General features: G+C 57.6%; 36 protein-coding genes and 14 pseudogenes (1 of these 50 cut by a window edge). 30 read left to right on the top strand and 20 right to left on the bottom strand.

Annotated elements, in window-relative coordinates; genetic code table 11:
• The 13 genes and pseudogenes from nodJ to G5S42_RS42200 form a co-directional block, all read left to right on the top strand.
• Window positions 1-488, top strand: the 3' portion of a protein-coding gene (nodJ, locus tag G5S42_RS42140) for a nodulation factor ABC transporter permease subunit NodJ (RefSeq protein WP_176112455.1). Its footprint begins 301 nt before the window's first position; 488 of the gene's 789 nt are visible here — the last part of the coding sequence; its start codon lies beyond the left edge, outside the window; it ends in the stop codon at window positions 486-488.
• Window positions 489-590: 102 nt separating this feature from the next.
• Window positions 591-1,331 carry a sulfotransferase gene (locus G5S42_RS42145; protein ID WP_281375199.1) on the top strand — a complete coding sequence of 247 codons (741 nt, stop codon included), beginning with the start codon at window positions 591-593 and terminating at the stop codon, window positions 1,329-1,331.
• Between the two features lie 222 nt (window positions 1,332-1,553).
• Window positions 1,554-2,144, top strand: coding sequence for a NodA family N-acyltransferase (locus G5S42_RS42150; protein ID WP_176112457.1), 591 nt, complete (start codon window positions 1,554-1,556; stop codon window positions 2,142-2,144).
• Between the two features lie 80 nt (window positions 2,145-2,224).
• On the top strand, window positions 2,225-2,860 hold the full coding sequence (gene nodS, locus G5S42_RS42155) for a nodulation methyltransferase NodS (RefSeq protein ID WP_176112458.1): 636 nt from the start codon (window positions 2,225-2,227) through the stop codon (window positions 2,858-2,860).
• A gap of 13 nt (window positions 2,861-2,873) precedes the next feature.
• Window positions 2,874-4,622: a nodulation protein NodU gene (gene nodU / locus G5S42_RS42160; RefSeq protein WP_176112459.1), complete on the top strand. Its 1,749-nt coding sequence runs from the start codon at window positions 2,874-2,876 to the stop codon at window positions 4,620-4,622.
• Between the two features lie 180 nt (window positions 4,623-4,802).
• On the top strand, window positions 4,803-5,399 hold the full coding sequence (gene cysC, locus G5S42_RS42165; protein WP_176112460.1) for an adenylyl-sulfate kinase: 597 nt from the start codon (window positions 4,803-4,805) through the stop codon (window positions 5,397-5,399).
• Window positions 5,400-5,612: 213 nt separating this feature from the next.
• Window positions 5,613-7,211: an efflux transporter outer membrane subunit gene (locus G5S42_RS42170; protein WP_176112461.1), complete on the top strand. Its 1,599-nt coding sequence runs from the start codon at window positions 5,613-5,615 to the stop codon at window positions 7,209-7,211.
• A gap of 94 nt (window positions 7,212-7,305) precedes the next feature.
• The gene (locus tag G5S42_RS42175; protein WP_176112462.1) at window positions 7,306-8,457 is read left to right on the top strand and encodes an efflux RND transporter periplasmic adaptor subunit; all 1,152 of its coding nucleotides are present in this window, start codon (window positions 7,306-7,308) and stop codon (window positions 8,455-8,457) included.
• Between the two features lie 11 nt (window positions 8,458-8,468).
• Entirely contained in the window at window positions 8,469-11,516 is a 3,048-nt protein-coding gene (locus G5S42_RS42180) for an efflux RND transporter permease subunit (protein ID WP_176112463.1), read from the top strand.
• 96 nt (window positions 11,517-11,612) lie between these two features.
• A pseudogene (locus tag G5S42_RS42185) lies at window positions 11,613-12,133 on the top strand (transposase); the annotation flags it as partial.
• Between the two features lie 552 nt (window positions 12,134-12,685).
• Window positions 12,686-14,374: an NAD(P)/FAD-dependent oxidoreductase gene (locus G5S42_RS42190; protein WP_176112464.1), complete on the top strand. Its 1,689-nt coding sequence runs from the start codon at window positions 12,686-12,688 to the stop codon at window positions 14,372-14,374.
• 39 nt (window positions 14,375-14,413) lie between these two features.
• Window positions 14,414-15,757: an amidase family protein gene (locus G5S42_RS42195; RefSeq protein ID WP_176112465.1), complete on the top strand. Its 1,344-nt coding sequence runs from the start codon at window positions 14,414-14,416 to the stop codon at window positions 15,755-15,757.
• Between the two features lie 82 nt (window positions 15,758-15,839).
• Window positions 15,840-17,207, top strand: a complete 1,368-nt coding sequence (locus G5S42_RS42200) for a carboxyl transferase domain-containing protein (protein ID WP_176112466.1) — start codon at window positions 15,840-15,842, stop codon at window positions 17,205-17,207.
• Between the two features lie 305 nt (window positions 17,208-17,512).
• Here G5S42_RS42200 and G5S42_RS42205 read toward each other — a convergent pair.
• From G5S42_RS42205 to G5S42_RS42240, 10 genes and pseudogenes are all read right to left on the bottom strand, one after another.
• Window positions 17,513-18,835, bottom strand: a pseudogene (locus G5S42_RS42205) (IS5 family transposase).
• A 306-nt stretch (window positions 18,836-19,141) separates the two neighbouring features.
• The gene (locus G5S42_RS42210) at window positions 19,142-19,747 is read right to left on the bottom strand and encodes a LysE family translocator (protein ID WP_176112467.1); all 606 of its coding nucleotides are present in this window, start codon (window positions 19,745-19,747) and stop codon (window positions 19,142-19,144) included.
• A gap of 75 nt (window positions 19,748-19,822) precedes the next feature.
• On the bottom strand, window positions 19,823-20,641 hold the full coding sequence (locus G5S42_RS42215) for a gamma-glutamyl-gamma-aminobutyrate hydrolase family protein (protein WP_176112468.1): 819 nt from the start codon (window positions 20,639-20,641) through the stop codon (window positions 19,823-19,825).
• Entirely contained in the window at window positions 20,634-21,701 is a 1,068-nt protein-coding gene (locus G5S42_RS42220) for a fatty acid desaturase family protein (protein ID WP_176112469.1), read from the bottom strand. The genes G5S42_RS42215 and G5S42_RS42220 overlap by 8 nt, the downstream gene beginning before the upstream one ends.
• Before the next feature lie 29 nt (window positions 21,702-21,730).
• Window positions 21,731-22,465: a PLP-dependent transferase gene (locus G5S42_RS45365; protein ID WP_281375200.1), complete on the bottom strand. Its 735-nt coding sequence runs from the start codon at window positions 22,463-22,465 to the stop codon at window positions 21,731-21,733.
• 17 nt (window positions 22,466-22,482) lie between these two features.
• Complete coding sequence (locus tag G5S42_RS45370; RefSeq protein WP_281375201.1) at window positions 22,483-23,052, bottom strand: PLP-dependent transferase; 570 nt, start codon at window positions 23,050-23,052, stop codon at window positions 22,483-22,485.
• Window positions 23,022-23,465 (bottom strand): hypothetical protein, encoded by a 444-nt coding sequence (locus G5S42_RS44990; RefSeq protein WP_246392615.1) that lies wholly within the window; start codon window positions 23,463-23,465, stop codon window positions 23,022-23,024. Before G5S42_RS44990 ends, G5S42_RS45370 begins: the two co-directional genes overlap by 31 nt.
• A 22-nt stretch (window positions 23,466-23,487) precedes the next feature.
• Window positions 23,488-23,907, bottom strand: a pseudogene (locus G5S42_RS44995) (aminotransferase class V-fold PLP-dependent enzyme); the annotation flags it as partial.
• Between the two features lie 437 nt (window positions 23,908-24,344).
• The gene (locus G5S42_RS42235; RefSeq protein WP_176112470.1) at window positions 24,345-24,584 is read right to left on the bottom strand and encodes a hypothetical protein; all 240 of its coding nucleotides are present in this window, start codon (window positions 24,582-24,584) and stop codon (window positions 24,345-24,347) included.
• Window positions 24,585-24,956: 372 nt separating this feature from the next.
• Window positions 24,957-25,768, bottom strand: a protein-coding gene (locus tag G5S42_RS42240) for an IS5 family transposase (protein ID WP_176105867.1) whose coding sequence is annotated in 2 segments (ribosomal slippage) — window positions 24,957-25,420 and window positions 25,420-25,768 — 813 coding nt in all. Because the reading frame shifts where the segments join, the coding sequence is not laid out codon by codon here.
• A 333-nt stretch (window positions 25,769-26,101) separates the two neighbouring features.
• Here G5S42_RS42240 and G5S42_RS45000 point away from each other — a divergent pair.
• Window positions 26,102-26,227 (top strand): annotated as a pseudogene (locus tag G5S42_RS45000) (IS110 family transposase); the annotation flags it as partial.
• 52 nt (window positions 26,228-26,279) lie between these two features.
• On the opposite strand, the pseudogene G5S42_RS46125 reads toward G5S42_RS45000, so the two are convergent.
• Window positions 26,280-26,486, bottom strand: a pseudogene (locus tag G5S42_RS46125) (IS6 family transposase); the annotation flags it as partial.
• Between the two features lie 1,084 nt (window positions 26,487-27,570).
• Here G5S42_RS46125 and G5S42_RS45375 point away from each other — a divergent pair.
• Complete coding sequence (locus tag G5S42_RS45375) at window positions 27,571-27,705, top strand: hypothetical protein (protein WP_281375202.1); 135 nt, start codon at window positions 27,571-27,573, stop codon at window positions 27,703-27,705.
• Between the two features lie 193 nt (window positions 27,706-27,898).
• On the opposite strand, the gene G5S42_RS42250 is transcribed toward G5S42_RS45375, so the two are convergent.
• Window positions 27,899-28,705: an IS5 family transposase gene (locus G5S42_RS42250; RefSeq protein WP_176112471.1), complete on the bottom strand. Its 807-nt coding sequence runs from the start codon at window positions 28,703-28,705 to the stop codon at window positions 27,899-27,901.
• A 422-nt stretch (window positions 28,706-29,127) separates the two neighbouring features.
• Between G5S42_RS42250 and G5S42_RS42255 the strand changes: the two are divergent.
• The 3 genes and pseudogenes from G5S42_RS42255 (at window position 29,128) to G5S42_RS42265 (ending at window position 32,715) form a co-directional block, all read left to right on the top strand.
• Window positions 29,128-30,208 (top strand): annotated as a pseudogene (locus G5S42_RS42255) (porin).
• A 261-nt stretch (window positions 30,209-30,469) separates the two neighbouring features.
• A complete protein-coding gene (locus G5S42_RS42260) occupies window positions 30,470-31,423 on the top strand; it encodes an IS5 family transposase (protein ID WP_176112472.1) in 954 nt (317 codons plus the stop codon).
• A 266-nt stretch (window positions 31,424-31,689) separates the two neighbouring features.
• Entirely contained in the window at window positions 31,690-32,715 is a 1,026-nt protein-coding gene (locus tag G5S42_RS42265; RefSeq protein ID WP_176112039.1) for an IS110 family RNA-guided transposase, read from the top strand.
• Window positions 32,716-33,049: 334 nt separating this feature from the next.
• On the opposite strand, the gene G5S42_RS42270 is transcribed toward G5S42_RS42265, so the two are convergent.
• Both G5S42_RS42270 and G5S42_RS42275 read right to left on the bottom strand, forming a co-directional pair.
• Window positions 33,050-33,859, bottom strand: coding sequence for an IS5 family transposase (locus G5S42_RS42270; protein ID WP_176112473.1), 810 nt, complete (start codon window positions 33,857-33,859; stop codon window positions 33,050-33,052).
• A 31-nt stretch (window positions 33,860-33,890) separates the two neighbouring features.
• Window positions 33,891-34,341, bottom strand: a pseudogene (locus G5S42_RS42275) (DDE-type integrase/transposase/recombinase); the annotation flags it as partial.
• Window positions 34,342-34,494: 153 nt separating this feature from the next.
• On the opposite strand from G5S42_RS42275, the pseudogene G5S42_RS46130 reads away from it, so the two are divergent.
• From G5S42_RS46130 to G5S42_RS42290, 3 genes and pseudogenes are all read left to right on the top strand, one after another.
• Window positions 34,495-34,828 (top strand): annotated as a pseudogene (locus G5S42_RS46130) (DDE-type integrase/transposase/recombinase); the annotation flags it as partial.
• 1,061 nt (window positions 34,829-35,889) lie between these two features.
• Window positions 35,890-36,510, top strand: a complete 621-nt coding sequence (locus G5S42_RS42285) for a carbonic anhydrase (RefSeq protein WP_176112474.1) — start codon at window positions 35,890-35,892, stop codon at window positions 36,508-36,510.
• Between the two features lie 102 nt (window positions 36,511-36,612).
• Window positions 36,613-38,142, top strand: a complete 1,530-nt coding sequence (locus G5S42_RS42290) for a SulP family inorganic anion transporter (RefSeq protein ID WP_176112475.1) — start codon at window positions 36,613-36,615, stop codon at window positions 38,140-38,142.
• A 112-nt stretch (window positions 38,143-38,254) separates the two neighbouring features.
• Here the strand turns inward: G5S42_RS42290 and G5S42_RS42295 are convergent.
• Window positions 38,255-38,447, bottom strand: a pseudogene (locus tag G5S42_RS42295) (integrase); the annotation flags it as partial.
• Window positions 38,448-38,490: 43 nt separating this feature from the next.
• A pseudogene (locus G5S42_RS42300) lies at window positions 38,491-38,637 on the bottom strand (transposase domain-containing protein); the annotation flags it as partial.
• Between the two features lie 38 nt (window positions 38,638-38,675).
• Here G5S42_RS42300 and G5S42_RS42305 point away from each other — a divergent pair.
• Window positions 38,676-39,185 (top strand): annotated as a pseudogene (locus tag G5S42_RS42305) (IS6 family transposase); the annotation flags it as partial.
• 33 nt (window positions 39,186-39,218) lie between these two features.
• Here G5S42_RS42305 and G5S42_RS42310 read toward each other — a convergent pair.
• Window positions 39,219-39,464: pseudogene (locus G5S42_RS42310) on the bottom strand (transposase domain-containing protein); the annotation flags it as partial.
• A 325-nt stretch (window positions 39,465-39,789) separates the two neighbouring features.
• Between G5S42_RS42310 and G5S42_RS42315 the strand changes: the two are divergent.
• The 3 genes from G5S42_RS42315 to G5S42_RS42325 are packed head-to-tail and all read left to right on the top strand — an operon-like array spanning window position 39,790 to window position 42,757.
• Window positions 39,790-40,821 carry a site-specific integrase gene (locus G5S42_RS42315; protein WP_246392562.1) on the top strand — a complete coding sequence of 344 codons (1,032 nt, stop codon included), beginning with the start codon at window positions 39,790-39,792 and terminating at the stop codon, window positions 40,819-40,821.
• The gene (locus G5S42_RS42320) at window positions 40,818-41,765 is read left to right on the top strand and encodes a tyrosine-type recombinase/integrase (protein ID WP_176112476.1); all 948 of its coding nucleotides are present in this window, start codon (window positions 40,818-40,820) and stop codon (window positions 41,763-41,765) included. The genes G5S42_RS42315 and G5S42_RS42320 overlap by 4 nt, the downstream gene beginning before the upstream one ends.
• Complete coding sequence (locus G5S42_RS42325; RefSeq protein WP_176112246.1) at window positions 41,762-42,757, top strand: tyrosine-type recombinase/integrase; 996 nt, start codon at window positions 41,762-41,764, stop codon at window positions 42,755-42,757. The genes G5S42_RS42320 and G5S42_RS42325 overlap by 4 nt, the downstream gene beginning before the upstream one ends.
• 118 nt (window positions 42,758-42,875) lie before the next feature.
• Here the strand turns inward: G5S42_RS42325 and tnpC (G5S42_RS42330) are convergent.
• Window positions 42,876-43,796: pseudogene (gene tnpC / locus G5S42_RS42330) on the bottom strand (IS66 family transposase); the annotation flags it as partial.
• A gap of 71 nt (window positions 43,797-43,867) precedes the next feature.
• Between tnpC (G5S42_RS42330) and tnpA the strand changes: the two are divergent.
• Both tnpA and tnpB (G5S42_RS46000) read left to right on the top strand, forming a co-directional pair.
• Entirely contained in the window at window positions 43,868-44,299 is a 432-nt protein-coding gene (gene tnpA / locus G5S42_RS42335; RefSeq protein ID WP_217709861.1) for an IS66-like element accessory protein TnpA, read from the top strand.
• 62 nt (window positions 44,300-44,361) lie between these two features.
• Complete coding sequence (gene tnpB, locus G5S42_RS46000; protein ID WP_376777313.1) at window positions 44,362-44,463, top strand: IS66 family insertion sequence element accessory protein TnpB; 102 nt, start codon at window positions 44,362-44,364, stop codon at window positions 44,461-44,463.
• A gap of 1,009 nt (window positions 44,464-45,472) precedes the next feature.
• Here tnpB (G5S42_RS46000) and G5S42_RS46005 read toward each other — a convergent pair.
• Together G5S42_RS46005 and G5S42_RS42350 are read right to left on the bottom strand one after the other, a co-directional pair.
• A pseudogene (locus tag G5S42_RS46005) lies at window positions 45,473-46,570 on the bottom strand (recombinase family protein); the annotation flags it as partial.
• Entirely contained in the window at window positions 46,548-46,745 is a 198-nt protein-coding gene (locus tag G5S42_RS42350) for a hypothetical protein (protein WP_176112358.1), read from the bottom strand. The gene G5S42_RS42350 and the pseudogene G5S42_RS46005, both read right to left, overlap by 23 nt.
• A 273-nt stretch (window positions 46,746-47,018) precedes the next feature.
• Between G5S42_RS42350 and tnpB (G5S42_RS42355) the strand changes: the two genes are divergently transcribed.
• Genes tnpB (G5S42_RS42355) through G5S42_RS42365 form a run of 3 tightly spaced genes read left to right on the top strand, consistent with a single transcriptional unit; the run spans window position 47,019 to window position 49,468 of the window.
• Window positions 47,019-47,264 carry an IS66 family insertion sequence element accessory protein TnpB gene (gene tnpB / locus G5S42_RS42355; RefSeq protein ID WP_176112477.1) on the top strand — a complete coding sequence of 82 codons (246 nt, stop codon included), beginning with the start codon at window positions 47,019-47,021 and terminating at the stop codon, window positions 47,262-47,264.
• A 51-nt stretch (window positions 47,265-47,315) separates the two neighbouring features.
• Window positions 47,316-48,860 (top strand): IS66 family transposase, encoded by a 1,545-nt coding sequence (tnpC, locus tag G5S42_RS42360; RefSeq protein WP_176112478.1) that lies wholly within the window; start codon window positions 47,316-47,318, stop codon window positions 48,858-48,860.
• Window positions 48,861-48,871: 11 nt separating this feature from the next.
• On the top strand, window positions 48,872-49,468 hold the full coding sequence (locus G5S42_RS42365; protein ID WP_176112527.1) for a plasmid pRiA4b ORF-3 family protein: 597 nt from the start codon (window positions 48,872-48,874) through the stop codon (window positions 49,466-49,468).
• Window positions 49,469-49,492 lie beyond the last annotated feature (24 nt).

Below are 49,492 nucleotides of genomic sequence, written 5' to 3' on the forward strand. Positions count from 1 at the left end.
AAGCGGTGTTATGCACTCAACTCACGATTGGCGACGTCGTTCTAGGTGAACTTTCATGGGCAGCCACAAAAGCCCTTCTTGCCGGCGCTGCGGTGATGGTGGTTGCTGCGATCCTAGGCTATGCGGCGCTGTCGAGTATCATCTATGTCATGCCCGTCGTCGTTCTCACTGGACTCGCCTTCGCGAGTGTGGCTATGGTGCTCGTCGCCATCGCGCCCAGTTACGACTATTTCATTTTTTACCAAACCCTTGTTCTGACGCCCATGTTGTTCCTGAGCGGCGTCGTCTTCCCGATCGGTCATCTCCCCGGTGCTCTTCGGCAAATTGCGAGATTCCTTCCGCTGACACATTCCGTTGAGCTGATCCGCCCAGCGATGCTGGCACGGCCTGTCGCTAGTATCAGCCTTCATGTGGCTGCGCTTTGCGTCTACGCAGTACTGCCGTTCTTTTTATCGGCGGTTCTACTTCGCCGCCGCCTAATGTCGTGACCATTTTGGCAATCAATCCGAGCCCACGAACTTCGCAACGGACTATCTGCGCAGTGCTCACACCCTCTTTCAACCCGTTAGATTAACGCCATGACATACCCCATGCAGACAACTGAGCCATTTGTGATCGTGGGGATGCCGAGGACCGGCACTCACTACTTGGAAGAATTGCTGAATGCCCATCCGAACGTGTCAAGTAATGGTGAGTTGCTCAATCCGTATGACCCAATCTGGCCCGGTCGCGCCCGGCTTTTGCGTAGCGATCGCGAACTGCTCGAGCTAGCCTATCTGCACCATCCGACCATGACCGGGAATCCGCATTTGACACACGTCGGTTGCAAGATCAACCAGCCTCAGTTTAACGAACGTCCCGGGTTTTTCGAGACGCTGGCCGCGTGGCCACGTTTGAAGGTACTGCTCGTGATTCGACGAAACACGTTGGAATCGTTTCGTTCTTTGGTGCAAGCAAGACAAAGCGGTCAGTGGCTAAAATACGGTCCGGACAACGACGACTCACGTCCGCCTCCGCAAGTCATATTGAAAATCGAAGACTGTGAGGCTTACTTTAAGGCCGCGGACGATTTCCACCACTTAATTCTGAGCTCGTTTTCACCGTCGAGCGTGCTCACTATCAACTATGAAACTCTTCGGGACGATCCGGCCCCAAGTCTGAAGGCGGTCTCAGCCTTTCTCGGCATCTCGAATCACCCTTGCTCTGAAAACACATCTCTTAGACGTCAGGAAGTTCGATCGCTGCGGCAGACGGTACTTAACTTCGAAGAGTTGAGGCGTCACTTCGAGGGCAGTCGATACGATAGCTTTTTCGAAGCTCAAGGGGGCTGATCGGCCCGCCAAACATCAAGATTGCCCCGATAGCTTTCAATTGTCTAGCTTTTGAAGAGCATTGGCTTTATCGACTCGCAAACTCGGGTTTCGCGGTCCGCAGCCTAGCTAAACTAATTCTTGCGTTCCGAGCAGCAGATGAACTCCGATGTGTATGGCCCACTGTTCCGGTTCAGTGTTCAGCGAGTGGCGTATGAACATATTGTTATAGGGTAACTTCAAATGGCCTCAACTGTGCAATGGAGACTGTATTGGGAAAATGAGCTAGGGCTCTCGGACCACATCGAATTGTCCGAGTTCTTTCGGGCAACGTATGGACCAACTGGATCTTTTAACGCAAGACCTTTCGAGGGCAGCCGGAGTTGGGCTGGTGCGCGGCCCGAACTCCGTGCGATTGCCTACGACTCGCAAGGGGTGGCGGCTCACATGGGCTCGCTGCGCCGGTTCATCAAGGTTGGCACGGTCGATGTTCTTGTAGCCGAACTGGGACTTTACGGAGTTCGTCCGGATCTCGAAGGACTCGGCATCAGCCATTCGATCCGCGCGATGTATCCGGCACTGCAGGGCCTTCGGGTTCCATTCGCATTCGGCACGGTGCGCCATGAGTTGAAGAACCATATCGCGAGGTTGTGTCGGCATGGATTGGGAACGGTCGTCTCGGGCGTGCGGGTGCGGTCAACTCTGGCCGACGTTCGTCTAGATTTGCCCCCGACACGCACTGAAGACGTCCTTGCGGTAATCATGCCGATTGGTAGCCCGATGAGCCAGTGGCCAGAGGGGAGTGCAATCGAGCGCAATGGTCCGGAGCTGTGAAGGCTGGCGCTTCACCACAGAAGGCGGTGGAGCCGACGCCCCCATGCAATTGTCCTTATAGTAAACCGCTATCGAGGTATGTGAACTTGACACATGTAGCGAATTTCGACTTGCTGCTTCGCGAATTGAACTCCAACGATCCGTGGCGGCTGGACAGTAACCCGTTCGAATTCGAGCGCCACAGGCAAATGCTTCGATTGGCACTTGCCGAGGGCATCGTCACAAATGCACTCGAAGTCGGATGTGCGAGCGGGGCGTTCACGGAAAAGCTGGCGCCTCACTGTCGACGGCTCACCGTCATCGATGTAGTTCCAGAAGCGATTGCGCGAACACGCGCACGGCTAATGGAATCGGCCAATATCACTTGGATCGTATCAGACATCCAGCGCTTTTTGGCTCCGGAAAAGTTCGATCTGATCGTTGTCGCGGAGGTTCTTTATTACCTCGGAAGCATCGCCGAGGTACGGGCCACTGTGCAGAGCTTGGCGCGCATGCTTGCGCCCAACGGGCAGTTGGTATTCGGATCGGCTGTTGACGCCAATTGCCGGCGGTGGGGCCACATCGCCGGGGCGGAAACGGTGCTCGAAATGCTACGGGAAGAGCTGACCGAAGTCGAGCGCGTGCAGTGCATCGGGCGGTCGTCCAATGAGGATTGCATGCTCGCGCGCTTCCGGAGCCCGATGGATTTTACAAATCAACCGAATTGCCTCCGTTAGAGCGGGAGATACTATGCGCATCTGCGGCATCAAACTGACACACGATGGAGCCATCGCTGTTGTGGAGGATGGAAAGCTCCTTTTTTGCATCGAACAGGAGAAGCGGCACAATAACCCGCGATATCAGGAAATCGGGAATCTCGACGTAGTTGCAACCGTGCTGAGCGAACACGGGCTGCGTGTCGATGACATCGATCAGTTTGTAATTGATGGCTGGGACGGCGAGATAGAGTCGGAATTTCGCACTCTCAGCGGCCGTACGCCTGTGATCTTGAAAGGTGCTCCCTATATCGAACGCAGGGCCGACGATCTCCTCCATCCGCTCGAACGCACCGGCCTGTTAATCGCCGAACAATCGTATTCGTATCAGAGCTACCCTCATGTTTCGGGCCATGTCGCGTCCGCGTACTGCACCAGTCCGTTCGCGATAGGCGGGGAGCCTGCATACTGCCTAGTCTGGGATGGCGGCATGGTCCCAAGACTGTACTATGTGCGACCGGACGAAGCACGCCTCGTCAATTGCCTGTTCCCAGTTATCGGCCAAATGTACGCGGCGGCTGGACATCATTTCGGGCCCTATAAGAAGGCGAGCGGCGCTGACTGGGACCTGGGCGTCGCCGGCAAGCTTATGGCATACATCGCGCTCGGGTCGGTCGACGAAGGCATCATTGCAGTCTTTCGGGAGCTTTATGAGCAACGCTTTGCCGGCGACACCGAACTTGCGCAAGACTACCGCGAGAATGTCCGCATACCAGAAAGATCTCTCGCAGCTATACGCGACTTTTTCCAAGAATGCGTTCCACAATTGGAGGCCAAGCCTCAAGAAGACATACTTGCTTCCTTTCACGTATTCCTCGAGCGTCTTCTGGTTCAAGGAATGGAGGCAGCGCTCTCACGCCATCCGATTTTCGAGCCGCGGAACTTGTGCATCTCTGGCGGATGCGGTCTTAACATCAAATGGAACAGCGCACTACGTGAGAGTCGTCTTTTTGACGCAATCTGGATTCCGCCTTTTCCGAACGATAGTGGGTCTGCGATTGGCGCCGCTTGCTGCTCGATGGCAGCGAACAAAGGCTTCCTGCCGTTGGAATGGTCGATCTATAGCGGGCCAGCAGTGAAAACTGGTGACGTGCCGCCCGGATGGACAGCGTCCCCTTGCTCCATTGCACAACTCGCCGGCGTACTCGCTGAAAATAAACCCGTCGTCTTCCTAGCCGGCAGGGCAGAGCTGGGACCCCGAGCGTTGGGCGCTCGAAGCATTCTCGCTGCTGCGACGTCCCCTGCGATGAAGGACTTCCTCAACGCGGTGAAGCATCGGGAGCATTTTCGTCCGGTAGCACCAATATGTCTTGAAGATCAGGCGATCGCCGTCTTTTGTCCCGGTACTCCAGACCCCTACATGCTGTTCGATCATCAGACGCGCGAGGAATGGCGGGAGAGGATCCCCGCCGTAGTGCATCTCGACGGATCGGCGCGGTTGCAAACCATTGCAAGAACTTCCGCGCATCCCGTGGCGCAACTCCTAATTGAATACGAAAGACTCACTGGCGTTCCTTTGCTATGTAACACCAGTGCCAACTATCATGGACGTGGCTTCTTTCCGGACGCTGCTTCAGCCTGCGAGTGGGGAGGTGTCGAACATGTATGGTGCGACGGTCTTTTATTGAGCAAGGCATGTAGCACTGGCCTGCCATCGTCAATCGACGAACCAGGTTCTGACGGCCGGTTTGAGCGGGCCGTAGCCGCACCGCTCGGGGCGTGACTTGAGTGAGTGCGTCAGGGACTTTCTTTCACGGACGAACCGCACAGACAGCGGCAGCATCCCTCAGTGTCAAGATTTTCTATATTGCCATACCGATGCCCACCACACTGCTCCGACGCCGCGATGCAGAGCGGACGCCTTTGCTTCCAACAGCGGTTTCACCCCCTATCGTAGGCAAGTATGAAGAAGACCTCCGTTTCAGATCGTCATGTGCACGGCTTCCGGATTCAGCCGGAGTCGAGAGGACGATTGCTCCGGCAAACGCCCGCCATCCTGTGGTTCACAGGGCTGTCGGCAGCTGGAAAGTCGGCGATTGCCGACAAGGTCGAGGCACTACTGCATGCGTCCGGCCAACTCACCTACATTCTCGATGGAGACTCTATCAGGCTCGGTCTATGCAAGGATCTCGGCTTTGCGGATGCGGATCGCCACGAGAATGTGCGGCGCGTGGCCGAAGTTGCCAAATTGATGGCTGACGCGGGACTCGTAGTGCTAGTGTGCCTCATTTCGCCGTTCCGTCGCGATCGGGAACTCGCCAGATCCACCGCGGGTAGGCACCGTTTCGCCGAAATCCACGTTCACGCTAGTTTGGCCGTAGCCGAAGCTCGCGATCCCAAGGGACTGTATCGGCTTGCGAGAACTGGCGCCATACAGCATTTCACCGGCATCGACTCGCCGTATGAACAGCCGACGGTCCCGGACGTATTCATCGACACATGTTCGAAGTCCATCGATGAAGGCGCGGACCTTGTGGTGAACTGGCTCAATAGCCGCTAGTTGGAGCGAGACGAGTGTGGGCACGCCGCAGAACTGGATTCGATAACCCGATGTTCATGGCGAGCGGCTCGATCGACACCAGTTGCCGGAGCGGGCGAAACGTCGACACTCGCACTTTGCATACCCTCCTTCCAGCGAACCCGGTGCCAGGGACGTGAGTTTCTTCAGCCACCCATCTGATTGCACTGTGCTCACGCGGACCAAGGTAGACAGATGATTGATTACGGCAATCTCAATTGCTATCGCGGACGATCGCAGCCGCGGTCGCGGATGCGCGACGCAGCGTTGCTTCCGGCAGCAAATCGGTCTTTCGGCCGTGCCGCATCGATCACTGCCTTGCTTTCACTAGTCTATTCACTTTCCGGTTGCACAGTCGGCCCCGAATATCGCACTCCCGCGCCGCCCGCGACCGACAGCTATACACCGACGGCCCTACCCGAACACACGGTTTCGTCGCCCGGTTCGACGGGTCTTGCGCAGCAGTTCAAGGCTGGCGGCGAGCTGCCTGCACAATGGTGGAGCCTTTACCGTTGCGAGCCCCTCGACGCGCTGATACGCGAGGCCCTCTCAAATAGCCCGAATATCGCTGCAGCCCGCGCGGCGCTGCGCCACGCGAGCGAAAATCTGCGCGCGCAAACAGGGATCGATCTATATCCCGCCATCGATGTCAAGCTCAATGCTACTCGCGAAAAGCTCAATGGCACGACCCTAGGCCAGCCCCGCCTGAACAGAATACTAAGTCTGTACAACGCATCAGTGAACGTGTCCTACAACCTGGATCTCTTCGGGGCTGCACGGCACGAACTCGAGGCGCTGGGCGCGCAGGTCGACTTCCAGAGTTTGCAGCTACAGGGCACATACCTGGCGCTGTCAGCGAACATCGTCACCGCTGCGGTCAGGGAAGCTTCCCTCCGCGAGCAGATTGACGCGACCGAGCGTATCGCCACGGATGAGGAGACTCAGCTCGGTGTATTGCGTAAGCAGCTTGAGTTCGGCGGGGTGGGTCGCGTGGCCGTGCTCTCGCAGGAAACGTTGCTCGCACAAACGCGCGCTACCCTGCCGCCACTGCGGCAGTCTCTCGATCGGGCGCGACATCAGCTTGCCGTGCTCGCGGGTAAACCGCCTAGCGATAACAGCGTTCCCGAGTTCAGGCTGTCGATGTTCACCCTACCGCAGAGCTTACCCGTCGCCCTCCCTTCGTCGCTCGTCCGTCAACGTCCGGACATCCTGGCTGCGGAAGCCCTGCTGCGTCAGGCGAGCGCCCAGGTCGGCGTCGCAACCGCGAACATGTATCCGCAGCTTACGCTGTCCGCAAACTACGGCCCGCAATCGTTAACGCCAGCGGGCATGCTGAAGTACGCGGACATGATCTGGAACATCGGCGCGGGACTCACTCAGCCGATCTTTAACGGAGGCCAACTGAGCGCTAAAAGGCGCGCGGCGGAAGCCGCCTTCGATGAGGCCAACGGGCAATACAGGCAAACGATACTGCTTGCATTCGAAGATGTCGCGGACACGCTCCGCGCACTCGATCACGATGCAACCGCACTCGCCGCGCAAACCGAAGCGTGGCGTGCAGCCAGCAGCTCGCTCGAGCTGACGCGTGGCCAGTTTCGTGCCGGCGGTGTCAGTTATCTAGCTCTGCTCGATGCGCAGCGTCAATACCAGCAGACCATCGTCAATCTCACCCAGGCGCGCGCTGCACGCTACGCAGACACGGCGGCATTGTTCGAAGCACTGGGTGGCGGCTGGTGGAGCGACACTGCGAGGATCCAGACAGGACAGGCGGACTCCGATATCAACCCGCAGTGAACTCTCTTTCTGCTTGCCGCGCCCCGCATGGTTTCCAATGCTGCGCGTCCAACGGGATCTGTTCCATATCAGTTTGCCGTGCAAGGACACGACGATGACGACAAATAAACCAACAGCAAAACGGATGATCACCATGCTGATCTGTATGGGCGCTCTGCTTGGCGCGCTGATCGGTTTCAACCTGTACAAGGCGCATATGATCCGGAAATTCATGGCGCACAACGCGGTGCCGGCTGCTACCGTCACGTCCGCCGTCGTGAGCTATCAGACATGGCAGCCACAGCTTGCCGCTGTGGGCAGCCTGCGGTCCGTGCGCGGTGTCGACGTGACGAGTGAAGTGGCTGGACTAGTTCGCGAGATCGCATTCAAGTCCGGCGAGGAAGTCAAGGCCGGACAGGTGCTCGTGCGTCTGAACGACCGCTCGGACCGCGCGCAGCTCGCCTCGCTAAGAGCTGCCGCCGACCTATCGCAAACCGTCTATAACCGCGACACAGCACAGTACGACATTCAGGCGATTGCCAGGGCGCAAGTCGATACTGATGCCGCCGACCTGAGAAGCAAACGAGCACAAGTCGAACAGCAGGCCGCACTGGTCGAGAAAAAAACGATTCGCGCCCCCTTCGCGGGACGCGTGGGCATCACGACAGTCAATCCGGGCCAGTATATCAATCCGGGCGACGCCATCGTTACATTGCAAGCTATCGATCCCATCTACGTCGACTTTCACCTGCCCCAGCAGGAACTCGGTCAACTGCAGGTGGGACAGAGCGTCGCCGTAAATGCAAGTGCATTCGTGAGCCACGGCTTCGTGGGTAAGATCCGCGCTATCAACCCGCGCCTCGACAGCACGACGCGCAACGTGGAGGTCGAAGCGGCCCTCGACAACCGCGAGCGCAAACTGTTGCCGGGGATGTACGCTAGCGTAAAAGTCGATGTTGGTCACGAGCAGCGCTACCTGACACTGCCGCAAACGGCAATCACTTACAATCCCTACGGGGCAACAGTTTTCGTCATCAAACCGGGCGAGCATAAGGACGCACGCGGCAAAACGATGCCCGTTGCGCAACAAATCTTCGTAACGCCAGGACCCACGCGCGGCGATCAGGTTGCGATCCTGAAGGGCTTAGACGAAGGCGCACTAGTGGTAACGAGCGGCCAGCTCAAGCTGAAGAACGGCACACCGCTCGTGATCGACAATCGCGTGTTGCCGGCAGACAGTCCTGCTCCGACGCCCCAAGAACAATAAGAGTTCCTCAGATGGATTTCACCGATATCTTTATCAAACGGCCGGTCCTCGCGTCCGTGGTGAGCCTGTTCATCCTCGTGCTGGGCTTACGTTCCCTGTCGACACTCAAGGTTAGCGAATATCCCCAGACTGGCACTGGCGTCGTTACCATCACCACCTCGTACTATGGCGCTAGCGCCGAGACGATGGCCGGCTTCGTTACTCAGCCGCTCGAAGCCGCGATCGCACAGGTGCAAGGCATCGATTACATGTCGTCGAAGAGTAGCACGGGTGTCTCAAGTATCACCGCGACTCTCCGCCTGAACTACGATCCGAACCGCGCGCTAACAGAGATCAACACCCAAATCGCGTCTATGCGGAACCAGTTGCCACCCCAAGCGCAACAGCCAGTGTTGACGATTCAGGTCGGCCAGACTACTGACACGATATATATGGGCTTCTACAGCGATGTCCTGCCAAGCAACAACGTCACGGACTATCTGCTGCGCGTTGTCAAGCCGAAGCTCGATTCAATTCAGGGCGTGCAAACCGCAGAGGTTCTCGGCGGCCGTCAGTTCGCGTTGCGCGCGTGGCTTGATTCCACCAAGCTCGCAGCGCACAACGTGACGGCTTCTGACGTCTACACCGCACTCGGCAACAACAACTATCTGGCGACGCTCGGAGCAACCAAAGGCCAGATGACCAGCGTCAGTCTAAACGCCGGTACCGATCTGCATTCCGTCGAAGACTTCAGGAAGCTGGTTATCAAGCAGAAGAACGGCGCGATCGTACGCCTAGAGGATGTCGCCAATGTTGTGTTGGGTGCGGACAACTACGACTCCAATGTCGCTTTTAGTGGAAAACGCTCGGTGTTCATTGGGATCAAGGTAGCGCCCGACGCGAACCTGCTCGAAGTAGCGAAACGCGTCAAAGCTGTGTTCCCTGATCTGCAGAAGCACCTCCCCACGGGTGTGTCGAGCGACATCGTCTATGATGCCACGGACTTTATCGAGACTGCCATCGACGAAGTGGTGAAGACGCTCGTCGAGGCACTACTGATCGTAACGCTAGTGATTTACCTGTTCTTCGGCAGCTTCCGCGCGGTGATAGTGCCCTTGTTCGCGATGCCGCTGTCTCTGATCGGCACATTCTTTACGATGCAGTTGCTCGGCTACTCCATTAATCTACTGACGCTGCTCGCGCTGGTGCTCGCGGTCGGACTCGTGGTCGATGACGCGATCATCGTGGTTGAGAATTTCGACCGACACCTGACGACCGGGGGCAAGCGTCCCTTCGATGCCGCGCTCATCGCCGCGCGTGAACTCAGTGGCCCGATACTCGCAATGACTGTTGTGTTGATTGCCGTCTATCTCCCCATTGGCTTCCAAGGCGGACTGACGGGCGCACTGTTCACGGAGTTCGCATTTACACTGGCAAGCGCGGTCACTATGTCGGGCGTGGTCGCGCTAAGCCTATCGCCAATGATGTGCTCGCGACTCTTTCATCACGAGCAGCAACCCGGACGCTTCAACCGTCTCGTCCATCAGCAGTTTGAGAAAGTTCACCGGGGTTATATGCGGCTCCTGCGCTCGATACTGGACACATGGACCGTATTCGTCGTGATGGGTGCAATACTGTTATGCGGGACCATCTATTTATTTGCGACGTCACAGTCCGAACTCGCCCCCCAGGAGGACCAAGGCATCGTACTGTCGCTGATCCAGGGACCACCCAATGCGACGATTCAACAGATGCAGATGTATGCCGACCAGGTTTTCCAGATATCTAAGCAATTGCCCGAGTATGCGCAGATGTTTCAGTTGACAGGCGCGCCGACATTGAATCAGGGCTTCGGCGGCGTGCTCTTCACGACATGGGACAGACGAAAGAGAGGTGCCTCCGAGTTGCAACAGGAGCTTCAACAGAAGTGGAATGGCATCGCCGGCGCGCGAGTTGCTGCTTTCCAGCTTCCACCCCTGCCCGGTGCGCAAGGCTTCCCGGTGCAGTTCGTGATCAACACGACGGAGCCTTTCGATAACCTCAACGAAGTGACCCAAGCGGTTTTGCAACAGGCGCGCGAAAGCGGCATGTTCCTCTTTGTCGACAGTGACCTAAAGATCGACAAGCCCGAGACCGTTCTGATGGTCGACCGCGACAAGGTCGCCTCGCTCGGCCTTACGCAAAGCGACATGGGACAGGCGCTCGGAGCTGCGCTCGGTGGTAACTACGCGAACTATTTCTCGGTCGCCGGCCGTTCGTACAAGGTGATTCCCCAGCTTCAGCAGGTCGACCGAATGAACCCATCGCAGCTATTAGACTACAACCTACGCACTTCCGACGGCAGTATGATTCCTGCTTCGACTGTCTCGCATCTGAAGTCGACGGTTGTGCCCGAATCCATCAACCATTTTCAGCAAATGAATTCGGCAACGATCTCGGCCGTAGCCGCACCCCGCGTTTCGCAGGGCGAAGTACTCGAGTTCCTGCGCAACGCCACAACCCGCGTCGCTCCCTCAGGATACAACATGGACTATTCCGGACTTTCGCGCCAATTCATGCACGAGTCCGGCGGCTTCCTAATCACTCTGATGTTCGCAGCGGTCATTGTGTTCCTTGCACTCGCGGCGCAGTTTGAAAGCTTCCGCGATCCCATCGTCATTCTGGTATCAGTGCCGTTGGCGTTGTTCGGTGCGCTGATCTTCATTAACATCGGCGTTTCCACGCTCAACATCTACACGCAAGTCGGACTGGTCACACTCATGGGGCTTATCAGCAAGCATGGCATTCTCATCGTGCAGTTCGCGAATGAGTTACAGCGTTCAGGCCGCAGCAAGCGCGAAGCTCTTGAAGAAGCGGCAGGCGGGCGCCTGCGCCCGATCGTCATGACTACAGCCGCCATGGTGCTTGGTGTTCTGCCGCTAGTGATTGCGTCCGGCGCCGGCGCGGCAGGGCGCAACGCGATCGGGCTGGTAATATTCACAGGACTGTCGATCGGCACTCTGTTCACACTGTTCGTTGTCCCGTCGATGTACATGTTGTTAGGTGCAGAACATCACGAGAAAACAACAGCAATGACGTGACCGCCATCAACTGTGCAATTTTTCGCGCACTCCTCGCGCCGCGGTGTGGCTGGAGCAAGCAGCTTGCGATGACTGCAAGGACTGCCTTCACGCGGCGAACAGGCGGTGACCGTGCCCGGCACGCAGGCCGCAACAATCGTCATGCCACGTCTGGCCCAGCAACTCGCGTCCTTGCGCAAGCAACGCGACGAGGTCGCCAGCGAAGTAGAACGCCTGGTACATGCACACCCTCTTTGGCCGGTCCTGACCAGTATGCCCGGAGTCGGCGTCAGGACCGCCGCCAGACTCCTCACTGAAGTCGCTCACAAAGCCTTTGCTTCAGCCGCGCATCTCGCCGCCTACGCCGGCCTCGCCCCGGTCACACGACGCTCAGGTTTGCCCATCCGTGGCGAGCATCCATCCAGACGGGGCAACAAGGTGCTCAAGAGAGCGCTCTTCCTCTCGGCCTTTGCCGCCTTGCGAGATCCAGTCTCGACGGACTATTACGCTCGTTAGGTCCAGCAGGGCAAGCGCCACAATCAAGCGCTCATTGCCCTTGCCAGACGACGCTGCGACGTGTTGTTCGCGATGCTGCGCGACGGCACTTCTAACAACCGAAATCCGCCCCTAACGCTTGACGAACGACATAGGCCCCCCCGCATCCGCTGACCACGCACGTACACTGGCCCACAGCAATGGTATGGCTCACTCGTTCTTGAAGACGATGTGCGTTTCCCCGGGGTTACAGGGCTACTCCACCCCAGGCCCCCAACCCGCAATTGAGTCCAGTCCGAAAGCTATATGCCCATGGCGTCTCGTCGTCAAGTTAGTCGATATCGAGCACGAGGTAATCTTTTGCAGTCGACATCCTGACGCTCGCCTCGTTGCGACATTGCCTTCACGTCTTCTCAAGCGATGTTTAGGCAACTCGGCGGCGACAAAAAATAGACGACCGGTTGTGACCTCACGATATCTTTTCACAAGCATCAATTTTATTTGTTTGATCCTGAGGCAGACGATTTGCTATCGTGGCATTCACGGGTATTAAAGATAAATAGCGGTTTGCCCTGACAGACAACGGAGTTATTGGCAACGAAATAAGCAATCTTTACCTCTCTTATCTAATTCGTAGCGTTAATCTCAGCGATCGTCTTTTGGACGGGTAGAGGTACTCCAAAGGGAGATAATTCATGAAAAACTGCGCCGCATCTTCACAAATTGCATCACCGACTATTGACCTATTGTACGACTACGCTCCTTTCCTCGAGATTTGCAAATCAGAAGGAGCAATTGGTTCGTTTTCACCCAGTGTACAGACGCCGCGGGTTGCAATCGTGGGGGCCGGCATTAGCGGGCTTCTGGCCGCGGCAGAATTGATGCGAGCAGGTGTCACCGATGTCACCGTGTTTGAAGCCCGCGATCGCATCGGAGGTAGAGTATGGTCACAACCTTTTGATCCACGGTACCCGCATCTCATTGCTGAAATGGGTGCAATGAGATTTCCTCCGAGTGCGACCGGTCTTTTTCATTACCTTGACAGATACGGCATTTCGACGACAGCCTCTTTCCCGGATCCAGGAATGGTCGATACCGAATTGCACTATCGCGGTACTCGCCATATCTGGCGCGCGGGAGAACCGCCGCCCCCATTATTCAGAGTCGTCTACGAAGGCTGGAGAACCTTTTTGCAGGAAGGATGCGTGATCAACGGTACGTCTCTAGTTGCTCCCGCAAAAATCACCGCAATGTTGAGGTCAGGCCGGTTTGAGAAAGCCCGAGCGGAATGGCAAACGTGGCTCGACGTGTTTCGTGACAGTTCTTTCTACGCAGCCATCGTGGCCATCTTCACTGGATCTCGCCCGCCCGGAGACATCCGCTGGGAACGGCCTGACGACTTTGAACTATTCGGTTCTTTGGGCATAGGCTCTGGAGGCTTCCTTCCTGTTTATCAGGCGGCATTCACCGAAATACTGCGGCTCGTCATCAATGGCTACATGGACGATCAGCGCTTGGTCTCTTGCGGAATTTCTACACTAGCTGAGTGCCTCGCAGCAGAGAAGATCGGAGAATGCACCGTTGCTGACCGGGTTCGCTTCAATGGCGTGGGCCGCATCTACAAAGAAGACGGAAAGATAAGGCTGATAACTGACGCGGGCGAAATCATGACCTTTGACCGAGTTATCGTTACCAGCAACACAAGGACAATGCAGATGGTTCACGGCCTGACCGACGACGAGACGTTTCTCAGTCGAGACGTCTCACGAGCCGTTAGAGAAACGCATCTCACCGGGTCATCAAAACTATTCATGCTTACACATGGTAAATTTTGGCTCGGTAACGATTTGCCAGTCACAATTCAATCTGACAGTTTTGCGCGCGGGGTATATTGCCTTGACTACGAGCCCGATAAGCCAGACGGTCCAGGTGTAGTTTTGCTTAGCTACACGTGGGAGGACGACGCGCACAAGCTACTAAGTGTCCCCGACAAAAAGCAGCGCTGCGAGCGTTTTGTTGACGCCCTTGCTACATTCAACCCTGAACTTGCGCGGCACCTGACTCCCGTGGATGATGACTACGAGCATGCCATCCTTCACCATGACTGGTTGACTGACCCCCATTCTTCCGGTGCGTTTAAACTCAACTATCCCGGTGAAGATGTGTACTCACAGCGGCTTTTTTTTCAATATCAGACGGCAAACGACCTTGCAACGGATACTGGCCTATATTTGGCTGGATGTGGTTGTTCATTCACCGGTGGTTGGATCGAGGGGGCGGTCCAGACAGCTATCAATAGCGCCTGCGCCGTTATACGCAGTACAGGCGGAGACCTTGTACGGGGCAATCCTCTCGACGAAATACGCAGTGCCTATCACTACTGATATCGCATGCACTGACGACACGCTATTTTGGAACTATTTATGTATTCGGAAGACACTCTGCAATCGCTTTGTGATGGTATACGCGATGGTGAAATCTCTGCGGATGACATGCGGAAGCACGCAATTAGCGCCAATGCTAATCAGTCGAAGCTGAATTGTTTCATTGGTAGTCGCGACCTCGATGCGCATTTCGCAAGGCCGAATGATGTGCTGAAAGGTGCACCACTCTATGGCATCCCCTTCTCATTGAAAGACAATATTTGTGCTAACGGGCTTCCAGTAACTGCCGGTACGCCAGGGATGGAAGGATGCATAGCGACACGCGATGCCATTATCGTCCGAAAACTGAAATCCTTGGGTGCAGTCGTCGCCGGTAAGAACAATATGCATGAACTTAGTTTTGGCATCACATCGGTCAATCCGAGGTGGGGAACGGTGGGCAACCCGACGGCTCCGGGATATCTGGCGGGCGGAAGCAGTGGCGGTTGCGCGGCCGCGGTGGCTGCCGGGATCGTTCCGATGGCGATCGGAACTGACACTGGCGGCTCAGTGCGGATACCGGCCGCCTTCTGTGGCATTGTCGGCTTCAGGCCTACAAGCGGTCACTGGTCTTCAGCTGGAATCGTTCCAGTTTCTCGCACTAAAGATTCACCTGGGCTTTTGACGCGCACCGCGAAGGACGCGTTGATGATATATGAGCTGCTGTCAACCGGTACTCGCCCTCCGGCAAAACAGATGAGTACTCCTTGCCGCATAGGACTTCCGGCGTCCATGTGGAGTGACATCAATGAAGATGTCCGAAAGCATTGTTGGCATGCGATCACGCGTCTCATCCGCGCGGGGTTCGAGTGCGTTGATCTGGACGACTCTGCTGTTGCTGACTTAAATAGGATTGGAACCTTCACCATTCCCGTTTACGAATTCTTCATGGACTTTCCACGCACATTGCTTTCCTTCGGTTGGGCTAACAGGATAAATACGATATTCGATAACATCCGTGATGAAGCTGTCCGCAACATCGTCCACAGTAACCTCAGTGCGCAGCTGATCTCTGCGGCGGATTATTCTTTTGCGATTCAGAATGTGGGCCTTTTGCGTCAACAAATGAAAAACCTGTTCACCACCCAAGGTATCGATTTTCTCGCATACCCGACGGTTCCGCGCAGCGTTCCCCACTGTAGCGATGCCGGGCGGCCCGAACTTTTCTCGGAGGTGATACGTAATACCGACTTGGCCAGCAATGCCGCGATGCCCTCGATTACGCTTCCTGTTGCTCCGCATGGCGCATTGCCCGTTGGTTTGAGCCTTGACGCACCACGAGGTCAGGACCGCCGCCTCTTGACTATGGCAACGTCTGTAGAAGACGTTCTGAATTCGTCGTAACACGACTGCCATCTTCACTGCGAAAGGTTTCATGCGCAGGCAGCAGCAATCGATTCGCACACCGTTTCGGAGGCGGTAGCCAATGCAGATTTCATTGCAAAGAATAAACACTCTCTTTGACGCCGGTAGTTTTGTCGACCATCACCCTGTCGAGAGAAGTCATTTCATCTGCGGCGAAGGGTCTATAAATTCCGTAAGAACGTTTCTGGTCATGAATCGGGGACGAGACTGTGAATTCCGAGGAAGCGGACAGTGGGGCACCGCCACGCAGATTATAAAGACCGTAACGATGGCCCGGGACAGTTGCGCCCCATTGATTTACGTTCAGGACCGTCCCGGAGGGACAGATAGTTTCGATACCACAAAAGTTCTTTCGTCGGACATGTCGAAACTGCTTTTGTCACCAACTGGAATGGGCAGAGTCAGTGCATCCCTCGCGGAGTTGGCCGAGAAGAATTTGCTAATTTCCGCCATACTCGGCCCGACCTCAGGCCCCTTGGCCTTACCACTGATGCTGGCTGACTTGGTGTTGATGACCAAAAAGGGCGCCTTGTGCATGGGTCGCCCCGATATGGTGAAGGCCATGCTGGCTCAGGATTCAGATCTCTATTCGCTAGGTGGAACAGACGTTCACAGCAAGCACTCAGGTTCAGTTCAATTGGTATTCGAAGATGAAGAAGACCTATTCGGATGTGTAAGGCAGTTGCTTCACGTCAGCGCCAACGGCGGAGCGAACCGTGGTCTGGGATATGAAGAACCCGAAGCAGCTGATTTCAAGAGCTTGATTCCATCGGATCATCGTACGCCCTATGACATGCATCAGTTGCTGCATTCTTTCGTCGACAAGGACAGCTTCACCGAAATTAGCCCCGAATACGCAAAGGAAGTGTTGACAGGCTACGCGACCATTAAAGGAAGCGCGGTCGCTATCATTGCCAACAATCCCCGCTATAAGGGCGGTGCCATTCACAGGCAATCCGCTACCAAAATAGTCAAAATGGTTGGTGTGGCTGAGAAAGTCAGGATACCGATCATTTTTATTGCTGACATCCCTGGATTTATGATAGGCCGAGAGGCCGAAAATAGTGGGATTTTTTCTGCAGCGGCAGATTTGTTCAGGGCACACGTTCGAAGCAAAGTACCTAAGTTGCTGCTCATTGCAAGAAAAGCGTACACGGGAGGCGTGTATGCTATGTGCGGCCCTGGCTTTAACCCAGTAGCAGTCTTGGCTTATCCACAGGCTCACATTGGTGTTTTCAGTCCCGATACAATGACAAAAGTCATGTCAGAACTTGATGAAGCGACAAGAGACATAATACAGAAGCTGACCGACGAAATCGAAAATCCCGAACTGTTGAAGGCCAGTGGACTGATTACCGACGTCATTGAAATAGAAGATACCAGGGAGCAGGTTTCGAGATATTTGTTCGCGGAAGGAGGCAGATCTTGAGTCGGATGCTCTGATCGCGGGACAATGCGCGACTCGCCAGACTATTGTGTCCAAGTCGTAGCACTGCCGCGATCAGACTTCTTCGGACTGTTGCCGCGCCACGGTCATCCGGCACCGCAATGATAACCGGCGATTCGATGTACGCATGTCACGTTCATCGCGCTAGGCGGGGTCCACGCACTATCAACAAGATTGCGCTGCGTGTCAGGCTCAGCAGGACGATTCCCAGGACAGATGCGTTTGGCACGCCGACCTGTAACCTACATAGTCGGGTCTGAATAATTCGTTTTCGGCGACGACGCCGTTCATGGTGTCGAAGCGGAAGCCGCGGAGCGGTTGAGCAATGCGACAAGTACAAGGACGTAAAAACGCCGCAGCTTTCTGAGGATCATGCGCAGGTTGTGGCCGGCACCACATAGCACTGCGTTGATCGCATCCCCGAGCGCGCCCTTGAGCCAGTTCCGGTCGAGTTTGCCGTCGGCCTTCATATGACCGATCGCTGGTTCAATCGCGCTGCGCCGCCGGATCATGGCGCGCAACGTGCGCGTGATGCCGCGTCGCAGGCCGGGATGGTAGACCTTCACCCCGTCTGGCTCAGCGCCCCGGTAACCACGGTCGACGATCGCGATTTCAGGTTTGACATCGCCGAGAATCGCTGCCTGCTCCAGCGCTTCTTCCAGCGTATGTCCATCGTACGGATTGCCCGGCATCGAGCGGGCACCCACCACCAGCCCTTCCCGGTGTGTCGTCGTGATCGACACCTTGACGCCAAACTCGTATGGCGTGCGCGCCTTACCCTTGGCCAGGCACTCGACTTCCGGCGCGTGCAGCGCATACAGCTTATTTTTGTCCTTCGTCTTCTGCGTCAGGATTCGCTTCGTGCGGGCAATCAGTTCCTGCAGCTCAGCTCGCCTGTTATCAACCACCGTGTCGAGTTGCCGTTCGACATCGCGCATGACGCGGCCGACACGCGAGCGCAGGGTGCGCACTGCCTTTCTCATCCGCCGGTACTGCTTCGCGTGCGCGTAGCGGCTGATCTGGGTGGCCAGGCGTGGTGCTTCGCGGTTGTAGTTCTGACGCAGTTTCAGGCCGTGCCGCGCAGCTGCCTTCACGAGGTGTTCACGACAGCGCTCCAGCAGTCGCGAGTCAGTCGGATGTGCGATCGCCTTGGGCATCACGGTCGTATCAACGATTACGCGTTTCGCGCTCGACGCCTTGATCACTCCGGCACGCTTCGCCGCGTCGATCGTCTCGGCGAGCAACTCCTCGACACCGGCTTCTCCCAACCGTTTGCGCCATCGCGTGAGGCTGGACGGATCGATCGGCGGTTCGGCCTGCAAGTACGTCTCGCCCGTAAAAACCTGCCAGTACGGGTTCTAAACCCATTGCCACACAACATCCTCGTCCGAGAGGTCGAAGGCGTGCTGCAGATACAGCAGACCAGCGATCAGTCGAGGCGAACTCGCAGGTCTGCCTTTACCCGAAACGAAACTCGCGCTCATCGATGCACTGAGCCGCTCCCAATTGATCAGCTCGGCCAGCCGTACCAGTGGATGCTTGAGATTGATCTGTTCGCGCAGTGGATGCCGGAACAAATCCTTCTCCGTTACAGGCGCCTTCGGACCCATCTAAACCTCGTCAGAATTTGCAGGCTATACCCAGCAATATGCCAGGTCTCTGCAATTCCAACAACACGATTTCCGCCGGAAACCCCCAACGCTTAAGGCTCTACGGTTTGTTCAGGCTGGACTAAATAGCTTCGTGCTCCATTACCTTGATGCCTTCTTTTTGTAAAGCAATTACAGCCGGCAAACCTTTTGGAACCTTGATCGGCATGGAAGCACAACCTCCGTTTCGAAACTACGCGATACCCGCAAGACTGCACGGCATACCAACAACACCACGTCTGACCGACTGCGAGCATGGTTAGGTCTTCACCTGTTTAAGAAGACCAAGCTGACTGCGACGCATGCATAAAGTGCGCCCGTAGTCTTCTCAAGCATGGATCTGTTGCTCAATACCACGCTTGCGCGATCTGCAAGAACCATATATCCGCAATAGACCGCGACGGAGATCGCCGTTGCCGCAGTTCCCATCGGAACCGCCTGCCCAAGGTAGGAACCGGATGGGCTGATGAAACTGGGATACGTAACTAATGTGGCCAACCACCCCTTAGGGTTCGCTAGAGAGACGATGAGGGAATCGACAAACACCTGTCTGGAGTTCCAGCGCACCGCATCTTCTGTTCTTGACTCCCGCTTCCCACAAGAAGCAATAATGGAAAGATATCCAAGATATATCGCCCCTATCCATCGGACATAAAGTAACACCCATTGGTTATCCCGTATGAAAATCCCAACACCCGACAATACGACTGCTGCGTGAACGGCCACACCAGTACCAAATCCGATCGCGCCAGGAATTGCGATTTTGAGCCCGTGCTTCAATGTTTGAGCAACGGCAAAAGCGACGTTCGGACCAGGCAAAGCCACGGCGGCAGTAAAGGTAACAAGAAACAAAACAAATAGATGAAAATCCATGAAGCCCCGCCTCTATTTGCAAATCACTCCCGAAAGGAACAACTATCGACACAAAATCCGGCTAATCTCCGGATCTCAGTGGACCGCTGCGTTATATGCCTCACAAGCTCTCCCGAAGGCGCCCAGAATCTTCTGGCTGATTACATCGCTGGAAGCATGCCATTCTGGATGCCACTGCAGCGCCAGTTGAAAGGTGCGTGAATTCCTATATGACAGCGCTTCTACGACACCGCCCCCCCCTACTGCCTCCACTCGGATTCCTTCTCCAAGCTCCGCGATGCCTTGCCTATGCAACGAATTGACGCATAGCTCGTCGCCCTGGATAACGGACGACAGCAAGCCGCCGGAAGCGACCTTAACCGTATGCACAGGACGGTACTGTTCGTCGCGAGGAATCTCTGGGTTTTCGCGATGCGAGATCCCCTTGTGCGTCAACGATAGATCTTCGTGCAATGTGCCGCCACGGTAAACGTTCATCTCCTGCAAACCGCGGCAAATTCCCAATACTGGCATATCCAGTTCTTCCGCCACCATCAACGCAACCATCGACAGCCTGTCTCGTGGCCGATCCGTCCTGCAGGCGACAATGTCGTCTTCAGCAAGCGCCCAAGCGCCACCGTTCCTGTCAAAGATCCCGGGATCGAGATCTGATTCGTCGCCAGTTAGAACAAGGCCGTCAAGACGGCGCATCACGTCGCGTAATCTTTGGAAAATCGCGTCGCAAGGCAGATCACGGTCGATCGTCGGTAAGATGACGCACTCGAGCGACGCGTGTTTAGTCAGCGCCTCGATATAGCGCCGCCGCAACCAATCGCGGTGAACGCCGTCGTGAAGATGACGATTGGCTGTGACCCCGACGACGGCGCAGCCCAGATGGCGACGTGTATCACTCATTGACCACGCCCTCCCCTGCTAACCGTCCGCGCTGGGCCTCGTACAGCCGCCGGTTCCGGTCGAGCAGCTGGTTGATGACACTTGGCTGCCCTTTTGGTCCACTAGCGAAGAGCCCTCCCCATGAATCTGCAACCTCAGCATATCGCGGATCGCGCAACCTGATCTTCTGTGCCCGCTTCAGGTGCCAGAAAGGCACGCCTGGCGAAAGATGATGTTCCAGATGATATTCATCAAGGTTCGCGCCGACCAGCAGTCGCTCGATCAAATTGCCTTTGCGGTTACGCGTCAAGTACACATCTTCGGTTTCGGTCTCACACATTGGCGAATGCTCAGCGAGTTCAATGAACCAGCCCAAGGCTTGGAACGTGGTTAGATATGGAACAAGCCAGAACAGCACAAGCAAATCCAGCGATTGCGTCAGGGCAAAGCCGAAAATGACAATCAGCCAGAATACCGCAAATCCATAGGTGTCGATGGCAGCACCCCGCCTGTCGATGTCTTTTTTCCCCTCACGAGAAATAAGAAACCGCTCACTCCATAGATACTTGAGATAGCGTACCGTCGCTCCGCCAAACATCGCTTTCCAGACAATGGCAAACGCGTATTCACGTGGCGGGCGCACATCATACACGCCCGATGATATAAAGAACTTCAGGTTAGGATCCCTTTCAGGGTCGCCGAGATATGGATGGTGCAGATGAACATGCGAGTAGCGATAAGCCCAGTGCCGCTGAAAAACAGGATATGCGGCGAAGACGATGCCGAGCACGTAGTTCCATCCGGTGCTCCTGGCCAGCGTCCGGTGCGCGGCATCATGCGCGATAGTTGTCAGTCCGCGTTGTTGCGCACCGATTACGAGTACTGCAAGCGGGTAGAGCCACCACGAGATTCGTATCGTTGCATAAGCACACGCAAGAATGACAAGATAGTCCTTCACAATGTAAAGTGCGCCGGTCAAATTATCGGGCCTCAATTCGAACAACTCACGCATAATGTCGCGCGAGAATCGCGAAGTGGTGAAACGTTTGCCGCGCAATTGCCAAGCGTCATAAATTTCCATGATCAAATTCCCGCCAAGAAAGATCGACGTCAGACAGCGTCAAGTCCGCGTTGAAGATCGGCGACGATATCATCAATGTTCTCAATCCCAACGCAAAGCCGAATCGATCCGTCGAAAATACCAGCGGCCTCGCGCTTTTCCTTGGGAGCCATTGTGTGCGTTGTCGAAACGGGATGCGTGACCAACGTTCGCGCGTCACCGACATTCGACACGTGGTACATTAGCTCGATGTTCGTTATGAATCTTCGCCCTGCCGCTTCGTCGCCCAGTTCAAACATAATCATTGCGCCGTAGCCGACGCGTGCGTAAACTAACTCGTCGACAAGCTCACGTTCGTATCCTGACGATAGTGATGGATATGAGACACCTGCGACCTTCGGGTGGGCGTTAAGGAACTCCGCAACCGCGACGGCATTTTCGCAATGCCGCTGCATGCGAAGATGAAGGGTTTCGAGTCCTTGTATCAGCTGAAAGCTGGCGAGAGGACTGATCGCGGCGCCGGTGTCACGAAGCCAAGTCATCCGGGATTTAAGCAAATAGGGACTCGCGCCAAGATCGCCAAGTTTCAGAACAGCTTCTTTCCAGAGGACGTCGCCATGCGCTTTATCTCCGTCGTTGAACAACGGAAAGCGGCCTGCGTCGTCAAACGCGAAGCTTCCGTTATCGACAATCAGTCCGCCAAGTGTCGTTTCGTGGCCGCATAGATACTTTGTCGCGGAATACGTGGAGATATCCGCACCCAGAGCTTTCGGACGGCAAATCAAAGGGGTTGTCGTGTTATCTACAATAACAGGAATCCCGCGCCGCTCACCGATTCCACCAGCGCCGGAACAGGCAACGGGACAGGGCACGGATTGGAAAACGTCTCTCCAAACATAGCAATCGTCCTGTCGTCCAACATCCGCTCGAACGATGTTACGTCTCTTGGATCCGCAGGTCGTGCCTCGATACCCAACCGTTTGAATGTATTGAAGAGCAGATTCCACGTATTGCCATATAGATGCTTCGATGCGACAACGTTATCGCCTGGCGTTCCGCTGCACAGGTTAGCGATAGCGAGAAAGGTTGCGGACTGCCCTGAGGCTACCGCCAGGGCGTCGCTCGCACCCTCTACTGCAGCGAATCGCTTCTCGAGGATGCGCGTTGTCGGGTTGATGATCCTGCTATACGTGAACCCATCTTCTCGGACGTTGTAGATGTCGGCAATTTTTTCAAGATCGCCGTCAAGTTCATAGGCGGTAGATTGATAAATCGGTACAGACACCGCTTTGGTGACGGGGTCATGACGATAGCCAGCGTGTAGAAGTGACGTCTCGCGGTTCATTTCGGCGTTGGCATTGTTTCTTGACATGTCAAATGGCCTTTTTCCATAAGTCGGTTATACGGCGGGCCCGCGTGGCTTCCGGATTCATCGGAATGAAGCTGAAAAAAGTCTTCAAATGCAATTCCCAGCAGGCGGATCCACATCGGATCAATACATCCCATGCACCCGATCCTGAAACTGCGCGTCGGAAGATGCAGCTTGGTATAGATGTAAAGGTTGTACTCCACGAGATGGGCGTACAGCGCGTCGAGATCTTCTTGCGTACGAACGACATCGCGTGCCGTCAGCGCAAGGCATACCGGCGATCGTTCCCGCGGGTCCGGCGTATGGCCCAGTTGCGCGGATGATAGCGTCACGGACAGAGGCGTATCGCTCTCCACGGCGAACCACCCCTTCAATAGCCAGTTCTTCCAGGGCCTTTGCGCACGCCTGAACAACATGTGTCGGTGGCGTGGAACGCCACTCGCCAGTCTGTTCGAAGTTACGCCATTGGTCCCGAACGTCCAACACGAACGAGTTGGTCTCTGAGGTCTTGCTATCGAGCGTTTCCAGCGAGGCAACAACAAAAGACACTCCCGGCGGACCCTCGATGCACTTGTTACTCGAGGTCACAAGGACGTCAAACGGAACTTCCCTGGCACTGATTTCCACAGCACCGAAAGAACTCATTGCGTCGATAATGGTTCTTACACCATGACGCGTTGCCAAATCTACCATTGGCCGGAGCGGATTGACGAGTCCCGTGGTCGTTTCACAGTGCACAAAACAAAGATGTGTGATCCCCGGATCCTCTTCCAGGTACGCAGCGACTTTTGTCATGGGGAAGGACTGATCACTCGGGGCAACGATGCTGACGGCATTAATGCCTCGGATCTGCAGCATTTTGAGGATCCGCTCGCCGTAGTTTCCATTAATGCATACGAGAGGCCGGTCTGATGCCCCAACGAACGAAGCCAATGCCGCCTCTACGCCGTAAGACCCGCCGCCCTGTATGGGTCCCGCCGAGTATCCCCCCCCCGAGCGTCCAGCAAATCTACAATCAGGCCTCTTACTCGCTCCGTTATTTTCTTGAAACTCACGTCACGGGAACCCATGTCAAACTGCATCTCAGCCTTTACTTCGGCGTCCAACGCCAATGGCCCCGGTGTAAATAAAAATGGGTGCCGTGCGGTCATAGGTCCACACTCCATAGTCGAAAACAGTTGTTTAAGGACGCGAAAGCGCCGCTCATGCTCCACCTGACACCCGTCGCGCACAGATATCAGAGATCAAAGTAATTGGTTACCGATGCGGCCGAGCCCATCGCATTGGACTTCACGTCAATTGACGGACTGGAAATCTTGCGCAGGCCCGCTTCGAGTGATCTGCATTCCTCCGCAGCTGATAATGATCATGCCACAGTGAAACACCGCACCGATATGAGTTCTTCTTATGCATACCTCATAACCTTTAATACTGCCGTCGTTCCACTGAGGAACCTGATATGACCACGGCGCGAACTGGTTTGCGCCGTCGTCATACAAGGCACGTGGCACGTGGACAATTTGTGAATCGTCCACGACAGCATCCGCGACGAGACCCGAACGCCGTCGTTGTATATCAGTATCGAATATCCGTTGCTGGCAACCTTCCTCGAACCGCTATGCTCGTATTGAAGTACACGCAACTTGGCGCTAGCCCTGTGCGGCACAACGACGGTATGCGACAGATTTTCCCCGCCGTCTGTCATCAGGCATATGTGCAACCGACAACACTTCAAATGCAGCTCGGGGGCCTTCTGTTGATCGTGGTCAACGACACGCCCTCTGTTGCTGCGGCAAACTAAACCCGTATTGTCACGTGGCAGCGTGGTGGACCAACCCTACATCTCGCAGTTGCTCGCTCGAGCCGTACGCGACAATTTATCAAGATGTTCAGCAGCTTTAGAGGCGTTAACAAAATGAGTTCTTCAGCTTTCGCCAGCAGATGATGCAGCAGGCAATTTTCATGAAGGCTTCATGGATGAATGCAAGACGTTCGAAGCGGATGCGCAGTCGTCGAAAGTTATGAAGCCACGAAATGGTGCGCTCGACCACCCAGCGTGTTTTGCCCAGTCCGCTGCCGTGGGGCTCGCCGCGTCGGGCGATTTCAGTCGCGATGCCGGCTGCGTGTAGCGGACGGCGGTATTTGTCGTGATCGTAGCCCCGATCGCCTTGAACAATGCGGGGCTTCGAAAGCGGCCGGCCACGCTTGCCAGCAATGGGTGGGATGGCGTCAACCAGTGGGTGAAGCTGGGTAACATCGTTACGGTTGGCGCCCGTGAGAATTACCGCGAGCGGGATGCCCTGCGCTTCGGTGATGAGGTGGTGCTTTGAACCGGGTCGCGCGCGGTCCGTGGGATTCGGTCCCGTTTTTGACCTGCGCCCACGGCGCGGATCGAGGAGGAATCGACGACGACACGCGACCAGTCAATCTGGTCAGCCGCGCGCAGCCTGGCGAGCAGGACTTCATGCAGTCGGTCCCAGACGCCAGCAGCCTGCCAGTCCCGCAGACGGCGCCAGCAACTCATGCCGCTGCCGCAGCCCATCTCGCGTGGCAGCAGGTCCCAGCGCAGGCCTGTCTGAAGGATGAATAGGATGCCAGTGAGCAGCGCACGATCATCGAGCGGCCTGCGCCCAGGATAACGGCTTCGCCTTGGTTTGGGAGGGGGCAGTAACGGTTCAATGAGTGCCCAAAGTTCGTCGTCGAGTATGGGTTTAGCCATGTCCTTTTCGTCGTCGAAACAATGAAAAGGTTAACAGGATTCATCGAGAGTAAACAGCCCCTTTGTTCATTTTGTTAAGGTTTCTTAAAGCCGCGTCAGCTGCGCGGAGTCGTCGTCGACATTGCGTATCGAAACGCTGCTGGCTTCTCACGTGCGGGCACTCAAGGCATTTCGCGGCATGCCCACAGAGGCCAAGTCCGAATGAAAGAGGCTTCGTCCGCAATCAGGTGCCTGTTGCGGGCGATGGCATCAAGGCGCCACGATGTGGTTCTCGCACTCTATTAACTCCCTCGAAGGGGCAGTCCACGGCAATCGTAAAGCTAGGATTTTGATCTGGCCACGAATGTCTGTGCGCTGCCGGCGACCGGCAAGCCCGAATTGGTAGGCCCGGAAATTCGCCGCACTCGGTTGCTTGAAGGTGTGGCATCTTTACCTCCTTGTCTTATCGGGATGGACAGTTGACCCGGCGCGCATCACTGGGCACGCGAGTTCGAGAGGCCAAGGCTCACGACGCGCCGCTTACACGGTGCACGAAACACGCACCGAATTTATCGCACCGGCGTGCAGACCGTTTCGTGGCTGACGATAACCTCGGCTTCGAACAGCAGTTCCTTGATGTCGTGCAGCCTCAACTGAAACAGGTAGTACCGCCACACCGCGCAGCTGATGACCGCAGTGGAAGACGATAACCGTGATAAAGCGATTTTCCATCCTTCATCACGCGATCTTACTCGACCAATTCAGCAACGTGACAGTGGCAAGCTTACTGATCGAGAGGGTGTAGTCGCGATCGCCGCCTTGGTTCTCTTTCCTTCAGATGCCGACCTCGACGTTATCCTCACGGGACGACTTGGCGCCGACGCGGCGAGCCTTTTCGTTGTCGGGCTGTCCGGCGTTTGATGGGGATGGCGCTCGCCTTCACGTCGGAATTCGTCGTCGCCTTTGCCGCTCACGCTCCAGCCTGCGGTACGCGCCGCTTTCCGCCGTGCCTTTGGGACGAACATGGCTACCACTAAATAAGAGTGAAAAGCATGAACGTCACCAACTACATTCAATTCGACAGCGACGACCCTCGACACCGCAAAGGGCGCGGGCCTCGTCTCCACTATGGACCGCGACATGGACATCAAAGTTGTTCGCGTTGGTCCTATCTCACGTCAGCGGATTGGAAGGCCGTTATATGGTAACAACCACGCGCGTGTGGGACCTTGTCAGATTTTCGACAATGTCAGGAATGAAACAACGCGTTGAAGAGTGATCTCGTTGTTGGGCAAGCATTTTTGGATTGGTACGACACTTGCGCGTCTCACGCCACGCAAACAAGAGGAGAAATCCATGGTTAGACTCAGCGCTCGCGCCAACGGCCACGCTCGATGCTTTCGGCAGACACAAATACGCGCTGTCTGGCACAGAACCACCGACATATCGACCTCAGCCGTCCCACGAGTTGTCAATAGCAAGAGGCGGCACGCGAGCATAATGTTGGCTTATAACGACCTAAGGCACGCAACTGACCACCGTCGCATTCTATCTGTTGCCGGCAGACGGTGTGAAGCGGAGGTGCAAAATTATATCACGTCAACAAATGCCCCCACCCTGTTGACGCGACGGTCAGGGTGGTCCTGGATGCCCGGAATCCGTCCACGCGAGGCCCGATCTTGTACGGCCGCTGTCCCGCACTCGCGGCTGTCATTTCAGTGTTATCCCTTAAACTCAAATCGTTGCGTTTTTTACAAAGCACTTATTCTATATAACGAATATCCGGCATAAATAAAATGGACACGCCCGGCAGGAGAGAAGCAGTGAGCTATACGTTTGCAAAAGAACTGATCGATCTCGAAAAAAATGATGGTTCAGTATGCGAAGTAAAAGAACTGATCCTGGTCGGGATGGGACCGCTGGATGTTTGCGCTGCTGTTGCCACACATGATTATTAGGTGTTCGTGATTTCCGCGGTGCATCATTCTGATTTCGCGCACGCTGCCGGAGAAGCGAAAGGGCGAGTTGTGCAGCGCCGCTCGGTGCAGAGCCGAGCGGCGCTTGACCGAATTCTTCGGCAGTCCCAACGTGTGGCTAGCGACGCTGGCGATCCTGTGCGCGAACGACGGTACTTTCGTGGTTTAGAAGGTGTTATGTACTTTTGTTAAGGGCTGCAAAGTGGACGAGCATAAGCACGGAGAATACGACGAAATGCAAGCCAGCCAAGGTTTCAGGCAATCGCTCGTAGTCTCTTGCCAGTCGGCGGAAGCGGTTGAGCCAGCCGAAGCTGCGCTCGACCACCCAGCGGCACGGCAACAGCACGAACCCCTTTTTCGCCTCCGGCAGCTTGATGACCTGAAGTTCAATCCCCTCGTCAAGCGCCGCCTGTGCGGGCTCTTCGCCGGTATATCCCTGATCCGCGAACGCCACCTTGACCGTCTGGCCCGTGGCCTGCTGAACCTGACGCGCCAGTTCTCCAACCTGCGCGCGCTCCTGCTCGTTGGCCGGCGTCACATGCACCGCGAGAAGTTGTCCCAACGTGTCCACCGCCATATGTACCTTGCTGCCTTTCTTGCGCTTGTACCCGTCGTAGCCTGCGCGTGCGCCGCTTTCGCACGTCGACAGCAGCGTACGGCCATCGAGGATGACCGCGCTGGGTTGACCACGGCGATCCTGGGCGACCCGGATGATCGAGCGCAAATCGCTCACCATGGCCTCGAAGCAGCCCGCCTGAATCCAGCGTTGCGTCTGCTGGTAGATCAACTCCCATGGCGGAAAGTCATTGGGCAACAAACGCCATGGGGCACCCGCACGTACGATCCAGCGCAGCGCGTTGAACATCTCGCGCAGTTCGTAGCGGCGCTGCAGTGCGTCCTTGTTCATCAAGGTCAGATACGGAGCGGCGAAGTACCACTCTTCATCCGATACATCCGTTGGGTAGGGTCTGCGTTTTTTCATCCCGCCAGGGTACCAAGTCTGGCCGAAAGTTCATAACACCGTCTAACGCGATGGTGCCGACCTATCTCGTGCATCTTTGAACGCAGCAGATGGGATTCGTCGTCTCGGCATCGGCTTTGGCGGATTCGCCGGCTCGTTCGGCGGTGGTCTCGCGCCGGCGATGGCGGGTTTCGTCGCGCAGTATTTCAGCTTGCCGATCACGCTGACTTTCGCGTTCGGCGCCTCGTTGCGGGCAGTGGAAGTTGTTCCTCACCGAGACTTTTCCGCGCCTTGGTGTAACAACACCGATAGCCGCGACCGGGTGTACGGGAGGGCGTCGTGCAAAGCGCTCACACATTCGAATTCATGCCAGTGCCGACACACAGATGGCGTCGGTGTGACACGAAACCTGGGTCACAGGAAGTAAGAAATGGAGATCGCCGATGAAAATGAAAGCCTTCTTGTTTGCCACAAGCCTGCTGTTCATGTGCGATACCTACGCACAGAGCAGTGTCACACTCACCGGTATGCTGGATGGCGGCGTCTCCTACGTCAGCAATGAAGGCGGTAGCCACGTCGTCAAGTTCGATGACGGCATTGCTGTGCCGAACCTGCTGAGATTTCTCGGCAAGGAAGACCTAGGAGGCGGCACGCGCGCCGTCTTCGATCTCACGAGCCAGTTCGAACTCGGCACGGGTACATTGATGCCCGGCGGCAGCCTGTTCACCCGTAACGCGTTCGTCGGACTGGACGACGATCACCTCGGCCGGCTTACTTTAGGCAACCAGTACGATTTCATGATCGATTTGCTATTCTTCGGTCATGGATGATGGCGCGATCTACGCGCAGGGCGTCTACGACTTCCGCAATGGACCGTTTGGGAAACTCGCGTTGCCGAACAATCCGACGGGCGCGTTCGAATGGGATGGCATTGGGGGATCTAGACCTATCCACAGTTCAGTCAAGTATGCGAGGCCGAGCTTCGGCGGCCTTTCGGCTGGCGCCATGTACGGCTTTGGCGGCGTGGCGGGATCGTTCGGCTCGAACAGCGGGGTGAGCGTAGGCCTGAACTACATCCACGGCGCATTCGGGGCAAATGCTGCCTATACGCAGGTGAAGACGGCTGTCTCAGGCGCGCAGGTCAGCGTGCGCAACTGGGGCGCCGGTGCGCACTATACCTTCGGTCCGGTGACTGTGAACGCGCTCTATACGGCGGTGCGTAACGAAATGAACGGCGCGTCGGTCTGGCAGGCGGAGCTGGGTGGCATGTGGTTGATGGCGCCAGAGTGGGTGTTGAGCGGTGCGTATATGTACATGAAGGGCAATCAGGTAGTCGACAACAACCACGCACATCAGCTCACCGGCACGCTGAAGTACTTCCTGTCGAAGCAAACCAGCGTTTACGTGGCTGCCGGCTACCAGCGCACGAACCAAGGGGCGAACGCACAGATCAACGACGTGATGGTCGCGTCGAGCGGTCCGTCGCAGTTGATCGGTCGCGTCGGCTTGCAGACGAGGTTCTAAACGACATCTGGACGCCCTCTATGCTGATTGCGACATCAACGCGAGGTTAGGCGGAGAGCCGGTGCCGGTGCGGGACGTTCGCGCGTTGCTGGCGGACGGCCCAGTCCGCTGCGAAGAAATTAAGACGCTCAACGTCACCTACTTTTCACTTGAACTAGAAACGAAGAGCGCGCGATAGGAACTAGGGAAGGTCTGCAAAAGTCCTGGCGTTGACGTCTCGGTGGACTATCCTGGGAGAAGGCAGGTTTAAGGGGTACCTCGATGACACAGCTTGGTCTTGGTCTGGATCTTTCAACGAAACGCACGCGCAAGCGGGAATTTCTCGATGAGATGAGGCGCGTTGTGCCATGGTCGAGGTTGATTGCGTTGATCGAACCGCACTATCCAAGGGGTAAGACTGGAAGGCCGCCGTTTCCTATTGCGACGATGCTGCAGATCTACTTCATGCAGCAGTGGTTTGGTCTGTCAGACCCGGCGATGGAAGAGGCGCTTTATGACGTGCCGCTGTATCGTGAATTTGCTGGGCTGGACGAGGGTATGACGCGTTTGCCGGACGAGAGCACGATTCTCCGGTTCCGTCACCTTCTCGAAACGCACGGCCTGGCTGCGCAGATGCTCACGCTGGTCAATGAGATCCTGAGCGAGAAAGGCTTGATGCTGAAGGTGGGGTCGGCGGTCGACGCTACCTTGATTTCCGCACCCACTTCGACGAAGAACGGCTCTGGTACACGGGACCCGGAAATGCACCAGACGAAGAAGGGAAATCAATGGTACTTCGGGATGAAAGCGCACGTCGGCGTGGACGCAGAGTCGGGCCTGGTCCACACGGTCATCGGCACAGCCGCCAACGTTCATGACATCAATGCGGCCGAAGCGCTGTTGCACGGCCAGGAAATGGATGTGTACGCTGACGCCGGATATCAGGGTATCGAAAAGCGCTGCCAGGTAAGCGCGGTTCGCTGGCATGTCGCGATGCGACCAGGCAGGCGCAGACAACTGGACCTAACCGATCGGCTGGACGCGATATTCGATCAGATTGAACGCCTGAAGGCCGGCATCCGCGCCAAGGTTGAACATCCGTTCCGCGTCCTCAAACAGCAGTTTGGCTATACGAAGACCCGGTACCGGGGGTTGATGAAGAACACCGCCCAGATCACGACACTATTTGCTCTGGGCAACCTGTGGATGGCACGCAAGGCTTTGTGGAACGCTTGAAACGCTCGCAGATTCAGGCCGCGAATCTCGGCAAACAGTGGTCGTCACGCTTCAAAAAGCCAGGCGACCAACCTGCCAGCAGACTCTCATGGCTGATACGACGCAAGTGGCAAACGGCCAACTCTCTGAAAACGAGTTGTGCAGACCTTCCCTAGAGAATGAAAGGGACTTCCCCGTCCCGAGGCTGCGGCGGAAGCCGCGAGTCGGCATCAATGTGCCAGGATGAAGTTGCGAACGTTCATCGACACCTGCGAGAGGGGAAGTCCATGGCTATTATCACTGTCGGAATCGATCTTGCCAAGAATGTATTTGCCGTTCACGGTGTGGACGAGACCGGTAAGGCGATGCTGATCAAGCCGCGTGTTCCGCGCGATCAGCTGGCGACGTTGATCGCACAGTTGCCTGCGTGCCTCATTGGCATGGAAGCGTGCTCCGGCGCGCATCACTGGGCCCGCATGTTCCAGCGGCACGGCCATACGGTCAAGCTCATGGCGCCCAATCTTGTCGCGCCTTATCGCATGTCGGGCAAGCGCGGCAAGAACGACGCGGCGGATGCTGCTGCAATCTGCGAAGCGGTGACGCGCCCGAGCATGCGTTTTGTGCCGCTGAAGGACGAACATCAGCAGGCAACGCTTTGCCTGCATCGGACACGACAAGGTTTCGTCGAAGAGAGGACAGCGACCTACAACCGGTTGCGAGGCCTGCTCTGGGAATTCGGCGTGGTGCTGCCACAGAGCCCGGACAAATTGCGCAGGTACATCACGGAACATCTGGACACATTGCCTGGCTGGGCAAAGCGCAGTATCAGCGATCTGCTTGAGCATGCCGGCCATATCGAGGATCGCCTGCTCGAATACGACCGTGCGATCGCTGAGATCGCGCGTGAGGACGCGCGTAGCAAGAGGCTGATGCAGTTGCGCGGCATCGGCCCAACCACGGCAAGTGCGCTGCTCGCCAGTATTGGTGCCGGGCACGACTTCAGAAACGGCCGACAGGTGGCAGCCTGGATCGGACTTACGCCCGGTCAATATAGCAGCGGCGGTAAGGCGCGGCTGGGCAGCATTACGAAAGCAGGTGACGCCTATCTGCGCGGCCTGCTGGTCAACGGTGCCCGCGCTGTCATTGCTAACCTCGGCGAGAAACAGGATCGCTTCAGCCGATGGGCCCGAACCCTAGTCGAGCGCCGGGGCTACTGGCGGGCAGCCATCGCGATAGCCGCAAAGAACGCGAGATTGGCGTGGGCTGTGCTGAAATATGGTGATGACTTCAAGCTCGAACCAGTGGCAGACTGACTCCGATTCGAGGCTGTCGGCCAACCTGCAACGGGAAACGGGCGCAGACATCATGAGCACATAGAAACGATCACTTTGCACTGCCAGCGGTGATGTGAAGCGGGTTGGACCCGCGCGGAGCGTACCTGAATAACACGGCGGGGATATCCATTCCCGGCTAGAGAATGAGGCCTCTGCGCGCGTCTTTCATCAGGGTCCGGACCATTGGTCCAACATGACCGGTTGTAGAACCGCAGTCCTTCACCTTCTCACACGCACCAGCGCGGCATTGCAGCATGTATCAACAGCGAACCTCGATTGAGCTTGTGCTCAACGGGGAAGCCCTTGTAGCGTGTTAGGAACTTTGAAGTACTGACACGGCGTGGACAAGCATGAGCATTGCGAAGACGAAATGAAGCCCAGCGAGAGTTTCGGGGAGCCGTTCATAGTCACGTGCGAGACGCCGGAAACGGTTGAGCCAGCCAAAGCTGCGCTCGACCACCCACCGGCGGGGGAGCAGAACGAAACCCTTTTTCGTTTCTTCGAGTTTGATCACCTGAAGGTCAATGCCCTCGTCGAACGCAGCCTGCGCTGGCTCTTTGCCCGTGTATCCCTGATCGGCAAATGCCACCTTGACCGTTCGTCCCGTTACCTGCTGGACCTGCCGCGCAAGCTCCGCTACCTGTGCGCGCTCCTGTTCATTGGCTGGGGTCACGTGCACCGCCAGCAACTGTCCCAGCGTGTCTGCTGCAATATGTACCTTACTACCGCGCTTGCGCTTATAACCGTCATAACCCGCACGCGGGCCGCTCTCGCAGGTCGACTGTATCGTGCGGCCATCGAGGATGACCGCGCTGGGCTGTCCCCGACGGCCCTGTGCCACGCGTATCACCGAGCGCAGGTCACTCACCATGCTCTCAAAGCAGCCAGCCTGCAACCAGCGTTGAGTCTGCTGATACACCAGCTCCCACGGCGGGAAATCATTGGGCAGCATCCTCCACGGCGCGCCGGCACGAGCCATCCAGCGCAATGCATCAAACATGTCGCGCAGTTCGTATTTGCGCTGGGGCGCGTCAACGTCCATCAGCGTCAGATACGGCGCCGCGAAACTCCATTCCTCACCCGACACATCAGTCGGATACCCTTTGCGGTCGGTTGTTTTCATCCCGCCAGGATACCAGGTCTCAATCGAAGTTCCTAACACGCTCTAAGCTCGATAAGAACGGTTGTGTGCGATCCGGATCGCGGAAACCACGCATCCGGCGCTCCCGCTCACGCGTAGGTTGATGGCTGTCTTCGGCGCGGTTGTTCACCCGAGCACTGGCTTTGACGAAGACATGTTTGATGTTTGCCAGTTCGGGAATTTCGGCCTTCGCGGCCGGATAGCTGCGCAACTGCTCGATGACCATCCTTCGTGGCGCGTCGAGACAGGCTGCCAGCACGCGGTTGAACAAGCGCTTTGCTACGCGGCCTTATCGCGACGTTTCTGCAGCAGGATGTCGAGTTCGGCGCCGTGCTGGCCGACTGCCCGCCAGGGAGCAGATAACACTCGCCGAGCAACGTAACGGAGACTTCGTCAAGATTCTATGTGCGGCCGGGTTTGCGGCGAGCAGCTTTGACGCAATCTGCGAACCCTGCGCCGAATTTGATAACCAGTAGACCGGCTACACGCCATCAACTTTTTTTGATGGGTTATATGGGAATTTTTTAATACTCACAGAGGAACGCTGCACTTAGTGGTGCATCTCAACTTGCACTGGCATTGTCAGGTTGACGGTAGGCCAGCGACAGAATGAAGTGGTGAAGAAAGCGAAATCGCTTTGTCACGGGCACAGCCGGGCGGGTCGGTGAGGTTTTCGGGGCAGCCTGAGCCTTCTGGACGTCGACGAGGTGTGGCTCGAACGGGGTGTCGCGGTCACTATGAGACGATCCGCTGATGGCGCGCTGCTTTGGCGCTCGATTCTCCCAGCGCGCCAAAGCAGCGCGGCCCAAGCCGGGCAGCAATGGCATCCGGACGAGATGTTCGTGACGCTGCGCGGCAAGCGGTAGCTGTTGCGACGAGCACGGCGCTGAACTCGACGTGCTGGTGCAAAATCGGCGCGATAAGGCCGCAGCAAAGCGCCTCTTCCGGAAGGGGTCGATCGGGATCGGAATGAGCGTGCCTCGATGTCGCGCAGGCTGAGCTGAAACCGGAAGTACCACCGGACTGCGTGTCTGATGACCGCCACCGGAAAGCGGTGATCGTGGCAAAGCGACTTTGCATTCTTCATCCCACGACTTTACTCGACCATCCCGGCAACGTGACAGTGCCGACCAAGCGAGACTACCGAGAAGGAGGTCATCAAATTAATTTATGCTTGCGCAGGTCCCTATTGAGGTCTGTTTTGCTATATCTGATCAATATCTCTAAAGCGCAGTTGGTATCCTATGGTATTCGACGACACAATTGCGACACAATGACTCGCCTACAATATCCAATAGACTTTTCTGTTAAGGAAACCTTAATGACTGGACCAAATGCATCGAAATTCTCATCAAGCTCAACCAACACCAACTGTTGGCGCACAACACTGTATGAGATCGCCATCATGGAGGAATCTTCTGCCGGGGCGAGGACAAATGGCAGTCGGCACGGCGTCCGTCGATCAAATTTTTGGCTGGCAAGGAACCTCGCGAAAACACTTTGGCCGCTAGCACAAGCTGCTGAGTCAGTCCTGTCGGCATCGGTGTTCTCAGCCACCATCAAGGACCTCTTCAGTTGTAACACCCGCTTAGCAAGGAAACGCTGGAAATGAAACGCCTAGCGTGGGCGATCGGAGAGGACGCTCATGCATACTGCCACGGGACGACCCCGCGCGGCCGAATGGCCGGCGCGTCGTCGTCATAGATAGATGCCAGGGGATATCAAGACCAGTCCATCGGATCACGGCAAGGCGCGGAGAACGTTTCCTGCGCAGTAGCCCGTCTCCAGCTCCAGAGCGGTCGCCCGCTGATTTTCCCTATGTGCGAGCACTCTCCTAGTGTATGCCGGCGGGGACGGGCGCACTGCTTAGGTTGATTGACGGGAGACGGCGAAGTCCGCGCTACTTATTGGCATCGTTCCGGTTTCTTTTTTCGAGCGACCGGCCATTTTCTTGATAGAAGGCTATTCGCAAGCATTGATCGAAGCCAACAACCTGATTGGAGTCTCGACTCGTGAATCTTCCAAAACGCATGCTCGTCGCCAATGTCGCGTGGGCCCAAGAAATGGGACGGCGCGAACCAAACTTGTTTCGCGCTCTAGCCATGGGGCAGAAACCGCAAGTGCTCTGGATTGGCTGTTCAGATAGCCGCGTACCCGCCGAAACCATCACCCACTGCGCGCCGGGGGATCTGTTCGTTCATCGCAACATCGCTAACCTTCTTCATCTCGACGACGACAACACCATGAGCGTGCTCGAATATGCTGTGTGTGAGCTGCGGGTCGCGCACATCATTGTCTGCGGGCACTACGGATGCGGGGGCGTGCGCGCCTCGCTACTTCCGCCAGCCGACGCCCTGCCGCACTTCAACCGCCGCATCAGGCCGCTTTGCGCGCTCGCACACACGCATCACGCGGCGCTCGCTCGCCTGCCATCGGAAGAGGCACGCATCAACCGGCTCGTCGAACTTAATGTACTCGAACAGGTACGCCTGCTGCGCGAGCATCCGCTCGTGCGTGAGCGTGCACCCTCTCCCCTTGTGCACGGCTGGATCTTTTCACTGAACGACGGCCAGTTGCGCGAACTCGACTCGGGCTATGAGCCTGAAACAACGAAGGCAATCGCCCCCGTCTGACCCGTCGCTCCAGATCGCTCCGCTTACCTCGTTCACCAAAAAATCGCAGTCGCACAAGTTTGGCGTCGCGGTATCCACCCTTCACTATTTTTCGCTTCCATCATGACTTCGAGAGCTTTCCCGTCTGCGCTTCTACGTGACCTCGCTGCCGGCGCTGTAGTCTTTCTTGTCGCGCTGCCGTTGTGTCTCGGCATTGCAGAAGCCTCCGGCGCAGAGCCGCTAGCCGGGCTGGTGTCTGGCATCGTTGGTGGCATCGTCGTTGCCTTGCTCAGCGGATCGTCCCTCAGTGTGAGCGGCCCCGCCGCGGGCCTCGTCGTGATCGTCGTCGACGGCATCGGGCGTCTCGGTAGTTTCTCTGCATTCCTTATTGCATTGCTGCTCTCGGGTGTCATCCAGTTCGGCTTCGGCACGCTTCGGGCCGGCCAGCTCGCCTCGTATGTGCCCACACCCGTCATCAAGGGAATGCTCGCCGCCATCGGACTGCTGCTGATCATCAAGCAGATCCCACTTGCAGTCGGTCTGACGTCGGGTCGCAACACCGAATCGTTGGCAGGCGCGCTTGCATCCATCTCGCCCATCGTCTGTACTGTCGCCGCCATCTCGCTCGCCATCCTTGCGGCCTGGGACACGCATACATTGAGACGCTTCGCGCTAGTGCGGTTCGTGCCCGCGCCGCTTGTCGTCGTAGTTGCGGGCGTAAGCGCGACGCTGGTTTGCGGCGCGCTAGGCGCCACGCTCGCGTTACCACCTGAGCACCGCGTAGCGTTGCCGGCCATCAAATCGTTCGCGGCGCTTGGCGACGCCTTGCATTTCCCTGAGTTCGGGTTGAGCTTCGCGCGCCTTGTGGATCCGGAAATATGGATCGTCGCCTTGACGCTTGCCGTTGTCGCCAGTCTAGAAACGCTCCTGAGCCTCGAAGCCGTCGAGCAGATCGACCCGCAGCGTCGCGTCGCACCACCGAATCGCGAACTCAAAGCGCAAGGGGTCGGCAATATGGTGGCAGGTGTCATCGGGGGATTGCCCATCACATCCGTCATCGTCCGCAGTTCGGCCAACGTCCACGCCGGCGCGCGAAGCCGGCTCTCCGCAATCGTGCACGGCGCGCTGCTCCTCGTCAGCATGTTCGCGCTCACGGATGCGATCAACCTGATTCCGCTCGCGAGTCTGGCCGCCATTCTCATTCAAACCGGCTTCAAGCTCGCCAGACCGTCGCTGTTGATTACGCTCGCGAAACAGGGAGCGGCATCGTTCACTCCATTCATTGTAACGATCATCGGGGTGCTCGCCATCGATCTGCTCACCGGAATTGTCCTCGGCGTGCTGTGCAGCGCCGCGTTCGCGTTGTGGGCGAATCTGCATCGGCCTATTGCCCTCGCGCGACACGACGACCATTTCCTGCTCTCGTTTCGCAAGGATGTGTCGTTTCTCGGCAAGGTGGCGCTCAAGGAGATGCTAGCGCATATCCCGGATCGGGCGACCCTCATCGTCGACACAACCCGCGCCGATTTCATCGACCACGACGTGCGCGAACTGCTAGACCGTTTCATTGCCGAGGCGCCACTGCGGTCGATCGCGGTGGAGGTGCGAGACGCCGCTACGGTGCTACCTCCTGCAACGCGCTCAAGCGTCTGACCGCACGCCAACAGTGAATGCGATCCATGACGAACGGGTCTAGCAGGCCCGATCGTCATTGCGAGAAAACTGGCACTAACGCGTCCGAAAGTTGCGATGGGAAGCGAATTTCCGCCAGCACGTAGCGCTGCTCGATCAGCCAGCGAAACAATGCACCCTGAACTGATAGTGCATAGGCGATGGAATTCGGCGGCACCTCGCCTGTGAACGGCAGCCATTCGGGCGACGATTGCGGTCGTGCCGGCGCCCCCCCCCAAAGCGCGGGAAGTGGGATGGCGCAGATGCGCACGATAACCGGTTGCATCGTAAGCGCGTCGCCAGCAACGTCTTGACTGGAGATCGCGATCTTCAGACTGCGGCGCGGAGCTGATCGGAGACGACCCACGGCGCGAGTTCGTCGATGCGGTTGATCGCAGGGTCGGCGATGCGTGCGAGCACGAAGCGCAGATACGCCTCTAGATCGATGCCATTGAGTTTGGCGGTGCCAATGAGGGCACTGTCACGTTGGCGAGGTAGTCACGTAAGATGTCACGATGAAGAAAAGAAAATCGCTTTGTCACGGCCACCGGTTCCCGGCGGCAATCATTAGTCTCGCGGTTCGGTGGTATTTCCGGTTCCAACTTGGCCTGCGTGATATTGAAGAACTGCTGTTCGAGCGCGGTGTCGTTGTCAGTTACGAGACGATCCGCCGCTGGTGCGACAAATTCGGCGCGGGCTTCGCACATCGCGTCAAGGCTGCTCGCCGCAAGCCTGGGCGCACATGGCATCTGGACGAAGTCTTCGTTACGTTGCGCGGTGAGCCTTATCTGCTCTGGCGGGCAGTCGACCAGCACGGCGCCGAACTCGACATCCTGCTGCAGAAACATCGCGATAAGGCCGCAGCAAAGCGCTTCTTCAACCGCGTGCTGGCCGCCTGTGCCGACGCGCCACGAAGGATTGTCACCGATCAATTGCGCAGCTATCCGGCCGCGAAGGCCGAAATTCCCGAACTGGCAAACATCCAACACGTCTTCGTCAAGGCTGCGGCCCGGGTGAACAACCGTAAGCGGCCGGCAAACCCGTCTTGACGAATTGAACTAGCGGATGGGATCCGCCGGTTGCCAGCGATGAGGCAGCAATGCTGCGATGTCGCTGGCCTTTTGAGTCGGCAATCGGATGAGAACGTCCTTCAGGTAGGCATGCGGTTCGTGCCCGTTCAGTTGCGCTGAACGTAGCAGACTCATGATGGCTGCGGCTCGTTGGCCGGCTCGAAGCGAACCGGCGAACAACCAGTTGGCCCTTCCGATGGCCCAAGGACGTATCTGATTTTCGACCCAGTTATGCCGACTTCCCGATTATGCCGCGTCGTGCACCTGTATGACGGCGGGTATGGTCTTTCATGAATGCTGTGTCGGCATAAACGTATGATTTCTCAGGCTGGCTATCGCGCCGGCCAGGAGAGATCCGATGAATGCGAAACGCACAGTCAGTGAATCCGGCGGGCTGCCGGTCCATCACATCGATGCATTTCTTGATCGTCTGCGGACGGCACACTACTCCGAGGTATCGCTTCGCAAGAAACGAAGAGTCCTGTGTGCGTTCTCTGGGTAGATGGAGAACAGGGGCATCGACCTGATTGATCTTGATGAGTCTGTCACGGCTCGTTTTATGAAGCGCATGATCGGCGCATCACGAGACCGTGTCCAGCGTGCACGTCCCACATTACGGCAGTTTCTCGCCTATCTGCGCGCTGAAGCTATTGTGTGCCCGCCGACGTTGGGCCGCCAATCCGCGATCGCGCACATTTACGACCGATACGTGGACTATCTGAGGCAGGATCGTGGACTCGCGAGGAACTCTCTGCTCGTCTATGGCCCGTTCATTCGCGATTTTCTCGACAGCCACGCGGCCGGCGACGGAAGTTTATTGCCAGATGCATTTGACGCGGTAACGATCCGGAATCATCTTCTTGCCCGCAGCAAAGGCCGATCGGCAGAGTACACGCGGCTGATGGCAGTTGCGCTTCGCTCGTTCTGCCATTTCCTCTTTCTGCGCGGCGATACGGCACGAGACCTGTATGAGTCAGTGCCTTCGGTTCGTAAATGGCGACAGTCAACTGTGCCAACGTTCCTCACGCCTGAGCAGCAAGAAGCTCTCATTGCATCGGCAGACCAGTCGACCACGACTGGGCTTCGTGACTACGCAATCCTGCTGTTGTTGGCGCGGCTTGGCTTACGTGCCGGAGAAATCGTCGCAATCGAGCTCGACGACATTCACTGGCGTTCGGGGGAACTCGTCGTTCATGGAAAGGGGCAGATGGTCGAGCACGTCCCGCTGCCATCGGAGGTCGGAGAAGCAATCGCAACATATCTCCGCGATGGTCGCGAAGCGAGTGCATCGCGGCGCGTCTTCCTTCGCAGATTGGCACCTCGGGTTGGTTTGGCGGGGCCGGGGGCGATTGGCAAGATTGTTGGTCAGGCCTTCGCACGTGCCGGTTTCCGCCCCGCGTGCCGTGGCGCCGCACATCTGTTCCGTCACGGTCTGGCGACGACGATGATTCGTCATGGGGCCTCGATGGCAGAAATAGCCGAGGTCTTGCGACACCGCTCACCGGACAGTACCGCGATCTATGCAACGGTGGCGTTTGAGGACCTGCGCGAGGTCGCGCGCTCGTGGCCCACGGCTGGAGGTTCAATATGACTGCGATCCGCGATTCTCTCGCTCGGTACGTGGCGGTCCGCCGGGCTCTCGGGGCGTCATTCTACGAACCTGCATTGGCACTCGGCCATTTCGTTGATCTTCTCGAACATGAAGATGCTGAGTTCATTACTACCGATCTGGCTCTGCGCTGGGCAATGACGCCCACACTCGTCGAACGTGCCACCTGGGGGCGACGCCTCTCTCAAGTAAGAGGATTCGCCAGATGGATGAACCTCATTGACGGTCGAAACCAGATTCCCCCCGCGGGGCTCCTGAGTGCCCGCAGACGGCGCAATGCCCCGCATATTTACACTGAGCACGAAATTGATCTGCTTATGGCCCGAGCCGCTCAACTGCGATCCCGAACCGGCTTGCGAGCACTGACCTATTCGACGCTCATTGGGCTTCTTGTGGCGACGGGTCTCAGGCCAGGCGAAGCGTTTCGGCTCGACCGGTCCGACGTTGACCTCGTCAGCGGAATACTCTCCATCCGGGAATCGAAGTTCGGCAAATCGCGCTGTGTTCCTGTAGCAGAGTCGACCCGGTTGGCACTCGAACACTACGTCCAGAAACGCGATCAAATCTGTCCTTTACGGTTGAGCGAGGCGTTCCTGGTTAGTGAGCGCGGCAAGCGACTGAAGCCCGGCACTGCACGCAGCATGTTCGTCAGAATGTCGCGCGCTGTCGGTCTGCGACCGGCGACAGAGGATGGGCGCGATGGTTACGGTCCACGCCTCCAGGACTTCCGGCATAGCTTCGCGACTGGACGGCTGGTCGAGTGGTATCGTGCCGGTCTCGACGTAAGTAGGGAATTGCCGAAACTTACCGCCTACCTCGGGCATGTCAACGTCGGTCTTACGTACTGGTACATCGAAGCGGTTCCTGAATTGCTTGAACTTGCGGCAGCCTATCTCGACAAGAACTGTCCAGGAGAACAGTCGTGAGCGCCGCCGATCTTCCATCACTCGTTCAGCGCTTCTTTACCCAGCGCCTGCTCGAGCAGCAAGGTCTAAGTTCGCATACGGTGGCAAGTTACCGTGATACGTTCCGGCTGCTGCTAGCGTTTGCCACGAACCATATCGGACGCGCGCCGTCAAAGCTGCGCATCGAGGACTTCGATGTGTCGTTGATCGAGGAATTCCTGCGGCACCTCGAACACAGCAGAGGGAATTCGGTGCGGACACGCAACACGCGGCTTGCTGCCGTGCATGCCTTCTTCCGGTTCGTCGCGGTCAGCGAGCCTGCGCTGTTTCTGCAGTGTCAGCGCGTTCTTGCAATTCCATCTAAACGCTGCGAGCACGGCCCTGTTGAGTTTCTGACAGAGAGCGAGGCCGCCGCTCTGGTAGGGGCGCCTGACGTACGAACGTGGACCGGCACCCGAGACCGAGCGCTGCTTCTTGTAGCGGTTCAAACGGGTCTGCGCAACAGCGAATTGACCACTCTCCGGCGCCAGGATGTGATGCTCGGTACAGGCGCCCACGTCCGTTGCCTCGGCAAAGGCAGAAAGACGAGATGCACTCCTCTGCGACCGGATGTTGTTGCAGTCCTGAAGGAATGGCTGCTCTATCAACCAGGCGAACCAGGTGATCCGGTCTTCCCCAGTTCGCGTGGTGGTCATCTCAGTGCCGACGCTCTTCAGCAACTCGTGTCGCGCAACGCCGAAATCGCGCGTCTCTCGTGCCCCTCGCTGAAGAAAAAATCGATAACGCCTCACACGCTTCGGCACACGGCCGCGATGAGCCTGATGCATCACGGCGTCGACCTGACTGTGATCGCGCTCTGGCTCGGTCACGAATCCTCGGAAACGACTCAGATCTACTTGCACGCCGACATGCAACTCAAGGAACGCGCGCTCGCGCACGCCACGGCGAGCGGTGTCGCGCTGACCCGCTACAAACCACCAGATCCGTTACTCGCCTTCCTGGAGGCTCTCTGATAATGCCGACACTCCAAGCGACAGGGAATAGAGATCCGCCCAACCGTTGTGCGCGTGGACTCATGACGCGGCATAATCGGGAAGTCGGCATAACTGGGTTCATGCCGCTAGCGGCATGAACCCAGTTGTTGTCTATAGGCACGTGACCGTCATCGAGATAGCGGGTCAGCGCATCCCATCGTTTAAGACTGTAATCCAGCGCTTTGGCAATCGCCGAACCTTCCGACACCAGCTTGCGCTGCGCCTTCATCCATTCGTGAAGTGCGTCGCAGACCGGTTTGGCCCGGCTCTGTCGAAGCTTGTGGCGTTCCTCGGCTTGCAGCACTGCAGCGTCGCGCTCGATCTCGTAAAGCGCAGCAAAGAACGGCAGCGCCTGCGCGGCGATCTGACTGCTGTGATTGGCGTGCAGATCGAAGAACTTGCGTCTCGCGTGCGCAGCACATCCAATTTCAGTGATGCCCTGCTGGAATCCAGCCTTGTATCCACTGTAGTCGTCGCATACCAGTTTGCCCTGCCAGCCAGCGAGGAACGCGCGGGCATGTTCGCCTGCACGGCTGTCGGCGAAGTCGTAGACCACGGCGCGCAGCTCGCAGTAGTGCGTCGGCGTATACGCCCACAGATACGCGCGATGTGTCTTGCCTTTGCCGGGACTGAGCATCTGTACCGGCGTCTCATCCGCATGCAGCACACCCTGCCGCAGGATTTCCTCATGCAGCGCGTCGACCAGCGGTTGTAGTTGCACGCCGCACGTACCGACCCATGCGCCCAATGTCGAGCGCGGTATCGCGACGCCCGCTCGCGCAAAGATCTGCTCCTGACGATACAGGGGAAGGTGGTCAGCGTACTTGGCAACCAGCACTGACGCCAGCAGTCCCGCGGTCGGGATGCCCTTGTCGATGACGTGCGCAGGCACCGCAGTCTGCATCAGTGTTTCGCAGTTTCTGCACACCCACTTGCCACGGATATGCCGCTCCACGGTGAACACGCCCGGCGTGTAGTCGAGCTTCTCGCTGATGTCCTCGCCGATGCGCGTGCGCTGTAAGCGTCATTCCGTGGCCGCATGGACAGAGCTGATGCCGGTGTCCAAAGTGATGCCCGTTACTTCAAGTGATGGGGACTACTTTGGACACACGGAATGCGCGATCATCGAACCGCAAGGGCCGACCGAATTACACACCAGAGTACCGACGGCAAGTTGCCGTCGCGGCGTGCGAGCCGGGTATTTCGGTGGCCAAGCTCGCGCAGGCGCACGGACTGAATCCGAATATGGTGTTCAAGTGGCGCCGGCAACTGCGGGCGGGCCTGTTTGAAGGGGTGGCGCCCAGCACAGCGGTGTTGCTGCCCGTAGCGTTACCCGATGCACCGACCGGCGAGACCGCAGAACCGGCGTCGCTCGCTCTAGAGCCTGTCGAGCCACATCGCGAGAGCGTACCGGCGGCGTCGGGCATCGAGATCGAACTGAACGGTGCCCGTGTACGCGTCACGGGCATGGTCGACCCCGTGCAGTTGCGCCTCGTGCTGCGCTGCCTGATGCCAGCATGATTGCGCCGCCAGGCGGTACCCGCGTATGGCTGGCAGCGGGCGTTACCGATATGCGCCGTGGCATGGATGGACTTGCCGCGCTGGTGCAGTCAGCACTCGGTCGTGATCCGTTCTCGGGGCACATCTTCCTGTTTCGCGGGCGTCGTGGGAGTCTCGTGACATAGTGCATCCTTTGGTTAGAAGCCCGGCAGCTTGAGTGACTTCTCTGCTTCCTGCTGAGCCTTGAAGTGAGGCGGCCGCCGTTCCTTGATAGCCCGTACACCTTCCCTGACGGCTTCGGAATCGAGCGCAGCAACAGGGACCTGCCGAGGGCGCGGAGGGCATGAGTTGGGTCGCAGGCAGTATTCCCTCACGTATCAGACGGTGAATCGAGCTCCCGTAAATTCCCAGTCGCCGTGAGGCCTCTTCCACGCAGATTGTCTCCGCATGTGATGGCATCGGATCGAATGGCGCAATGCCCAGCCGTTCACGCAGTTCGGTAACACGAACCGTGGTCCAGGTCTTTCCGTCTGGCGATTTGCATCGCATGCGGTTCATGGTCACCGCAAGCTCCCTGTCCGGCCACTGCCCACCAAGCTTGCGCATGACCTCAACAGCACTGAAGTGTTGGCTGGATGGATACCGTCCAACATTTACGCGTGCGACGCGTAGCTCCGTATGCCGACCACCGGTCCAATGGACTGTGGCGATCGCTTCATTCGTGCTGTCGTCCAGATCAATCACGACTTCCTGAATGAGAATACGGGTCAGCCGCTGCTTTGTCCGCATGTCGGTGCCCGGCGCATTCCACGCCGCTGGGAGGTCGTACGCGAGCGTCATCAGCTGTGCCTGGTCGATCGCCGGCCGGCTTGCGACCTCGCGGTCCAGAAGCGCTGCCCGCTCTTCGAGGTGAGCGACACGTTCAAGCGCCGCATTCCAGCGTGTTTCAAGCTCGCGTGCAACCAACCGCTTCGTCGGATCGACGACCTCATACCGGCGCGCCGCAAGAGATGCATCGTAGCGTGCTTCCTCGAGTTCACAGGACAACGCGCGACGCACATCGTCATCTGCGCGCGATGTTTGCTCTGCAGCGCGGATGGCCGCTTCCACAGCATGTTCCGAAACCGCTTCGAGAATTGCCGCCGCCACCGCTTTGTCGACACGTACTCCACCGATTCCGATACAGAGAATCGCTCCGACATGTGCCTCGTCGCCGCGGCAGTAATAGCGATGCGCGTGACCGGCTCTCATTCCGTAGTTCACTCGCATCATTCGACCGCATCGGCCACATCGCGCCAGACCAGTCAGCAACGCCCGCCCGCCACGAGCAGATCGGCGGGAAGCTCGCTTCTTCATATGTGTGTTCTCGGCAATCATCCTTTGATGCTCCTCGAACTGATCCCACGTGATATAGCCTGGGTGATGGTCATGCAACAGTACGCTCCATTCCTTCATCGGCTTGGAGTGGCCTTCAGTCTTACGAGCCCGTCCGTCGACGACGGCAGTGCGTTGCGTCGTCCTTCCAAACACATACGCCCCAGCATAAACCGGATGTTCCAGCATCTGGACGACCGTGTGATATGCAGGCCGGCTCCATTCGATCCGGATGCCAGCGGGGCCGTGCCGCGTTACAGGCAGCTTGACATTGGATTGTATGGCCCATAGCAGCACCTGACGGGCACTGCCGAGTTCGCGGAACTTACGGAAGAGCACCCGGATGGACTCGGCAACCCGTTCGTCTGGATCCATCTCGATCTGCCCAAGCTCATTCCAGCAGTAGCCCGGAGGTAGTGCAAAGCGCAATTCGCCTCGCCGTGCCTTCGAATCACGCGCGGCAATGCCACGCTGCCGCAGCAGACTGAGTTCGTACTCCGACATCGTGCCTTTGAGTCCGAGCAGGAGCCGATCGTTGACCAGCCTGGGGTCATAAATACCGTCGTGATCAACGACGACCGTGCCGACCAGTGCGCAAAGATCAATGAGATGGTGCCAATCGCGGCCGTTGCGCGCAAGTCGTGAAGCCTCGAGACAGAACACGGCGCCAACGGATCCTGCACACACTGACGCGACCAGCTTCTGGAACCCGGGACGTTCGATACTGCCGGAACCCGAACGTCCAAGGTCATCGTCGATCGTCGTCACTGAAGCAAAGCCCATGGCTCGTGCAGATTCGGCGAGCGCGTACTGACGATTCTGGCTCTCCGTGTGCTCCACCACCTGGCTCATGGTTGACTGCCGGACGTAGACCACTGCGCCTCGGCAGAGATGATCAGCAGAGATCTTCTGGCTCATCGCGATCTCCTCGGTCGGTTATGTTCGCCGGCTTTCCCAGCGCTTCCAGCAGAAGTGCCGCGAGCGCGTCGATCACTTCCTCCCGTCGATTCCCCACTATGGCTGCGTCGAAGGTGGGATCCAGGTGCAGTTCCAGCGGAAGCTGTACGCCGGGTTCTCTTTGCAGTCGTCTCATCGGAATGGCCTTCCGTTGACAGAGGCTTCGATGATCCTCCTGCGGCGGAGTGGCGCTTCCGATCAGACAGGACGCGGCACAAGAAGGCCAGCGCTTCGGCGCTCACTTGCGGTTCGCCAAGCGACATTGCCGAGCATATCGACGCATCGAGCATCCAGGCTGGCAGTTCGCGGGAGATCTGTTGCGGGACGTCGAGGTGAACCATCTGATTCCCGCGGCGCCCAGTGCGGCGGACCAGCCTGTATTCCTGGCCGTAGGCGGGGTGCCAGCGGTATGCGATCACCACAATTTGCGATCGGTATGTTGAATGTCGTGTGGCGTGGTGACCTCATCAAGATTTTATGGTGGAGCGGCGACGGCATGAACCTGTACGCGAAACGACTCGAGCGTGGACGCTTCGTGTGGCCGCAGGCGGACTCGGGAACAGTCCATCTGTCAGCCGCCCAACTGTCGATGCTGCTCGAAGGGATTGACTGGCGGCATCCCGAGCGGACGTGGCAGCCGACGCACGCGGCATAAGGCAGGGTGCGGGAGCCCACAGGCGCGTGGCCTTCATTTACACTGTCATGCATGCCAGCCAGCCATCTGCCCGATGACATCGCCGCTCTGAAGCGCATCGTTGCCTCGCGCGACGAGACCATCGCGCAGTTGCTGGCCGAGATCTCGCGACTGAAGCGATGGCAGTATGGCCGCTCATCTGAGCGCATGACAGAACTGATGGACCAGCTGCAGCTCGCGCTCGGTGAGCTGCCTGTTCATGAACCAGATATGGCCGCACCGGCGAAGGCGCCTGATGCCGACGCGACTGCGGATACGTCGGCCACTACGAACCTTGTCCCACTGCGCCGCAAGTCACGGCACTTCCCTGCCCATCTTCCTCGCGAAACAGTTGTGCATGCGCCGTCAAACTGCGGATGCCCGGAATGCGGCAAACAGATGCGTGCGCTGGGCGAAGACGTCTCGGAGGTGCTCGACTATGTGCCCGGCTACTTCAAGGTACTGCGTCACGTACGTCCGAAGCTGAGCTGCCCGCGCTGTGCCGCAGTAGTACAGGAGCCGGCACCTTCGCGGCCGATAGCACGCTCGATGGCGGGTGCGGGGCTGCTCGCACAGGTCGTCGTCGCGAAGTACGCTGACCATATGCCGCTATATCGGCAGGCCGGCATCTATCGCCGTGCGGGCATCGAACTGGACCGGGCAACACTGGCTTCGTGGGTGCGTGAAGCGGCTGCCCTGCTGCAACCCCTGTCCGACGCACTCGGTGGTTACGTGCGCGCCGCAGACAAGATCCATACCGACGACACGCCCGTGCCGGTGCTGGAGCCGGGGCGTGGCAAGACACGCACGGCGCGCCTGTGGACCTATGTGCGCGATGACCGCCCGGCAGGAAGCCACGCGCCACCAGCCGTCTGGTACAGGTACTCACCCGACCGCAAAGGTGAGCGACCTCGGGAACATCTGGCGGGCTACACGGGAATCCTGCAGGCAGATGCCTTCAGCGGGTACGACGCGCTGTATCGTGACGGCACGGTCATCGAGGCCGGGTGCTGGGCGCATGCGCGGCGCAAGTTCTATGACCTGTACAAGCTGGACAGCTCACCAATTGCCGAGGAAGCACTGCGCCGAATTGGGGCGCTGTATGCCGTTGAACGCGAGGTTCGAGGCCAGACGCCGGACGTGCGCCTGTCTGCGCGTCAGCTGCGCTCGGCCCCATTGCTCGCTGATCTGAAGGCTCGGTACGAACACACGCTGTCACAGGTATCGGCGAAGTCGGGGCTGGCGAAGGCGATTAAGTACTCGCTGGGGCACTGGCATGCGCTCACACGCTATTGCGAAGACGGGCGCGTCGAGGTGGACAACAATACGGCGGAGCGCGCGATCAGGCCGCTGGTTCTCGGCAGGCGCAACTATCTGTTCGCTGGCTCCGACGGCGGTGGCCAAAGCGCGGCGGTGATCTATAGCCTGATCGGTACGGCACGCCTGAACGGCATCGAGCCGTTTGCCTACCTGCGCACGGTGTTTGAGCGCATCGCCGATCATCCCATCAACCGCATCGACGAGTTGCTGCCGTGGCGCCTGAAGCCGGCTGCATACATCGAGCAGCAAGCCGCCTGACAATCAATCCGATGGTCCAACCCCGCAAACCTGCCGTGCGCCTGGTCAAGGCGCCAGTGCCCGACTACGTACTGCGCGTTGAGCTGAAGTACATCAAGCCGGCGATCTGGCGACGAATCATCGTTCCCGGCTCGATCCGGCTGGGCAAGCTGCATGTCGTGCTGCAACTAGCCATGGGCTGGGAGGGCGGGCACCTGCACGAGTTCGTCTTCGGCGAAACCAACTATGGTGAACCTGATGACTTCGGATTCCAGAGCGATCCACCGATGCTCAATGAAGCACGGGTCACGCTGGCGAAGGCGCTGGGCGGGCTGAAGTCATTCACCTACATCTACGACTACGGTGACAACTGGCAGCATCGGATCAAGGTCGAGAAGGCGCTGATGCCTGATCCAGACATGCGCCGGCCGCTGTGCACGGACGGGCAGAATGCGTGTCCACCGGAAGATGTCGGTGGAGTGCCGGGATATGCCGACTTCCTCGAAGCGATCACCGATCCGACGCACGAGGAGCACGACCACTTCCTCGAGTGGTGTGGCGGCAACTTCGATCCCGCCGCCTTCGATCTCGTGCTCACGAATCAGCGGTTCTCAGAGGTCAAGTTCTGATCGTCAAGACGGCCTCAGATTGAC

Origin of the sequence: Paraburkholderia youngii (genome assembly GCF_013366925.1) — a bacterium.
GTDB lineage: Bacteria > Pseudomonadota > Gammaproteobacteria > Burkholderiales > Burkholderiaceae > Paraburkholderia > Paraburkholderia youngii.

Excerpts from the sequence above, each read along its gene's own strand:
- G5S42_RS42195 (WP_176112465.1), top strand. The coding sequence starts at position 14,414 with ATGTATTCGGAAGACACTCTGCAATCGCTTTGTGATGGTATACGCGAT.
- tnpB (WP_376777313.1), top strand. The coding sequence starts at position 44,362 with ATGGATGGACTTGCCGCGCTGGTGCAGTCAGCACTCGGTCGTGATCCG.
- tnpC (WP_176112478.1), top strand. The coding sequence starts at position 47,316 with ATGCCAGCCAGCCATCTGCCCGATGACATCGCCGCTCTGAAGCGCATC.
- G5S42_RS42170 (WP_176112461.1), top strand. The coding sequence starts at position 5,613 with ATGATTGATTACGGCAATCTCAATTGCTATCGCGGACGATCGCAGCCG.
- G5S42_RS42320 (WP_176112476.1), top strand. The coding sequence starts at position 40,818 with ATGACTGCGATCCGCGATTCTCTCGCTCGGTACGTGGCGGTCCGCCGG.
- G5S42_RS42175 (WP_176112462.1), top strand. The coding sequence starts at position 7,306 with ATGACGACAAATAAACCAACAGCAAAACGGATGATCACCATGCTGATC.
- G5S42_RS42215 (WP_176112468.1), bottom strand. The coding sequence starts at position 20,641 with ATGAGTGATACACGTCGCCATCTGGGCTGCGCCGTCGTCGGGGTCACA.
- G5S42_RS42315 (WP_246392562.1), top strand. The coding sequence starts at position 39,790 with ATGAAGCGCATGATCGGCGCATCACGAGACCGTGTCCAGCGTGCACGT.
- G5S42_RS42200 (WP_176112466.1), top strand. The coding sequence starts at position 15,840 with ATGCAGATTTCATTGCAAAGAATAAACACTCTCTTTGACGCCGGTAGT.
- G5S42_RS45370 (WP_281375201.1), bottom strand. The coding sequence starts at position 23,052 with ATGTCAAGAAACAATGCCAACGCCGAAATGAACCGCGAGACGTCACTT.
- G5S42_RS42250 (WP_176112471.1), bottom strand. The coding sequence starts at position 28,705 with ATGAAAAAACGCAGACCCTACCCAACGGATGTATCGGATGAAGAGTGG.
- G5S42_RS42210 (WP_176112467.1), bottom strand. The coding sequence starts at position 19,747 with ATGGATTTTCATCTATTTGTTTTGTTTCTTGTTACCTTTACTGCCGCC.
- G5S42_RS42180 (WP_176112463.1), top strand. The coding sequence starts at position 8,469 with ATGGATTTCACCGATATCTTTATCAAACGGCCGGTCCTCGCGTCCGTG.
- G5S42_RS42220 (WP_176112469.1), bottom strand. The coding sequence starts at position 21,701 with ATGGAAATTTATGACGCTTGGCAATTGCGCGGCAAACGTTTCACCACT.
- G5S42_RS42190 (WP_176112464.1), top strand. The coding sequence starts at position 12,686 with ATGAAAAACTGCGCCGCATCTTCACAAATTGCATCACCGACTATTGAC.
- G5S42_RS42270 (WP_176112473.1), bottom strand. The coding sequence starts at position 33,859 with ATGAAAACAACCGACCGCAAAGGGTATCCGACTGATGTGTCGGGTGAG.
- G5S42_RS42145 (WP_281375199.1), top strand. The coding sequence starts at position 591 with ATGCAGACAACTGAGCCATTTGTGATCGTGGGGATGCCGAGGACCGGC.
- tnpB (WP_176112477.1), top strand. The coding sequence starts at position 47,019 with ATGCGATCACCACAATTTGCGATCGGTATGTTGAATGTCGTGTGGCGT.
- G5S42_RS42365 (WP_176112527.1), top strand. The coding sequence starts at position 48,872 with ATGGTCCAACCCCGCAAACCTGCCGTGCGCCTGGTCAAGGCGCCAGTG.
- G5S42_RS44990 (WP_246392615.1), bottom strand. The coding sequence starts at position 23,465 with ATGTTGTTCAGGCGTGCGCAAAGGCCCTGGAAGAACTGGCTATTGAAG.
- nodU (WP_176112459.1), top strand. The coding sequence starts at position 2,874 with ATGCGCATCTGCGGCATCAAACTGACACACGATGGAGCCATCGCTGTT.
- G5S42_RS42350 (WP_176112358.1), bottom strand. The coding sequence starts at position 46,745 with ATGAGACGACTGCAAAGAGAACCCGGCGTACAGCTTCCGCTGGAACTG.
- G5S42_RS42290 (WP_176112475.1), top strand. The coding sequence starts at position 36,613 with ATGACTTCGAGAGCTTTCCCGTCTGCGCTTCTACGTGACCTCGCTGCC.
- G5S42_RS42260 (WP_176112472.1), top strand. The coding sequence starts at position 30,470 with ATGACACAGCTTGGTCTTGGTCTGGATCTTTCAACGAAACGCACGCGC.
- G5S42_RS42265 (WP_176112039.1), top strand. The coding sequence starts at position 31,690 with ATGGCTATTATCACTGTCGGAATCGATCTTGCCAAGAATGTATTTGCC.
- tnpA (WP_217709861.1), top strand. The coding sequence starts at position 43,868 with ATGGGGACTACTTTGGACACACGGAATGCGCGATCATCGAACCGCAAG.
- cysC (WP_176112460.1), top strand. The coding sequence starts at position 4,803 with ATGAAGAAGACCTCCGTTTCAGATCGTCATGTGCACGGCTTCCGGATT.
- G5S42_RS42150 (WP_176112457.1), top strand. The coding sequence starts at position 1,554 with ATGGCCTCAACTGTGCAATGGAGACTGTATTGGGAAAATGAGCTAGGG.